This is a genomic window from Pseudomonas sp. CFBP 13602, assembly GCF_014842725.1.
Classification (GTDB): domain Bacteria; phylum Pseudomonadota; class Gammaproteobacteria; order Pseudomonadales; family Pseudomonadaceae; genus Aquipseudomonas; species Aquipseudomonas baltica.
This window is the reverse complement of sequence record NZ_JACYVT010000005.1, coordinates 1-57,377: the sequence shown is the minus strand read 5'-3', so window position 1 is coordinate 57,377 and position 57,377 is coordinate 1. Positions and strand designations below refer to the sequence as shown.

At 62.2% G+C, this 57,377-nt stretch carries 51 protein-coding genes (1 of these 51 running past the window's edge); 24 read left to right on the top strand and 27 right to left on the bottom strand.

Annotated features, from left to right (window positions below; all coding sequences use genetic code 11):
- The 3 genes in view from IFU31_RS11475 to IFU31_RS11465 are tightly spaced (at most 11 nt apart) and all read left to right on the top strand, a layout consistent with a single transcriptional unit that may run on beyond the window.
- Positions 1–590, top strand: the 3' portion of a protein-coding gene (locus tag IFU31_RS11475; protein ID WP_192103017.1) for a gluconate 2-dehydrogenase subunit 3 family protein. Its footprint begins 148 nt before the window's first position; the window shows 590 of its 738 coding nt (coding positions 149–738); its start codon lies beyond the left edge, outside the window; it ends in the stop codon at positions 588–590.
- Between the two features lies 1 nt (position 591).
- Positions 592–2,376, top strand: a complete 1,785-nt coding sequence (locus IFU31_RS11470) for a GMC family oxidoreductase (protein WP_122480080.1) — start codon at positions 592–594, stop codon at positions 2,374–2,376.
- A gap of 11 nt (positions 2,377–2,387) precedes the next feature.
- Positions 2,388–3,701: a c-type cytochrome gene (locus IFU31_RS11465; RefSeq protein WP_192103015.1), complete on the top strand. Its 1,314-nt coding sequence runs from the start codon at positions 2,388–2,390 to the stop codon at positions 3,699–3,701.
- A gap of 213 nt (positions 3,702–3,914) precedes the next feature.
- On the opposite strand, the gene IFU31_RS11460 is transcribed toward IFU31_RS11465, so the two are convergent.
- Complete coding sequence (locus tag IFU31_RS11460) at positions 3,915–4,601, bottom strand: FadR/GntR family transcriptional regulator (protein WP_122480082.1); 687 nt, start codon at positions 4,599–4,601, stop codon at positions 3,915–3,917.
- A 266-nt stretch (positions 4,602–4,867) separates the two neighbouring features.
- On the opposite strand from IFU31_RS11460, the gene IFU31_RS11455 reads away from it, so the two are divergent.
- The 4 genes from IFU31_RS11455 to IFU31_RS11440 all read left to right on the top strand — a co-directional run bounded on the left by IFU31_RS11455 (position 4,868) and on the right by IFU31_RS11440 (position 10,473).
- A complete protein-coding gene (locus IFU31_RS11455) occupies positions 4,868–6,214 on the top strand; it encodes an MFS transporter (protein ID WP_446731035.1) in 1,347 nt (448 codons plus the stop codon).
- Positions 6,215–6,289: 75 nt separating this feature from the next.
- Positions 6,290–7,642 (top strand): glucarate dehydratase, encoded by a 1,353-nt coding sequence (gene gudD, locus IFU31_RS11450; RefSeq protein WP_185794593.1) that lies wholly within the window; start codon positions 6,290–6,292, stop codon positions 7,640–7,642.
- A gap of 407 nt (positions 7,643–8,049) precedes the next feature.
- A complete protein-coding gene (locus IFU31_RS11445; RefSeq protein WP_043191935.1) occupies positions 8,050–8,757 on the top strand; it encodes a carbonic anhydrase in 708 nt (235 codons plus the stop codon).
- A gap of 186 nt (positions 8,758–8,943) precedes the next feature.
- Positions 8,944–10,473: a SulP family inorganic anion transporter gene (locus tag IFU31_RS11440; RefSeq protein WP_122480085.1), complete on the top strand. Its 1,530-nt coding sequence runs from the start codon at positions 8,944–8,946 to the stop codon at positions 10,471–10,473.
- 65 nt (positions 10,474–10,538) lie between these two features.
- Here IFU31_RS11440 and IFU31_RS11435 read toward each other — a convergent pair whose 3' ends face one another.
- Positions 10,539–11,186, bottom strand: coding sequence for a hypothetical protein (locus IFU31_RS11435; protein WP_192055216.1), 648 nt, complete (start codon positions 11,184–11,186; stop codon positions 10,539–10,541).
- Between the two features lie 174 nt (positions 11,187–11,360).
- On the opposite strand from IFU31_RS11435, the gene IFU31_RS11430 reads away from it, so the two are divergent.
- Positions 11,361–11,993 (top strand): SCO family protein, encoded by a 633-nt coding sequence (locus IFU31_RS11430; protein WP_192055218.1) that lies wholly within the window; start codon positions 11,361–11,363, stop codon positions 11,991–11,993.
- Positions 11,994–12,021: 28 nt separating this feature from the next.
- Here the strand turns inward: IFU31_RS11430 and IFU31_RS11425 are convergent, their stop codons facing one another.
- The 3 genes from IFU31_RS11425 to IFU31_RS11415 form a co-directional block, all read right to left on the bottom strand.
- Positions 12,022–12,795 (bottom strand): MetQ/NlpA family ABC transporter substrate-binding protein, encoded by a 774-nt coding sequence (locus tag IFU31_RS11425; RefSeq protein ID WP_122480088.1) that lies wholly within the window; start codon positions 12,793–12,795, stop codon positions 12,022–12,024.
- Between the two features lie 76 nt (positions 12,796–12,871).
- Complete coding sequence (locus IFU31_RS11420) at positions 12,872–13,543, bottom strand: methionine ABC transporter permease (RefSeq protein ID WP_122480089.1); 672 nt, start codon at positions 13,541–13,543, stop codon at positions 12,872–12,874.
- Positions 13,543–14,550: a methionine ABC transporter ATP-binding protein gene (locus IFU31_RS11415; protein ID WP_192055222.1), complete on the bottom strand. Its 1,008-nt coding sequence runs from the start codon at positions 14,548–14,550 to the stop codon at positions 13,543–13,545. Before IFU31_RS11415 ends, IFU31_RS11420 begins: the two co-directional genes overlap by 1 nt.
- A gap of 283 nt (positions 14,551–14,833) precedes the next feature.
- On the opposite strand from IFU31_RS11415, the gene katE reads away from it, so the two are divergent.
- A complete protein-coding gene (gene katE / locus IFU31_RS11410; RefSeq protein ID WP_185794590.1) occupies positions 14,834–16,972 on the top strand; it encodes a catalase HPII in 2,139 nt (712 codons plus the stop codon).
- Here katE and IFU31_RS11405 read toward each other — a convergent pair.
- From IFU31_RS11405 to IFU31_RS11390, 4 genes are all read right to left on the bottom strand, one after another.
- Positions 16,969–17,676 (bottom strand): PA5502 family lipoprotein, encoded by a 708-nt coding sequence (locus IFU31_RS11405; protein ID WP_192103013.1) that lies wholly within the window; start codon positions 17,674–17,676, stop codon positions 16,969–16,971. The two genes, katE and IFU31_RS11405, sit on opposite strands and share 4 nt — an antisense overlap.
- 187 nt (positions 17,677–17,863) lie before the next feature.
- Positions 17,864–18,646, bottom strand: coding sequence for a zinc ABC transporter permease subunit ZnuB (znuB, locus tag IFU31_RS11400; RefSeq protein WP_192103011.1), 783 nt, complete (start codon positions 18,644–18,646; stop codon positions 17,864–17,866).
- A complete protein-coding gene (gene znuC, locus IFU31_RS11395) occupies positions 18,639–19,409 on the bottom strand; it encodes a zinc ABC transporter ATP-binding protein ZnuC (RefSeq protein ID WP_122480094.1) in 771 nt (256 codons plus the stop codon). Before znuC ends, znuB begins: the two co-directional genes overlap by 8 nt.
- Positions 19,409–19,891: a Fur family transcriptional regulator gene (locus IFU31_RS11390; protein ID WP_122480095.1), complete on the bottom strand. Its 483-nt coding sequence runs from the start codon at positions 19,889–19,891 to the stop codon at positions 19,409–19,411. Before IFU31_RS11390 ends, znuC begins: the two co-directional genes overlap by 1 nt.
- A gap of 57 nt (positions 19,892–19,948) precedes the next feature.
- On the opposite strand from IFU31_RS11390, the gene IFU31_RS11385 reads away from it, so the two are divergent.
- Positions 19,949–20,878, top strand: a complete 930-nt coding sequence (locus tag IFU31_RS11385) for a metal ABC transporter solute-binding protein, Zn/Mn family (RefSeq protein WP_192103009.1) — start codon at positions 19,949–19,951, stop codon at positions 20,876–20,878.
- 143 nt (positions 20,879–21,021) lie between these two features.
- Here the strand turns inward: IFU31_RS11385 and IFU31_RS11380 are convergent, their stop codons facing one another.
- Together IFU31_RS11380 and IFU31_RS11375 are read right to left on the bottom strand one after the other, a co-directional pair.
- Positions 21,022–21,972 carry a homoserine kinase gene (locus tag IFU31_RS11380; RefSeq protein ID WP_185794585.1) on the bottom strand — a complete coding sequence of 317 codons (951 nt, stop codon included), beginning with the start codon at positions 21,970–21,972 and terminating at the stop codon, positions 21,022–21,024.
- Positions 21,973–22,036: 64 nt separating this feature from the next.
- Positions 22,037–22,324 (bottom strand): DUF2782 domain-containing protein, encoded by a 288-nt coding sequence (locus tag IFU31_RS11375; protein ID WP_122480096.1) that lies wholly within the window; start codon positions 22,322–22,324, stop codon positions 22,037–22,039.
- Between the two features lie 89 nt (positions 22,325–22,413).
- Between IFU31_RS11375 and polA the strand changes: the two genes are divergently transcribed.
- Positions 22,414–25,179: a DNA polymerase I gene (polA, locus tag IFU31_RS11370; protein ID WP_122480097.1), complete on the top strand. Its 2,766-nt coding sequence runs from the start codon at positions 22,414–22,416 to the stop codon at positions 25,177–25,179.
- A gap of 414 nt (positions 25,180–25,593) precedes the next feature.
- Here polA and yihA read toward each other — a convergent pair whose 3' ends face one another.
- Positions 25,594–26,232, bottom strand: a complete 639-nt coding sequence (yihA, locus tag IFU31_RS11365) for a ribosome biogenesis GTP-binding protein YihA/YsxC (RefSeq protein WP_122480098.1) — start codon at positions 26,230–26,232, stop codon at positions 25,594–25,596.
- A gap of 178 nt (positions 26,233–26,410) precedes the next feature.
- Between yihA and IFU31_RS11360 the strand changes: the two genes are divergently transcribed.
- The 5 genes from IFU31_RS11360 (at position 26,411) to IFU31_RS11340 (ending at position 32,507) form a co-directional block, all read left to right on the top strand.
- Positions 26,411–27,016, top strand: coding sequence for a c-type cytochrome (locus IFU31_RS11360; protein WP_192103006.1), 606 nt, complete (start codon positions 26,411–26,413; stop codon positions 27,014–27,016).
- 200 nt (positions 27,017–27,216) lie between these two features.
- Complete coding sequence (locus IFU31_RS11355; protein WP_192103004.1) at positions 27,217–27,852, top strand: thiol:disulfide interchange protein DsbA/DsbL; 636 nt, start codon at positions 27,217–27,219, stop codon at positions 27,850–27,852.
- Positions 27,853–27,935: 83 nt separating this feature from the next.
- Entirely contained in the window at positions 27,936–29,894 is a 1,959-nt protein-coding gene (locus IFU31_RS11350; protein ID WP_192103002.1) for a GGDEF domain-containing protein, read from the top strand.
- A gap of 131 nt (positions 29,895–30,025) precedes the next feature.
- Complete coding sequence (locus IFU31_RS11345; RefSeq protein WP_122480102.1) at positions 30,026–30,799, top strand: N-acetylmuramoyl-L-alanine amidase; 774 nt, start codon at positions 30,026–30,028, stop codon at positions 30,797–30,799.
- An 88-nt stretch (positions 30,800–30,887) separates the two neighbouring features.
- Positions 30,888–32,507, top strand: a complete 1,620-nt coding sequence (locus IFU31_RS11340) for an EAL domain-containing protein (RefSeq protein ID WP_192103000.1) — start codon at positions 30,888–30,890, stop codon at positions 32,505–32,507.
- A 26-nt stretch (positions 32,508–32,533) separates the two neighbouring features.
- Here the strand turns inward: IFU31_RS11340 and IFU31_RS11335 are convergent, their stop codons facing one another.
- Both IFU31_RS11335 and algB read right to left on the bottom strand, forming a co-directional pair.
- Entirely contained in the window at positions 32,534–34,321 is a 1,788-nt protein-coding gene (locus IFU31_RS11335) for a KinB sensor domain-containing domain (protein ID WP_185794581.1), read from the bottom strand.
- A complete protein-coding gene (gene algB, locus IFU31_RS11330; protein ID WP_049860524.1) occupies positions 34,318–35,664 on the bottom strand; it encodes a sigma-54-dependent response regulator transcription factor AlgB in 1,347 nt (448 codons plus the stop codon). Before algB ends, IFU31_RS11335 begins: the two co-directional genes overlap by 4 nt.
- A 210-nt stretch (positions 35,665–35,874) precedes the next feature.
- Between algB and IFU31_RS11325 the strand changes: the two genes are divergently transcribed.
- The 6 genes from IFU31_RS11325 to IFU31_RS11300 all read left to right on the top strand — a co-directional run bounded on the left by IFU31_RS11325 (position 35,875) and on the right by IFU31_RS11300 (position 41,305).
- Positions 35,875–36,750 (top strand): BON domain-containing protein, encoded by an 876-nt coding sequence (locus tag IFU31_RS11325; RefSeq protein ID WP_192102997.1) that lies wholly within the window; start codon positions 35,875–35,877, stop codon positions 36,748–36,750.
- 182 nt (positions 36,751–36,932) lie between these two features.
- On the top strand, positions 36,933–37,217 hold the full coding sequence (locus IFU31_RS11320) for a hypothetical protein (RefSeq protein ID WP_192102995.1): 285 nt from the start codon (positions 36,933–36,935) through the stop codon (positions 37,215–37,217).
- Positions 37,218–37,277: 60 nt separating this feature from the next.
- The gene (locus IFU31_RS11315; RefSeq protein ID WP_043191899.1) at positions 37,278–37,442 is read left to right on the top strand and encodes a DUF1328 domain-containing protein; all 165 of its coding nucleotides are present in this window, start codon (positions 37,278–37,280) and stop codon (positions 37,440–37,442) included.
- A 2-nt stretch (positions 37,443–37,444) separates the two neighbouring features.
- Positions 37,445–37,915 (top strand): inhibitor of vertebrate lysozyme family protein, encoded by a 471-nt coding sequence (locus IFU31_RS11310; RefSeq protein ID WP_192055232.1) that lies wholly within the window; start codon positions 37,445–37,447, stop codon positions 37,913–37,915.
- 620 nt (positions 37,916–38,535) lie between these two features.
- Positions 38,536–39,849: a glutamate/aspartate:proton symporter GltP gene (gene gltP, locus IFU31_RS11305; protein WP_122480108.1), complete on the top strand. Its 1,314-nt coding sequence runs from the start codon at positions 38,536–38,538 to the stop codon at positions 39,847–39,849.
- Positions 39,850–40,063: 214 nt separating this feature from the next.
- Complete coding sequence (locus tag IFU31_RS11300) at positions 40,064–41,305, top strand: nucleoside recognition domain-containing protein (protein ID WP_192059199.1); 1,242 nt, start codon at positions 40,064–40,066, stop codon at positions 41,303–41,305.
- On the opposite strand, the gene IFU31_RS11295 is transcribed toward IFU31_RS11300, so the two are convergent.
- The 13 genes from IFU31_RS11295 to IFU31_RS11235 all read right to left on the bottom strand — a co-directional run bounded on the left by IFU31_RS11295 (position 41,275) and on the right by IFU31_RS11235 (position 54,661).
- The gene (locus tag IFU31_RS11295; RefSeq protein WP_185794576.1) at positions 41,275–42,315 is read right to left on the bottom strand and encodes a DUF5924 family protein; all 1,041 of its coding nucleotides are present in this window, start codon (positions 42,313–42,315) and stop codon (positions 41,275–41,277) included. The two genes, IFU31_RS11300 and IFU31_RS11295, sit on opposite strands and share 31 nt — an antisense overlap.
- 57 nt (positions 42,316–42,372) lie before the next feature.
- Complete coding sequence (locus IFU31_RS11290; RefSeq protein WP_192059197.1) at positions 42,373–43,806, bottom strand: M16 family metallopeptidase; 1,434 nt, start codon at positions 43,804–43,806, stop codon at positions 42,373–42,375.
- A gap of 119 nt (positions 43,807–43,925) precedes the next feature.
- Positions 43,926–44,669 (bottom strand): TerC family protein, encoded by a 744-nt coding sequence (locus tag IFU31_RS11285; protein WP_122480112.1) that lies wholly within the window; start codon positions 44,667–44,669, stop codon positions 43,926–43,928.
- A 107-nt stretch (positions 44,670–44,776) separates the two neighbouring features.
- Positions 44,777–46,084, bottom strand: a complete 1,308-nt coding sequence (locus IFU31_RS11280; RefSeq protein WP_122480113.1) for a CitMHS family transporter — start codon at positions 46,082–46,084, stop codon at positions 44,777–44,779.
- Positions 46,085–46,447: 363 nt separating this feature from the next.
- Positions 46,448–48,409 (bottom strand): DUF7844 domain-containing protein, encoded by a 1,962-nt coding sequence (locus IFU31_RS11275; protein WP_342214294.1) that lies wholly within the window; start codon positions 48,407–48,409, stop codon positions 46,448–46,450.
- On the bottom strand, positions 48,406–48,726 hold the full coding sequence (locus tag IFU31_RS11270; RefSeq protein ID WP_122480114.1) for a DUF2388 domain-containing protein: 321 nt from the start codon (positions 48,724–48,726) through the stop codon (positions 48,406–48,408). The genes IFU31_RS11275 and IFU31_RS11270 overlap by 4 nt, the downstream gene beginning before the upstream one ends.
- A 25-nt stretch (positions 48,727–48,751) precedes the next feature.
- Entirely contained in the window at positions 48,752–49,039 is a 288-nt protein-coding gene (locus tag IFU31_RS11265; protein ID WP_185794574.1) for a DUF2388 domain-containing protein, read from the bottom strand.
- 127 nt (positions 49,040–49,166) lie between these two features.
- Positions 49,167–49,484: a DUF2388 domain-containing protein gene (locus IFU31_RS11260; RefSeq protein WP_192059195.1), complete on the bottom strand. Its 318-nt coding sequence runs from the start codon at positions 49,482–49,484 to the stop codon at positions 49,167–49,169.
- 253 nt (positions 49,485–49,737) lie between these two features.
- On the bottom strand, positions 49,738–49,950 hold the full coding sequence (locus IFU31_RS11255) for a DUF1127 domain-containing protein (protein ID WP_043191878.1): 213 nt from the start codon (positions 49,948–49,950) through the stop codon (positions 49,738–49,740).
- A gap of 494 nt (positions 49,951–50,444) precedes the next feature.
- Complete coding sequence (locus IFU31_RS11250; protein WP_122714882.1) at positions 50,445–51,878, bottom strand: NAD(P)(+) transhydrogenase (Re/Si-specific) subunit beta; 1,434 nt, start codon at positions 51,876–51,878, stop codon at positions 50,445–50,447.
- Positions 51,875–52,201: an NAD(P) transhydrogenase subunit alpha gene (locus IFU31_RS11245; RefSeq protein ID WP_043191874.1), complete on the bottom strand. Its 327-nt coding sequence runs from the start codon at positions 52,199–52,201 to the stop codon at positions 51,875–51,877. The genes IFU31_RS11250 and IFU31_RS11245 overlap by 4 nt, the downstream gene beginning before the upstream one ends.
- An 11-nt stretch (positions 52,202–52,212) precedes the next feature.
- Positions 52,213–53,334 carry a Re/Si-specific NAD(P)(+) transhydrogenase subunit alpha gene (locus IFU31_RS11240; RefSeq protein ID WP_122480118.1) on the bottom strand — a complete coding sequence of 374 codons (1,122 nt, stop codon included), beginning with the start codon at positions 53,332–53,334 and terminating at the stop codon, positions 52,213–52,215.
- Positions 53,335–53,728: 394 nt separating this feature from the next.
- Positions 53,729–54,661: a LysR family transcriptional regulator gene (locus tag IFU31_RS11235; RefSeq protein WP_192102993.1), complete on the bottom strand. Its 933-nt coding sequence runs from the start codon at positions 54,659–54,661 to the stop codon at positions 53,729–53,731.
- 149 nt (positions 54,662–54,810) lie between these two features.
- On the opposite strand from IFU31_RS11235, the gene IFU31_RS11230 reads away from it, so the two are divergent.
- Together IFU31_RS11230 and IFU31_RS11225 are read left to right on the top strand one after the other, a co-directional pair.
- Positions 54,811–55,983 carry an acyl-CoA dehydrogenase gene (locus IFU31_RS11230; RefSeq protein WP_185794571.1) on the top strand — a complete coding sequence of 391 codons (1,173 nt, stop codon included), beginning with the start codon at positions 54,811–54,813 and terminating at the stop codon, positions 55,981–55,983.
- Positions 55,984–55,995: 12 nt separating this feature from the next.
- Entirely contained in the window at positions 55,996–57,216 is a 1,221-nt protein-coding gene (locus IFU31_RS11225; RefSeq protein ID WP_192102991.1) for a CaiB/BaiF CoA transferase family protein, read from the top strand.
- Positions 57,217–57,377 lie beyond the last annotated feature (161 nt).

Genomic DNA, 57,377 nt, shown 5'->3' with positions numbered 1-57,377 from the left:
CCGCGCCTGCCGCCGACTACCAGCCGTCATTTTTCACCGCTGAAGAATGGGCGTTCGTCCAAGCCGCAGTGGCTCGCTTGATTCCGGCGGACGATCTGGGCCCCGGTGCTCTGGAAGCCGGAGCGGCGGAATTCATCGACCGTCAGATGAACACGCCCTACGCCACCGGCGCGCTGTGGTACATGCAGGGTCCGTTCGTCACCGACGCCGCGCCGCAAATGGGCTATCAGCTGCAGTTGGTGCCACAGCAGATCTATCGCTTGGGCATCGCTGCCACGGACACCTGGTGCAAGGCTCAATCAGGCAAAAGCTTTGCCGAGCAAGACAGCGCTACCCAGGAGCGTATTCTCAGCAAGATCGAAGCAGGCGAGCTGGTTTTCGAGGAATTGCCGGCCACGGCATTTTTCAGTCTGATGCTGCAGAACACCCGCGAAGGCTTCTTCTGCGATCCGGTGCATGGCGGCAACAAAGGCATGGTCGGCTGGACGCAGATCGGTTTTCCCGGCGCACGCGCCGATTTCATGGACTGGGTGGAACGCAACGAACAATACCCTTTCCCGGCAGTGTCGATTCGCGGCGAGAGGGCCTGACATGGCAACGGTAATGAAGAAGGTCGACGCGGTCATCGTCGGGTTCGGCTGGACCGGCGCGATCATGGCCAAGGAGCTCACCGAGGCGGGCCTCAACGTGGTCGCGCTGGAGCGCGGCCCGATGCAGGACACCTACCCCGACGGCAGTTATCCACAGGTGATCGACGAGCTGACCTACAGCGTGCGCAAGAAGCTGTTCCAGGACATCTCCAAGGAAACCGTGACCATCCGTCACAGCGTCAACGACGTCGCCCTGCCCAACCGTCAGTTGGGTGCGTTTCTGCCAGGCAAAGGCGTCGGCGGTGCCGGCCTGCATTGGTCCGGCGTGCATTTCCGGGTCGATCCCATCGAGCTGCGCATGCGCAGCCACTACGAAGAGCGCTACGGCAAGCAGTTCATTCCCAAGGACATGACCATCCAGGATTTCGGCGTCAGCTATGAAGAGCTGGAACCGTTCTTCGATTTTGCCGAAAAAGTCTTCGGCACCTCGGGTCAGGCCTGGACGGTGAACGGGGTGCGTGTCGGCGAAGGCAAGGGTGGCAACCCGTATGCCCCGGATCGTTCCAACCCTTTCCCGCTGGCCTCGCAGAAGAACACCGTGTCGGCGCAGCTGTTCCAGAAGGCTGCGGCCGAGGTCGGTTACAAGCCGTACAACCTGCCCTCGGCCAATACCTCGGGGCCGTATACCAACCCCTATGGTGCGCAGATGGGCCCCTGCAACTTCTGCGGCTTCTGCAGCGGCTATGTCTGCTACATGTATTCCAAGGCGTCACCGAACGTGAACATTCTGCCGGCGTTGCGTCAGGTCGACACCTTCGAGCTGCGCACCAATGCCCACGTGCTGCGGGTCAACCTGGACAGCAGCAAGCGCAAGGCAACCGGGGTGACCTACGTCGATGCCCAGGGCCGTGAGGTCGAGCAACCGGCGGACCTGGTGATCCTCGCAGCCTTCCAGTTCAACAACGTGCGCTTGATGCTGCTCTCCGGCATCGGCCAGCCTTACGACCCCAAGACCGGCGAAGGTGTGGTCGGCAAGAATTTCGCCTATCAGAACATGGCCACCATCAAGGCTTTCTTCGACAAGGACACCCACACCAACAACTTCATCGGTGCCGGTGGCAACGGCGTGGCGTTCGACGACTTCAACGCCGACAACTTCGACCATGGCCCCCATGGCTTCGTCGGCGGCTCGCCGATGTGGGTCAACCAGGCCGGCAGCCGGCCCATCGCCGGCACGGCCAATCCACCCGGTACGCCTGCCTGGGGCAGTGCCTGGAAGAAGGCCACTGCCGACTACTACACCCATCAGGTGTCGATGGATGCCCACGGCGCCCATCAGTCCTATCGCGGCAACTACCTGGACCTGGACCCGGTGTACCGCGATGCCTATGGCCTGCCGTTGCTGCGCATGACCTTCGACTGGCAGGAAAACGACATCAAGATGAACCGCTTCATGGTCGAGAAAATGAGCAAGGTCGCCCAGGCCATGAACCCCAAGGCCATTGCCCTGCTCGGCAAGAAGGTCGGCGAGCATTTCAACACTGCCTCCTACCAGACCACCCACCTCAACGGCGGCGCGATCATGGGTACCGACCCCAAGACCAGCGCGATCAACCGTTATCTGCAGTGCTGGGATGTGCCTAACGTGTTCGTTCCAGGCGCCTCGGCCTTTCCTCAGGGCCTTGGCTACAACCCCACTGGCCTGGTGGCGGCATTGACCTACTGGTCGGCGCGGGCCATTCGCGAGCAGTACCTGAAGAACCCCGGCCCGCTGGTGCAGGCATAAGGAGCGCAGAGATGAACGTTATCCAGATCGCTGCGTTGACCTTGCTGGCCAGCCTGTCGACCAGTCTGCCGGCCTGGGCCGCCGAGTCCGACGACGCCCTGATCGAGCAGGGTCGCTACCTGGCCCGTGCCGGTGACTGCGTGGCTTGCCATACCGCCAAGGGCGGTGCGCCATTCGCGGGTGGGCTGGGCATGGAAACCCCGATAGGCACGGTCTACTCGACCAATATCACGCCGCACGGCGACGGCATCGGCAATTACAGTTTCGACGACTTCGACAAGGCCGTGCGCCACGGCATCGGCAAGAGCGGCAGCAGCCTGTACCCGGCCATGCCCTACCCGTCGTATGCGCGGGTCAGCGATGCCGACATGCAGGCCCTGTATGCCTACTTCATGAAGGGTGTGGCGCCGGTGGCCGAGCCGAACAAGGCCACCGACATTCCCTGGCCGTTGAGCATGCGCTGGCCGTTGGCGATCTGGCGTGGTCTGTTCGCGCCCAAGGTCAGTGCCTATCAGCCACCGCCGGGCTCGGATCCGGTGATCAGCCGCGGTGCCTATCTGGTCGAAGGGCTCGGGCATTGCGGCGCCTGCCATACGCCGCGGGCGATCACCATGCAGGAGAAGGCCCTCAGCGCCGCCGACAGCGCCGACTTCCTGGCTGGCAGCGCACCGCTCGAAGGCTGGATCGCCAAGAGCCTGCGCGGCGATCACAAGGACGGCCTGGGCAGCTGGAGCGAAGAGCAACTGGTGCAGTTTCTCAAGACCGGCCGCAGCGACCGCAGCGCGGTGTTCGGCGGCATGAGCGACGTGGTCGAGCACAGCATGCAGTACATGAGCCATGAAGACCTGACCGCAATTGCCCGCTACCTGAAGACGCTTCCGGCAGTGGACCGGGCCGACAAGCCGCATGAATACGATGCGCGCGTGGCCGATGCGCTGTGGAAGGGCGACGACAGCAAGGTCGGCGCCGGGCTGTACATCGACAACTGCGCAGCCTGTCATCGGACCGATGGCCAGGGCTATACCCGGGTGTTCCCGGCCTTGGCCGGCAACCCGGTGCTGCAGACCGAGGATGCCAGTTCGTTGATCCATATCGTACTGGCCGGGGGCACGTTGCCAGCGACGCACACGGCGCCGTCGACGTTCACCATGCCTGCCTTCGCCTGGCGCCTGTCCGACCAGGAAGTGGCCGACGTGGTGAACTTCATCCGCACCAGCTGGGGCAACCAGGGCTCGGCGGTGTCGGCCAGTGACGTCAAGCAGATGCGCGGTGACGACATGAAACACACTTCCGGCGATGACCTGGGGCAGTCCACCAGCCATTGATCGAGGCAGCCGGCCTCTTCGCGGGCAGAGGGCTCGCCGCCCGCCCCGCTCCCACAGGTATGTGAATGGGTGACCATCCTTGTGGGAGCGGGTCTCTGCCCGCGAAAGGGCCTCACTGACACCCTTCAGTAAAAAGGCGTTCTACTCCTGTGGGAGCGGGTCTCTGCCCGCGAAGAGGCCCTCACCGAATCCCTTCAGTAAAAGGCCTTCCCTTCAATCGGCATTGAAACGATCACGGCTGTTGCTCAAATGCAGCCACATCGCCGCCCGCGCCGCGTCGGCATCCTGCTTGCGAATGGCCTGGTAGATCGCTTCATGCTCGAGGTTCGCCAACTGCCCTAGCTGGGACAGATCGGCGTCACCTTTCTCCAGCGCATTCAGACGAGTGCGCGGGATCATCGCATCGCCCAGGTGCTGCAGGATGTCGGTGAAATACGTATTGCCGGTCGCCTCGGCAATCAGTTGATGAAAGCGTTTGTCTTCCTCCACGCAACTGTCGTTGTTGGCCAGCGAGCGTTGATAGTCATCCAGCGCCTTGCGCATGCGTTCCAGTTGAGCGTCGCTACGACGCTTGGCCGCCAAAGCCGCCGCCTGGGTTTCCAGGCCCAGGCGCAATTCCAGGATGCCGCGCACGCTGAGCGCCGTATCCACGTTCAAGCGCAGGCCATGGGCCGGCTCGCGCTGCAAAACGAAGGTGCCGACGCCATGCCGGGCCTCCACCAGCCCGGACGCCTGCAAGCGTGACAAGGCTTCGCGCACCACGGTCCTGCTGACCCCGTGCTCGGCCACGATGGCGCCCTCCGACGGCAGTTTGGCCCCTGGCGCCAAGGTGCCCAGGCGGATCTGCTGGCTCAAGGCCTCGACCAGCACATGGGCCAGGCTGTTGGGTCGCTTGGACATCGATGAGCCCCCCTTGAGGAAAAGTCCGATCATACCTTGGGTGTATCACTCAGGCATTGCGCGGGGCTCGGTACGGGTTTCGCGGAATGACCATCGACATCGCCACCTGCTCGCCAAGATGTATGACAACGACGGATGGCATGCTTAAAGCCTGCATAAGCGTTGAGTTTGAATCATGCTGAGTTGTATGATGTCTGCCGACCGAGCACCCAGCTGCCGCTCGATCCACACACTACCCGCATAAAAACAATCAGTGGGAGATTTGAATTGTGAGCAATTCAAACGTTGCAACCGGCGATGCCGTCCTGGCCCGCGCCGTCTCGAAAGTGAAGCGTCACGTACTTCCGCTGTTCGTCATCATGTTTATCGTCAACTACATCGATCGGGTCAACATCGGCTTCGTGCGCACGCACCTGGAGCATGACCTGGGCATCGGTGCGGCAGCCTACGGATTCGGCGCCGGGTTATTCTTCATCGGCTATGCCCTGTTCGAAGTGCCGTCCAACATGCTGTTGCAGAAAGTCGGCGCACGGGTCTGGCTGACGCGGATCATGTTCACCTGGGGCATCGTCGCGACGATGATGGCGTTCATTCAGAACGAAACCCATTTCTACATCCTGCGCTTTTTGCTGGGGATCGCCGAAGCCGGTTTCTTCCCGGGGGTGATCTACTACTTCACCCGCTGGTTGCCTGGGGTCGAGCGTGGCAAGGCGATTGCGATTTTCCTCAGCGGTTCGGCCCTGGCCTCGCTGATTTCCGGGCCACTGGCCGGTGCCCTGTTGCAGATCGAAGGGCTGGGCATGCACGGCTGGCAGTGGATGTTCCTGATCGAAGGCCTGGCCTCGGTGCTGTTGTGCTTCTTCGTCTGGTTCTGGCTGGATTCCAAGGTTCACGACGCCAAATGGCTGACCCAGGAAGAGAAAGACACGCTGGTGGGCGAGATTGACCGCGAACAGCGCGAACGTGATGCCATGCACACCGTCAAGCCTACCTTGGGCACCCTGCTCAGGGATCGCCAGATCCTGCTGTTCTGCCTGATCTACTTCTGCATCCAGCTGACCATCTATGCGGCGACCTTCTGGCTGCCCAGCATCATCAAGAAAATGGGCGGCCTGGACGACCTGCAGGTGGGCTTCCTCAATTCCATACCCTGGCTGATCTCGATCATTGCCATGTACGGCTTCGCGGCCCTGTCCGGCAAGTTCAAGTTCCAGCAGGCATGGGTGGCCACGGCCTTGCTGATCGCCGCCGCCGGGATGTTCATGTCGACCACCGGTGGGCCGGTGTTCGCCTTCGTCGCCGTGTGTTTCGCCGCGATCGGTTTCAAGTCGGCCTCGTCGCTGTTCTGGCCGATTCCCCAGGCGTACCTGGATGCACGCATCGCTGCGGCGGTGATCGCCCTGGTCAACTCGGTGGGCAACCTGGGTGGCTTCGTCGCACCGGCCACCTTCGGCTTTCTGGAGCAGAGCACGGGCTCCATTCAGGGCGGGCTGTACGGCCTGGCCGGTACCTCGGTGCTGGCCGCGATCGTGGTGTTCTTCGCGCGTACCCAGCCCAAGCCCGGCAAGCCTGCCAATGGCCTGGCCGAACCCGCGCAGGCCCGGCCGCTCTGACGGGCACGCCGGCCTGCACTGTTTTCGCCAGGCCCATGCGGCGCCTGGCGTGGATTCAATGACAAGGACAACAACATGGAGAAGGAAAACAACATGACCGCGCACAACGCTCCTGTCGTCACCAGCCTGCAAGTCATCCCGGTTGCCGGGCACGACAGCATGCTGCTCAATCTCAGCGGCGCCCACGGCCCGTTCTTCACCCGCAACATCGTGATTCTCAAGGACAGCGCGGGTAACACCGGTGTTGGCGAGGTGCCCGGGGGCGAGCGCATTCGCGAAACCCTGGAAGACGCCCGCAGCCTGGTGGTGGGCCAGCCCATCGGCCAGTACCAGCAGATCCTCAACCGCATGCGCACCACCTTCGCCGCCCGTGACAGCGCCGGCCGCGGCCTGCAGACCTTCGACCTGCGCATCACCATCCATGCCGTGACGGCCATGGAAGCCGCCCTGCTCGACCTGCTTGGGCAGTTTCTCGAGGTGCCGGTGGCGGCGCTGCTGGGTGAAGGCCAGCAGCGCGACGCCGTGAAGATGCTGGGCTACCTGTTCTACGTCGGTGATCGTGGCCAGACCGACCTGGCCTACCGCAGCGAGCCGGACGCCGGCGACGACTGGAGCCGCCTGCGCCATGAAAAGGCAATGACCCCCGAGGCGGTCGTGCGATTGGCCGAAGCGGCCAAGGCCAAGTACGGCTTCAATGACTTCAAGCTCAAGGGTGGCGTGCTGCGCGGTGCCGAGGAGATTGAGGCGGTGACCGCACTGGCCGAGCGCTTCCCCGAGGCGCGCATCACCCTGGACCCCAACGGTGCCTGGTCATTGAAGGAGGCGATCGGCCTGTGCCGTGACCAGCACCATGTGCTGGCCTACGCTGAGGACCCATGCGGCGCGGAGAACGGCTACTCGGGGCGTGAAGTCATGGCCGAGTTCCGCCGTGCCACCGGCCTGCCCACCGCCACCAACATGATTGCCACCGATTGGCGCGAGATGGGCCATGCCATCCAGCTGCAGTCGGTGGACATCCCGCTGGCCGACCCACATTTCTGGACCATGCAGGGGTCGGTACGGGTGGCGCAGATGTGCAACGACTGGGGGCTGACCTGGGGCTCGCACTCCAACAACCACTTCGACATTTCCCTGGCCATGTTCACCCAGGTGGCGGCTGCGGCGCCGGGTGAGATCACCGCGATCGACACGCACTGGATCTGGCAGGACGGCCAGCGTCTGACCAAAGAGCCGCTGCAGATCGTCGATGGCTTCGTTAAGGTGCCGGCCAAACCGGGCCTGGGCGTGGACATCGACATGGACGAAGTGGCCAAGGCCCACGAGCTGTACAAGGCCAAGGGCCTCGGCGCGCGCGATGACGGCATCGCCATGCAATACCTGATCTCGGGTTGGCAGTTCGACAACAAGCGTCCCTGCCTGGTGCGTTGAACCGCCAGCTGCACCGTATGCCCTCATGACGCGGCTTGCGCCGCTGCTACAGCCGACACCGGAGCGGCTTGCACCGTGGTTGCGGATCGCATGATCCCTGTAGCAGCGGCGCGAGCCGCGTCGGCGGTCCATGTGGTGCATCTGGGAAAACGCGGTGACGCCTGACGCGGCTCGCGCCGCTGCTACAGGGACCGCGTGCTCCTGTAACACAGTTCATCGTCTCGACAACCCTCATCCCCGCGCAATAGACGCCTCGATTCAGGTTCAGTTAAGTTTTCACCGGTAGGGTTAGTGACAAATGACTCACGAGTCATAATCCTGTGTGAATCGTCTCATCCAGCCATGAGCTGTGGGAATTTTTACCCGGTAAACTGGGAACCATCTCAAATCCAGCAAGAGGATGAATCATGAGCGACAAGGATCCTACACCGAGCCATGCCGATACGGCTGAAGCCTCCCTGAAGCAGATCGTCGACGGCTTCCTGCATTTCCATCATGACGTCTTCCCCCAGCAACAGGAATTGTTCAAGAAGCTTGCCACTGCGCAAGCGCCACGGGCCATGTTCATCACCTGTGCAGACTCGCGAATCGTCCCTGAACTGATCACCCAAAGCTCCCCCGGCGACCTGTTCGTCACCCGCAACGTCGGTAACGTCGTACCGCCCTACGGGCAAATGAACGGCGGCGTTTCCACAGCGCTGGAATACGCCATCCTGGCGCTGGGCGTGCAGCACGTCATCGTCTGCGGCCACTCCGACTGTGGCGCCATGCGTGCCGTGCTCAACCCGGCTTCGCTGGAAAAGATGCCAACGGTCAAGGCCTGGCTGCGCCATTCGGAAGTGGCCCGCACGGTCGTCGAAGACAACTGCAACTGCGCCAACGAAGCCGAAAGCATGAAAGTGCTGACCGAAGAAAACGTCATCTCCCAGCTGCAGCACCTGCGCACGCACCCATCGGTAGCCTCGCGCATGGCCAGCGGCCAGTTGTTCATCCACGGTTGGATCTACAACATCGAAACCAGCGAGATCAAGGCCTACGACGCCGAACAGGACTGCTTCCGTCCCCTCGACAGAATGACCACGACCCCGAGCGCGACGCCCAAGGGCCGGTTCTAGGTAGCCGCGTCATTCGTATGACAGGGCCCGTCTGGCCGTAATCTGTCGACAGCACACCTCATCGTTCGCTTGCCGAATCCACCTGTACCCAGCCGCGTTGGCTGGGCTTCAGGGGATTGGGCAGGCACGCTGCTGCCTGTCGAAAAGTGCGGCCCGGCTCGCCTGAATGCTTGCAGGAGATTGAACGTGAATATTGCACAGATGAAAGCAGTGTTGCCGCGCGAGTTGCTCGCCTCGGTCGTGGTGTTTCTGGTTGCGCTGCCGTTGTGCATGGGTATCGCCATCGCCTCGGGAATGCCGCCTTCCAAAGGCCTGATCACCGGCATCATCGGCGGTATCGTGGTCGGATTCCTGGCCGGGTCGCCGTTGCAGGTCAGTGGTCCCGCCGCCGGCCTGGCGGTGTTGGTCTTCGAGCTGGTTCGCCAGCATGGCATGGCCATGCTCGGGCCGATCCTGCTGCTGGCCGGCCTGCTGCAACTGTTGGCCGGGCGGTTCAAGCTCGGCTGCTGGTTCCGCGTCACCGCACCGGCAGTGGTCTACGGCATGCTCGCCGGCATCGGCGTACTGATCGTGCTGTCCCAGGTGCATGTAATGCTCGACCGGGCGCCGCAACCCTCGGGCTTGAGCAACCTGATCGAATTTCCCGCCGTGGTCGGCCAGGCCATCCCCAGCATCGGTGGCGGGCTGGGCTGGCAGGCTGGCTTGCTGGGCCTGCTGACCATTGCCGTGATGTATGCGTGGGAAAAGCTGCGCCCGCAAAAACTACGCTTCGTGCCCGGTGCCTTGCTCGGTGTGGGCCTGGCGACGGGCCTCAGCCTGTTCTTCGCGATGCCGGTCAAGCGTGTCGAAGTGCCGGCGAACCTGGCGGAAGCCATCGACTGGCTGCGCCCGGCAGACCTGCTCAACCTCGCCGATCCAGCCCTGCTCATCGCCGCGATCGCCGTGGCCTTCATCGCCAGTGCCGAAACCCTGCTCTCGGCAGCAGCGGTCGACCGCATGCACAACGGCCAGCGTTCGGATTTCGACCGCGAGCTGTCGGCACAAGGTGTAGGCAACATGCTCTGCGGCATTCTGGGCGCGCTGCCCATGACCGGCGTGATCGTGCGCAGCTCGGCCAATGTCCAGGCCGGCGCACAGACACGCATGTCGGCGATCCTGCACGGTGTCTGGTTGCTGGGGTTCGTGGTTCTGCTGTCCAGCCTGCTGCAAAGCATCCCGGTCGCAAGCCTGGCGGGCGTGCTGGTCTTCACCGGCGTCAAGCTGGTCGACTTCAAGGCCTTCAAGGGCCTGGGCCGCTACGGCCGGATGCCGATGTTCACCTACGCGGCCACGGCGCTGGCAATCGTCTTCACCGACCTGCTCACCGGTGTGCTGCTGGGTTTCGCCCTGACCTTGCTGAAGCTGGCCTTCAAGGCGGCACGTCTGAAGATCACCCTGATCGACCAGGCACCGGGTGAAGTGGAACTGCGCATGGTGGGCTCGGCGACCTTTCTCAAGGTACCCGCCCTGACCAAAGCCCTGGCGAGCATTCCGGAGGGTACGACCGTGCATGTGCCACTGGCCGGGTTGAACTACATCGACCACTCGTGCCTGGAACTGCTGGAAGACTGGGGTCGGGCCAATCAGAGCAAGGGCTCGCGGATGGTCATCGAAAGCCGCGGGCTGAAGCGGCGTATCGAGGGTCGGCTGCGCACCACGGCAGGCTTCGGCAGCTAGCACGACAGCGCAGACCGGCTGCACGGGGCCTGGCGACGACCGCTCGCCAAGCCCTGTGCAGGCCCTCAGGAACTGGCCGAGTTCAGGTCCAGGCCAATACCCAGGCGCCGTGACATGCACGGCCATTGCTGCCACGCCGCGCCGGTTTCAGGGCTGATCAGCTTGTCGCGATAGGCCAGCACCGACGGCAGCTCGAAGCGCTCGTCACAGAGCATCTGAGCCATCGAGTGATGCACGACTTCATCCAGCTGGTTGGCGAACGTTTCACCGATCAACTGGTGAGCGATCAGGTTGGCCACGGTCATGTCCAGCGGTATCAGTGGCTGGCCCAGGTGGCGGATGTACAGGTCGTTGACTTCCTCGACCAGGCGATGCGCCAGGTAGGCTTCGTCGAGCAGGCCATCCAGCCCCTCCTGGCCGGCCACAATTCCGGGCGGACGCAGAAAATACTCCTCGGCTATCTTCAATACCGGTTTGATCTGCGACTCGATTCCGGCCTTGCCAGCGACTTCGCTGGCCGCATCGAGCAACTGCGGGACTTCCTCGATGTAGGCGCTGACGAAGCGCCACAAAGCGACACCGCCGCCCTCGGCCAGGTCGATGGCCGGGTGCAATTGCGGCAACTGTTTTTCCAGGCGTTGATGCAGGTGGCCGGTAGCGGCCTCGTGTTCGGTTGCACGTTGAATCTGCTCGCGCAATGCGGCGGTGTTCATGAAGGCTCCAGGCGAGTGTCACGCAAGTGAAGTGGGAACGATAGCTGGCCCATCGGGAAGGCTAAGACGCATTTGTCATAATCAGGACACATTTCATAACGGCGCTTGACCACTACCCTCGCTGCGGCTCGCCTGATAACGTCGCCTCCTCCAACGTCTCTCGATCCCAGGCCCATGACCCGAACGCAGAAAATCGTGTTTACCCTTGCCGGCGCCCTTGCCCTGCTGATCGGGCTGAGCGTTCATCACCTGCTCAGTGGACAGCGTCAACCCGACCGCGCCGGGCTGGTCGATGCGGGCATCATCCTGTTGGCGCAAAGCCGCGCGATGCCTGCCCTGCACATGACCGACGAGAACGGATCGGTGGTCGACCTGACCCGGCTGCAGGGTAAATGGTCGCTGCTGTTCTTCGGCTACACGTTCTGCCCGGATATCTGCCCCACCACGCTGGCCAACCTGCGCGATGTGCAGAACCAGCTACCGGACGCCACGCGCGAGCGCCTGCAAGTGGTGCTGATCAGCGTCGACCCGCACCGCGACACGCCCGAGCGGCTCAAGCAATACCTGGGTTATTTCAAGGCGGGATTCCAGGGGTGGGTGGCGCCGGTCGACACTCTGCAGACACTGGCCAGGGCCATCAGCATTCCATTCATCGCGGCCGACACGCGCAAGCCCAATTACCTGGTGGAGCACAGTGCCAACCTGGCGTTGATCGGGCCGGATGGGCGCCAGCGTGGGTTCATCCGCGGGCCGATCGACAATGCCAAGATGATCGCCCAGCTTCCAGGGCTGGTCGCGGGCGATTGAGGGACGCGCGAGTCAAGCCGTCACGGGCTCAGAAGGCCGGCAATACTGCACCCTTGTACTTCTCGGTGATGAACTGCTTGAGCTCGGGGCTGTGCAGCGCGGCTGCCAGCTTCTGCATGGCCGGCGCATCCTTGTTGTCGGGGCGTGCCACCAGGATGTTCACGTACGGCGAATCGCTGCCTTCGATGAACAGCGCGTCCTTGGACGGATCCAGCTTGGCTTCCAGGGCATAGTTGGTGTTGATCAGGGCCAGGTCGACCTGGGTCAGCACGCGCGGGATGGTCGCTGCCTCCAGCTCGCGGATCTTCAAGCCCTTGGGGTTCTCGACGATGTCCTTGGTGGTCGCCAGGATGTTGCTCTGGTCCTTGAGGCGGATCAGCCCGTACTTCTGCAACAGCAGCAGCGCGCGGCCGCCGTTGGTGGCGTCGTTGGGCACCACTACGTTGGCGCCGTTGCCCAACTCGTCGAGGGTCTTGATCTTGCTGGAATAGGCGCCCAGCGGCTCCAGATGGACGCCGGTCACGGCGACCAGGTCGGTACCCTTGCCCTTGTTGAATTCATCCAGGTAAGGCTGGTGCTGGAAGAAATTCGCGTCCATGGCTTTCTGCGCCACCTGGACGTTGGGCTGGATGTAGTCGGTGAACACCTTGATGTTGAGGTCCACGCCCTGTTCGGCCAACTGCGGCTTGACGAACTCGAGAATCTCCGCGTGAGGCACTGCAGTGGCTGCCACGCTCAGGGTTTCGTTGGCTTGGACGGACAGTGCAGCGACGGCGGCCATGGCGGCCAGTAGTCTTTTCATCTTCGGTTTCCTTGTCGGCCCCTGCGGGCCTGACTGTGAACTATTTACCAGGCATGAATGAGGTGCGAGGCATGAATCATTTGCGCGAGAAATGCACGACCAGACGGTCGCCGAGCATCTGCAGCAATTGGACCATCAGAATCAGAATGATCACCGTGACGTACATCACGTTGTCCTGAAAGCGCTGGTAGCCGTAGCGAATCGCCAGGTCGCCCAGGCCTCCGGCGCCCACCACACCGGCCATCGCGGTGTACGACACCAAAGTGATGGTCGTCACGGTGATGGCCGCGATGATCCCCGGCATGGCCTCGGGCACCAGCGCCCGGGTGATGATCTGCCGCGTCGTGGCGCCCATGGCCTGGGTCGCCTCGATGATGCCGCGGTCGACCTCGCGCAGGGCGGTTTCAACCAGGCGGGCAAAGAATGGCACGGTGCCGATGACCAGTGGCGGAATTGCACCGGCTACCCCCAGCGAGGTGCCTACCAACACCACCGTGGCCGGGATGAGCAGGATGATCAGAATGATGAACGGCAGCGAGCGGACCACGTTGACGATGAACGAAAGCACCGCGTACAAGCGTGGCTTTTCGAACATCTGCCGTGGGCTGGTGAGGAACAGCACGACACCCAGCGGCAGCCCCAGCAGGATGGTGAACAGCAGCGAGGTGCCGAGCATCACCAGCGTATCCAGGGTGGCCTGCCAGATTTCGCTCCAGTCGACACTGGCGAAGAAGTTGATCAGGTCCATCAGCGCAGCACCTCCATGTGAACGTCGGCTGCGGTGAAGCGAGCGAAGGCCGCTTCCATGTCGCCGCCCGTGATAGCCAGGGTCAACTGGCCATAGGGGGTATCCTTGATGCGGTCGATACGACCGGCCAGGATGCTGTAGTCGACACCGGTCTCGCGTGCCACCGTGCCCAGCAGCGGCGCATAGGTGGCCTCGCCCTGGAACGTCAGGCGCACGATCCGCCCCGCCACATGGGCGAAGTCGCTGCGCTGCTCGTTCTCGTCGACCTGCTCGTCTTCCTGGACGAAGCGACGCGTGGTTGGATGTTGCGGGTGCAGGAACACGTCGGCCACCGTGCCTTGCTCGACGATGCGCCCGGCGTCCATCACCGCAACCTGGTCGCAGACCCGGCGAATCACGTCCATTTCATGGGTGATCAGCACGATGGTCAATTGCAGTTCGCGGTTGATCTCGGCCAGCAACTGCAATACCGAGGCCGTGGTCTGCGGGTCCAGCGCGCTGGTGGCCTCGTCGCAGAGCAGGATCTTCGGGTTGGTCGACAGGGCGCGGGCGATGCCGACGCGCTGCTTCTGTCCGCCCGACAGCTGCGCCGGGTATTTGCGTGCGTGGTCGGACAAGCCCACCCGCTCGAGCAACTGGGCCACGCGCTGGTCGATTTCCTTGCGCGACAGACGGCCGGCCAGGTTCAGCGGCATCGCCACGTTGTCGGCGACGGTCTTGGACGCCAGCAGATTGAAATGCTGGAAGATCATGCCGACCTGTTGCCGGAAACCGCGCAGGGCGTCGGCGTCGAAGGCAGTGACGTCTTCACCGTCGACGATGATGGTGCCGCCGCTGGGGTTCTCCAGGCGGTTGATCAGGCGCAGCAGCGTGCTTTTGCCCGCGCCCGAGTGGCCGATGAGGCCGAACACCTGGCCTGCCGGCACCGTGAGCCGGGTGGGGTGCAGCGCGGGAATTTCCCTACCGGCCACGCGGTAGGTCTTGTGGACATCTTGGAACTCGATCACGTAGCGAACCTTGTGGGGCGCATGAATGGGGGCAGCGGGTAGCCGGGCGCGCATTTTAGCCCAGGCATCCCGTGGCATTTAGCATTTATTTTCGCGGCGACCTGCGATTTGGCAATAACGCGACTAAAGGCTCGCCCACCCACCGTTCGCGAAAAAAAAGGAACGTCCACGCAATTCGTCCGGTCACTTGCTGAGTATCCCTGGCCCATGCCTGCCGTGATCAGGTGAGGGTACTTATCAGAGTCCGTCCACGGACTGCCGTGAACCAAGGAGTTAAGGCCCGATGAGCAACAAGACCCCCCCTACCGGCAAGAGCGAAGCCGCTGGCACCGATACCCTGGATCGCCAGAACACCAACGCCAAGCTCGAATCGCTCGAGCAGTTCCGTGCCGATGGCACCGGACAGGCGCTGCGCACCAACCATGGCGTGAAAATCAGCGACAACCAGAACACCCTCAAGGCTGGCCCGCGCGGCCCGTCGCTGCTCGAAGACTTCATCATGCGTGAGAAAATCACGCACTTCGACCACGAACGCATCCCGGAGCGTATCGTCCACGCCCGCGGCACCGCGGCCCACGGTTTTTTCGAAACCTACGAAGACCACTCGGCGCTGACCAAGGCCGGCTTCCTGCGCGACCCGTCGAAAAAGACCCCGGTCTTCGTGCGCTTTTCCACGGTACAGGGCCCGCGTGGCTCGGGCGATACCGTGCGCGACGTGCGTGGTTTTGCGGTCAAGCTGTACACCGACGAAGGCAACTTCGACCTGGTCGGCAACAACATGCCGATCTTCTTCATCCAGGACGCGATCAAGTTCCCCGACTTCGTCCACGCGGTGAAGCCTGAGCCGCACAACGAGATCCCGACCGGTGGCTCCGCCCACGACACCTTCTGGGACTTCGTCTCGTTGGTGCCTGAGTCGGCGCACATGGTGCTGTGGACCATGTCCGACCGCGCCATCCCGAAAAGCCTGCGCACCATGCAGGGCTTCGGTATCCATACCTTCCGCTTCGTCAATGGCGAGGGCAAAGGCACATTCGTCAAGTTCCACTGGAAGCCCAAGTTCGGTACCTGCTCGCTGGTCTGGGACGAGGCGCAGAAACTGGCCGGCAAGGACACCGATTTCCACCGCCGTGACCTGTGGGAATCCATCGAGATGGGCGACTACCCGGAATGGGAACTGGGCGTGCAGATCGTGCCGGAAGAAGACGAGCACAAGTTCGAATTCGACCTGCTCGACCCTACCAAGATCATTCCCGAAGAGTTGGTCCCGGTCACTCCACTGGGCCGCATGGTGCTGGATCGCAACCCGGACAACTACTTCGCCGAGACCGAACAGGTCGCGTTCTGCCCGGGCCACATCGTGCCTGGCATCGACTTCAGCAACGACCCACTGCTGCAGGGCCGTCTGTTCTCCTACACCGATACCCAGATCAGCCGCCTCGGTGGGCCGAACTTCCACGAGATCCCGATCAACCGCCCGATCGCGCCGAACCACAACGGTCAGCGTGATGCCCAGCATCGCACCCGTATCGACAAGGGCCGTGCTTCCTACGAACCGAACTCGATCGACGGCGGCTGGCCGAAGGAAACCCCATCGGCACCCATCGACGGCGGCTTCGAGACCTATCCCGAGCGTGTCGATGCGCACAAGGTCCGCGAGCGCAGCGAATCGTTCTCCGACCACTTCTCCCAGGCCACGCTGTTCTTCAACAGCATGAGCCATGCCGAGAAAGAGCACATCATCGCGGCCTACAGCTTCGAGTTGGGCAAGGTCGAGCGCGAGTACATCCGTGCCCGTCAGGTCAACGAGATTCTGGCCAACATCGATCTGGAACTGGCTTCGCGCGTTGCGGCCAACCTGGGTCTGCCGGCGCCTACCAAGGGCACCGTATCGGTCAAGCCTTCCTCGCTGAAGGAATCGCCTGCGCTGAGCCAGATGAACCTGTTGTCCGGCGACATCAAGAGCCGCAAGGTCGCTATTCTGGTTGCCAACGGCGTGGACGGCAATGCAGTCGCTGCGCTGCAGAAGGCGCTCAAGGCCGAAGGCGCGCATGCCAAGGTGCTGGGCCCTACCAGCGCACCGGTCAAGACGGCCGATGGCAAGACACTGGCCGTCGACGCGTCCCAGGAAGGCCTGCCTTCGGTGGCCTTCGATGCAGTGTGGGTGCCGGGCGGTGCCGATTCGATCAAGGCACTGAGCGCCGATGGCGTGGCACTGCATTACCTGCTCGAGGCCTACAAGCACCTCAAGGCAATCGGTATCAGCAAGGATGGCAAGGCGCTGCTCGAAGCGTTGCGCCTGAAGGAAGATGCCGGCCTGTTGGTGGGTGACGATGACAGCACCATCAAGGCGTTCATCGCCGCCATCGCCAAGCACCGCGTGTGGGATCGCGAGCCGGCCGCCAAAGCCATTCCGGCTTAACGGCGCGGTATAAGCACCACCTGGGTCGGTTGTCCGTGGACCACACGGCGACCGACCTTCAGTTGCATCTCTGGCAACTGTTCGCTGACGCGCTGCTTGAGCAGCGCCTCCAGCCGGCGATATTCGCCCGGTTGGGCCACCTGAATGATCACATCGCATTGGTAATGAACGACGTCGGTTGCGATGTCGCGCATCTGCGCGCGCAGCTGCGGCGCGCTGTGCATCTTCAACGGCACCGCTGAAACGCTGGCGTTCGGATCCAGCACCAGGGCCTTGGGCCTGGCTTCGGCAGCTTTCAGGGCGGCTTCGGCTTTCTCCAGTTCGGCCTTGCGGGCCTGGGCGATGGCGCCGTTGACGCCACCGGTGAGCGCCGGTGCCTGGGGCATCAGCACGCGGGCGCGGCCCAGCGCAGTGGCGGCAGCGTTGACGTCACCTTTCTGCAGCATCACCTGGCTGCGCTGCAGGTAGGCTTCGGCCAGCTGCCGCTGCGCCTCGGTGAGGCGCGGGTCCTGCGGGGCCTGCGCCTGCAGCTTGACCAGTTGATCCTCGGCCGTGGCCAGTTCGCTGCTGGCAATGTTTGTTTCCAGCTGCTGCCAGGCATCCGGACCCGCATCAGCGGCGTGGTCGGCTGGTGAGGTCTGGCAAGCGGTCAACACCAGGGAAAGTGTGGCAAGTAGCAGGTAACGGGAGACGAACGGCTTCATTGCTACGACTCTCTATTTGCCCAAAAAACGGCCAAGTCTACACCGTGGGGGTGTCGGCGAAAATATGGACGCCGAAAATCGCTGAGGCCACCACTCTTTGGCCGAGGAAAGCGGGGTCTGTGCCTGTCCACAGCTGGGCAATCGACGCGAGGTGTACAGATAACAGCGACTCGCGCCAGCCACTCCACTACCGCTTGGGCAACGCAAAACTCAGCAAAAACAACACCGCCGCACTGACCACGATCGAAGGCCCGGCCGGCGTGTCCTTGAACCACGACAAGGCCAGCCCGGCACATACCGCGATCACCCCCAGCGCACTGGCACCCAGCGCCATCTGCTCGGGGGAGCGCGCATGCCGCTGTGCGGCTGCCGCCGGGATGATCAGCAATGAGGTGATCAGCAACACCCCGACGATCTTCATCGCCACCGCGATCACCACCGCAATCAGCAGCATCAAGGCCATGCGCAGGCCCGCCACGGGCAGTCCTTCGATCCGTGCCAGCTCTTCGTGAACGGTGATTGCCAGCAACGGCCGCCACAGGGCGATCAACAGCGCGAGCACGGCCACACTGCCACCGATGATCCAATACAAATCGGTCGGACTGATCGCCAGCAGGTCACCAAACAGATAACCCATCAGGTCGATGCGCACGTCGTGCATGAAGCTCAGCACCACCAGACCCAGCGACAGTGTGCTGGGCGCGAGTATCCCCAACAGCGTGTCCGAGGCCAGCGGCTGGCGTTGCTGCAGGGTCACCAGCAGTATCGCCAGCAGCAGGCAGCCTACCGTGACCGCCAGTGCCGGGCTGATGTCGAGCACGAAGCCCAGGGCCACGCCCAGCAAGGCCGCGTGGGACAAGGTGTCGCCGAAATAGGCCATGCGCCGCCACACCACGAACGAGCCCAGCGGTCCCGCCACCACTGCCAGGGAAAGCCCCGCCAGCAAGGCATACAGTAAAAAATCAGCCATGCTTGCAGCTGTCTCCGTGTACATGAGTGTCACTGACCACGCTGCCGTGCAGGTCATGGGCATGGTCGTGATGGTGGTGATAGATGGCCAGGCTGGGAGCGTGGCTGCCGAACAGCTCGACGAACGCCGGATCACCGCTGACCTGCGCAGGGTGCCCGGAGCAGCACACATGCCGGTTCAGGCAGACCACCTGGTCGGTGGTGCTCATGACCAGGTGCAAGTCGTGGGAAACCATCAGCACACCGCAGCCGTGGCGTTCGCGCAGGCGCGTGATCAGGGCATACAGTTCGGCCTGGCCGGCCACGTCGACGCCTTGCACCGGCTCGTCGAGCACCAGCAGTTCCGGCTCGCGCAACAGTGCCCGGGCCAGCAGCACCCGCTGCATCTCACCGCCGGACACCGTCTGGATCGGGCTGTCGATGGTCTGCGCGGCGCCTACTTCTTCCAGCGCCGCCAGAGCGCGGGCACGGTCCACACCCGGCACCAGGCGCAAAAAGCGCAGGACCGACAGCGGCAGGGTCGGATCCACGTGCAGCTTCTGCGGCATGTAGCCGATGCGCAGTCGCGGCTTGCGCCACACGCTGCCCGAATCGGGCTTGAGCAACCCGAGCACGGCACGCACCAGGGTGGTCTTGCCGGCGCCATTGGGGCCGATCAGCGTCACGATTTCGCCGGGCTGCACGCACAAGTGGATGTCATCGAGCACCCGCTGGCCGGCGAATGCCACCGTGACCTGGTCCAGGCGGATCAAGGCTTCGCTCATCACGCCCCCTGACAGGCCGCGCACAGGCCGACCACTTCCACGGTTTGCCCCTCGACGACGAAGCCGACACCCAGGGCGCTTTCGACGATGGCGTCGCTGATGGTCTTGTGCTCTAGCTCCACGGCCACGTGGCAGGCGCGGCAGATCAGGAACTGGCCCTGATGCGCATGCTCGGGATGGTTGCAGCCAATGAAGGCGTTGAGCGAGGCAATGCGGTGCACCAGGTTGTTGTCGAGCAGAAAATCCAGGGCGCGGTAGACCGTGGGGGGCGCTGCGCGGCGGCCGTCCTGTTCGCTGAGCACGGCGAGGATGTCGTAGGCACCCAGTGGCTTGTGGCTTTGCCAGACCAGTTCCAGCACGCGACGACGCAAGGCGGTCAGGCGCAGGCCTTGTTTCAGGCACAAGGCATCGGCTTCGCTCAGCGCGTGGTGCACGCAATGTGAGTGGTCGTGGGGACGGCTGGCCAGCGGTGTTTTGGACATGAGCGGCGACGAATTCTGATAGAGACGTTATTATGTTACCTGTTCTTGCCCCCGAGAGTGTTCATTGTGGTCCGTATTTTTGCTCTTTCCATCGGTTTCCTCGCCGCGTGCCTGACTGCCCTGCCGGCACAGGCGCAAGTGCGGGTATTGACCAGCATCAAGCCGGTGCAGCTGATCGCGGCTGCCGTGCAGGACGGTGTCGGCCAGCCCGAAGTGCTGCTGCCGCCCGGTGCCTCGCCGCACCATTACGCGCTGCGGCCATCGGACGTGCGGCGGGTGGCCGACGCCGATCTGCTGTACTGGATCGGCCCGGACATGGAAGGTTTTCTGCCGCGCGTGCTGCAGGCTCGGCAGAAGCCGACGGTCTCGATCCAGACGCTGCCGGGCATGCACCTGCGGCATTTTGCCGAAGACAGCCACGGCCATGACGAGGAAGCATCGGACCACGATCACGACCACCGCCCGGGCACCCTGGACGCCCACCTGTGGCTCTCGACGGTCAATGCTCGGGTGATCGCCACGCGCATGGCCGCCGACCTGTCCGCTGCCGACCCTGCCAATGCGCCGCGCTACCAGGCCAACCTGACCGCCTTCACGCAGCGCCTGCAGGCCCTGGACACACGTCTGGCCGCTCGGGTGGCTGGCATTCAGGGCAAGCCCTACTTCGTCTTCCACGAGGCGTTCGATTATTTCGAGGAGGCCTACGGCCTCAAACATGCGGGTGTATTCGCCGTGGCCGCCGAAGTACAACCCGGCGCACAGCATGTTGCCGCGATGCGTCAGCGCCTGCAGGAAGTGGGCAAGACGTGCGTGTTCAGCGAGCCGCCGATGCGCCCCAAGCTGGCGCAGACCCTGACTGCCGGGCTGCCGGTGACCCTGGCCGAGCTGGACGCCCTGGGTGGCTTCGAAGACGCTACCGCAACCGGCTACGAAACCCTGCTGGGCAATCTGGCCGACAACCTCGCCGGCTGCCTGGAAAAGCTCTGAAGCTCCTCGCACATGCCTGAACCCCTGCCCTGTGAGAGAAGGTTCAGGCAAGACGCAGGTTCCTGTGAGAGAGGATTCATGCCAGAAGCAGGTTCCTGTGGGAGCGGGCTCTGCCCGCGAAGGCCGCCCCACGGTCTCAAGCTCTAAAAAGCAAAAGGCAACGGCACCCCAACTTTCTGCCGCAGCGCCAACCGGTCCTGAAACTCCTTGGGATCATGGATCAACACATCCATCCCGGCAAACGACTGCGCCGCGATCAGGCGCGACAGCCAGAACCGCACGCAAGCCACACGCAACATCAGTGGCCACAGCTGTGCCTCTGCCGCAGTGAATGGCCGCAGGGCTGCATAGGCACCCAGCAATGCCCGCGCGCGTGGCGCATCGAGGGTACCGTGCTCATCCGAGCACCAGTCGTTCACGGTAATCGCCAGGTCATACAGCATCGGCCCGGAGCAGGCGTTGTAGAAGTCGATCACACCCGTTAGGTGGGTGCCCTCGAACATCACGTTGTCACGGAACAGGTCGCCGTGCAGGTTGGCCTGTGGCAGTGCCAGAATCTGTGCGTGATGCGCCTGGATCTCGGCCAGGGCCGGACGCAGCAGCGCCGCGGCTGCAGTATCCAGGTCGGCGACCAGCTTCTCGCCCTCTTCCAGCATCCAGTCCAGGCCACGGTCGGTGCGGCGTACCAACGGTGCGTCGAGGGTGGCGGTGTGAATGTGCCCCAGCAACTCGCCCACCTGCACACAGTGCTGGTTGTTCGGCGCCTGCACATGGCGACCGTCCAGGCGCGGCTGCAGCAGGGCCGGCTTGCCTGCAAGCGTGCGCAGCGCCACGCCCTCGGTGGTGCGCAAGGCATAGGGCACCGACAGCCGAGCGTCGTGCAGTACATCGAGCAGTTCGATGAAGAACGGCAAATCCTGGGTCGGCCCGCGCTCGACCAGCGTCAGCACGTATTCACCCTGCTCCAGGCTGATGAAGAAGTTGCTGTTCTCGGTACCGGCGGCAATTCCCTGGAAGTCCCGCAGACGGCCAAGGCCATAGGGGGCCAGAAAGGTTTCGAGCTCGGCGCGGGTCAAGGGTGTAAACACAGACATGTCGTAGATTTGCCCATACTGGCGCCGCAAGGGGCGGCGCCCGGTTGAATTGAAGGTTACAGCCTCACCACTCGAAGATTTTCCAGGCCGGGATCAGCATGTCCGGCTGGTCGGAGCGGATGAAATTGTCATCGGTGCCATCGGCACGCACCAGGAAATACGGCTTGCCGTGCTTCGGGGTGATCTTGATCGCATACAGGAAGCCGTTCTGGCGATACTCCTGGATGGTCTTGTCGCCGTCCTGGCGAATGGTCACGTCCGGATCGGCCGAAGGCGCGTCGTCCGCAGCCAGGGTCATCAGCGGGCTGGTCAGCAGCAGAGCCGCGAGCAACAGGTGTTTTACGTTACGCATGATAACCTTGTCCCTTTGTTGTCACAGTTCTCGTTGTCACAGCTCCGGGCATTCTAACGCCGGACTTGCCGAAAAGGTTGATTCTGCTCATGAGCAAAGCTCCTCTCGTCCTGGTGGACGGTTCTTCCTATCTGTACCGGGCGTTCCACGCACTGCCGCCGCTGGCCACCTCCAAGGGCATGCCCACGGGTGCGGTGAAGGGCGTGCTGAACATGCTCAAGAGCCTGCGTCGGCAGTATCCGGACAGCCCGTTCGCGGTGGTCTTCGACGCCAAGGGCGGGACGTTCCGCGATGCCCTCTACGGCGACTACAAGGCCAACCGCCCGAGCATGCCCGACGACCTGCGGGTACAGGTCGAGCCACTGCACGCCTGCGTCCGGGCCCTGGGCTATCCATTGCTGTGCGTGGATAACGTCGAGGCTGACGACGTCATCGGCACCCTGGCCCGCAGCAGCGCGGCAGCCGATCGCCCGGTGGTCATTTCCACGGGTGACAAGGACATGGCGCAACTGGTCGACGGCCACATCACCCTGGTCAACACCATGACCGGCAGCGTGCTGGACATCGCCGGCGTCAAGGAGAAGTTCGGCGTCGGTCCCGAGCACATCATCGACTTCCTGGCCCTGATGGGTGACAAGGTCGACAACATCCCCGGCGTGCCGGGCGTGGGCGAAAAAACCGCTCAGGGCCTGCTGACCGGCATCGGCGGCGGCCTCAAGGAACTCTACGAGAACCTCGACAAGGTCCCGGCCCTGGCCATTCGCGGCGCCAAGGCGCTGCCCGCCAAGCTGGAAGAGCACCGGGCAATGGCTTTCCTCTCTTATGAACTGGCCACCATCAAGATCGACGTACCGCTGGACGTGGAAGTCGACCAACTGATGTGCAGCGAGCCGGATCGCGATGCACTGCTTGCCATCTACAGCGAGCTGGAGTTCCGCAGCTGGATCGAAGACGTCGAGCGTGAAGCCCGGCGCGCCGGCGAAGAACTGGCTCCGGCGCAGGAGCCGGTCGCGGCCATCGAAGTACGCTACGAAACGATTCTCGACCAGGCTCGCTTCGATGTCTGGCTGCAGAAGCTCGAACAGGCCAGCTTGTTCGCCTTCGACACCGAGACCACCGGCCTGGATGCCCAGCGCGCGCAGCTGGTAGGCATCTCCTTCGCGGTCGAACCCCACGAAGCCGCCTACATTCCGCTCACGCACTCCTACATGGGCGTGCCCGAACAGCTCGACCGCGATACCGTGCTGCTGGCGCTCAAGCCGCTGCTCGAGGATCCGCGCAAGCTCAAGGTCGGCCAGCACGCCAAGTACGACATCAATATCCTCGCCAACTGTGCCATCGGTGGCGTCCAGGACAACGGCATAGACGTGCAGGGCGTGGCCTTCGACACCATGCTCGAATCCTACGTGCTCGACTCCACCGCCACTCGGCACGACATGGACAGCCTCGCCTTCAAGTACCTGAACCACACCACGATCAAGTTCGCCGACATCGCCGGCAAGGGCGCCAAGCAGCTGACCTTCGACCAGATCGCGCTGGAACAGGCCGGCCCCTACGCCGCCGAAGACGCTGACATCACCCTGCGCCTGCATCAACTGTTCCAGGCCAAGCTGGATGCAGTGCCCAGCTTGCTGCCCGTGCTGCAGGACATCGAAATGCCGCTGGTGCCGGTGCTGGCACGGATCGAGCGCCAGGGCGCGCTGGTCGATGCCAAACTGCTGGGTATCCAGAGCGTGGAACTGGGTGAAAAGATGGTTGCCCTGGAGCGCGAAGCGTTCGAGATCGCCGGCGAGGAATTCAACCTGGGATCACCCAAGCAATTGGGGGTGATTCTCTACGAGAAACTCGGCTTGCCGATCATCTCCAAGACAGCCAAGGGCCAAGCCTCCACGGCCGAAGCGGTGCTCGCCGAACTGGCCGAGCAGGACTATCCGTTGCCCAAGGTGCTCATGCAGTACCGTTCCATGAGCAAGCTCAAGAGCACCTACACCGACCGCCTGCCCGAGCAGATCAACCCGCGCACCGGGCGCATCCACACGTCCTACCATCAAGCGGTCGCCGCCACTGGACGCCTGTCGTCCAGTGACCCGAACCTGCAGAACATCCCCATCCGCACCGCCGAGGGACGGCGCATCCGTCAGGCTTTCATCGCGGCGCCCGGGTATCGCCTGCTGGCGGCCGACTACTCGCAGATCGAGCTGCGCATCATGGCCCACCTGGCCAAGGACGAAGGCTTGCTGCATGCCTTCCAGAACGATCTGGACGTGCACCGGGCCACGGCTGCGGAAGTGTTCGGGGTAGACCTGGCGCAGGTCACCACCGACCAGCGGCGCAGTGCCAAGGCGATCAACTTTGGCTTGATCTACGGCATGAGCGCGTTCGGCCTGGCCAAGCAGATCGGCGTCGACCGCAAGCAGTCGCAGGCCTATATCGACCGCTATTTCGCCCAGTATCCGGGCGTGCTCGAGTACATGGAGCGCACCCGCGCCCAGGCCGCCGAACAGGGCTTCGTCGAAACCCTGTTCGGGCGTCGCCTCTACGTGCCGGACATCAACGCCAAGAACCCCGCCCTGCGCCGCGGGGCCGAACGCACCGCGATCAACGCGCCGATGCAGGGTACGGCTGCCGATATCATCAAGCGCGCCATGGTTGCGGTGGACAACTGGCTGGCCGAAAGCGGGCTGGACGCACGCGTCATCCTGCAAGTGCACGATGAATTGGTGCTGGAAGTGCGCGAGGACCTGGTCGAGCAGATCGGCACCCAGATCCGCCCGTACATGAGCGGCGCCGCGCAACTCGACGTGCCCTTGCTGGTGGAAGTCGGCGTGGGTTCCAACTGGGACGAGGCGCACTGATTCGAAACCGGGTTGACGGCTTCGCGGCCGCTGACCGCTCCTACGGACTTTTGCGCACTGGTTCGGCGCGGTGTTGCTGCTTCGCGGCCGCTGACCGCGCCTACGGATGCTCATGCTTTCTGTAGGAGCGGTCAGCGGCCGCGAAGGGGCACCCCCGAATCCAACCCAGATGAAACACCTGAACCCCACATGAAACCAACGACTTATCGCAAATAGTTTGCATCTGCCAAGGAACTCCCCCGGCCTCTCCCAGTCAGACGTTGGGATTGGCTAGTGAAGCCTTTCGATGCTCCTATGTTGTGTTAAGTGTTGGCAGATATCCGGACCCTCAGCGGTTCGGACCTTGAGCCCCAGACTTCCCCCTCCCCATACGAAGTCCGGGGTTTTTTTTGCCCGGATTTTCTCACTCCGGGCTCAGGCCTCGGCGGTGTTCTTGTCCGGCAGCTCCATCCAGCGTGCCAGCACCGTGTAGGCATCTTCCAGGCCAAGGCGCTTGGGCGCGGAGAACAGCTGGATGCTGACGGCGTCGCCCCACCCCTTGTGGATCTCGGCCTGAACCTTGAGCAGGGTATTCTTGGCTGCGCCGTAGGTCAGCTTGTCGGCCTTGGTCAGCAGAATGTGCATGGGCATGTGGCTGGCCACCGACCAGTCGAGCATCAACAGGTCGAAGTCGGTCATCGGATGGCGGATGTCCATCATCAGAATCAGCCCCTTGAGGCTTTCACGACTGCCCAGATACGCTTCCAGGTGGCGCTGCCAGTGCAGCTTGAGCGGGATTGGAACCTTGGCGTAGCCGTAGCCGGGCAAGTCGACCAGGCGCCGCTCCTCGTCCAGATTGAAGAAGTTGAGCAGCTGCGTGCGCCCTGGGGTTTTCGAGGTCCGTGCCAGGCTGGCGTGGGTCAGGGTGTTCAAGGCGCTGGACTTGCCGGCATTGGAACGGCCAGCGAACGCGACCTCGAACCCTTCGTCATCGGGGCACTGCTCGACCTTGGCGGCGCTGAGCGAAAAGGTAGCCTGTTGGCACAGGCCCAGGATGGGGTTTTTGAGTTGCATGTGATTTCCGGTAGAGGCAGGGCCCGATGCAGCAGCCGCAAGAACGATGCAGCGAAGTATATAGGGCTGGACAATATGTGGGTGATTTTGCCGGCAATGGCCTGCGTGCGGGCATAATGCGCCCAGGCCGGCCGTACGGTGCGGCAGGTCGAGAACTTCACCTTGGTTGGATCAGTCGATGAGCGCAATGCGTGTGATGGGCCTGCTCTGCGCGCTGCTGGCCAGCAGCGCGGCAAGTGCTGCCGGCACGACGGGCGACAGCGCCCGAGGGCAGCCACTGACGACACTGTGTGCGGCGTGCCACGGCCCGAACGGCAACAGCCTTGTGCCGATCTTTCCGAAGCTGGCCGGCCAGGGCGAGCGCTACCTGAACGAGCAGTTGCTGGACATCCGCGAAAACCGTCGCATGGTCCCGGAAATGGCCGGTACGCTGGCTGAGCTGAGCGACCAGGATCTGCTCGACATCGCCGCCTGGTACGCCGGGCAGACGCCCGCCCTCACGGAAGTCGACGCCGGCTTGGCGCAGCGTGGGCAGGACCTCTACCGCAGTGGCGACCCGGCGCTGGGTGTACCTGCCTGCAGCGGCTGCCACGCTCCCGAGGGTGCCGGTACCGCACTGGCCGGCTTTCCACAGCTGCGTGGTCAGCATGGGCCGTACCTGATCAAGCGGCTGGCCGGTTTTCGTCAAGAGGGCGATGCCACGGCGATCATGCACAGCATTGCAGGCAGGCTGAACGATGACGACATTGCCGCCCTGGCCACTTATATTCAGGCCCTGCGCTGAACACGTTCAAGCTTTGGCCAGGTGCGGGCCTTCGCGGGCGGCTTACGCCTGGTTACATCTATTGGGCCATGAAAATAGCGCAAAGGCCCTCCTCGTCCACCCTTTTTTGACATCACTGCCGTTACACTAGCCACCTCGATCAGGCAGGTCCGGTGCTGGCACCGATCCGTCCCTTGTATGAAACTGCTCAGGAGTCACGCATGCGTAATCTGATTTTCGGCGCCTTCCTCGTTGTCGCCAGTGCCATGGGCGTGACCGCCCAGGCGGCGGATGTGCCGCTGGAAGCCGGCAAGACCTACGTTCAACTGAACAGCCCGGTAGCCGTCGCCGAGCCCGGCAAGATCGAAGTCGTCGAGATGTTCTGGTACGGCTGCCCGCATTGCTACGCGTTCGAGCCGACCATCAACCCTTGGATCGAGAAGCTCCCGGCCGACGTCAATTTCGTCCGTATTCCAGCCATGTTCGGCGGCCCGTGGGATGCCCATGGCCAGCTGTTCCTGACCCTGGAAGCCATGGGTGTGGAGCACAAGGTCCACAACGCCGTGTTCAATGCCATCCAGAAGGAACACAAGCCGCTGATCAAACCCGAGGACATGGCCGAATTCGTCGCCACCCAGGGCGTGGACAAGGAAAAATTCCTGCAGACCTTCAACTCTTTCGCCATCAAGGGCCAGATCGCCAAGGCCAAGGAGCTGGCCAAGAAGTATGAAATCTCCGGCGTGCCGACCATGATCGTCAACGGCAAGTACCGCTTCGACCTGGGCACCGCCGGCGGGCCCGAGCAGACCCTGAACGTGGCCGACCAGCTGATTGCCAAGGAACGTGCCGCCAAGTAAGCGGCATCACCCGCGATACGACGTTTTCGCAGCGCACCCATCGCGGGTGGGTGTGAGCTGCAGGTCAACGAGCAATCCTTGTCATGAGCGACGACAGCCAGCGCTGGAAAGAGAAATACCTGCACAGCATCGACCAGCAGGAAAAGCTCGAGCGGCGCTGGAACGCCCGCCTCGACCTGTTGCGTCGTGGCCTGGTGCGCAGCAGCCTGGCGGCCGAAGGCAGCGATCGGTCTGTGGATGCATGCATGAAGGAGATGCGCGAGGTGTTGCGCGGCGACGACATGGATGCTCGGCTGGCCGCGCTTATACCGCGTCTGGAAATCGCCGTGCTGGAGTCCGAGAAGCGTCGGCAGTCCCGGGTGCAGCAGATAGGCACCGCGCTGGGTTCTTTGGTCACGCAACTGCAGTCGCTACCGTTGCCCCGCGATGTCAGCAAACCCTTGAAAAAGCTCGCCCAGGGCCTTGAGGAAAGGGCCGGCCAGGCGCGCGAGATGCCCTTGCTGCTCAGTGAGCTCAGTGGTCTGCAGGAGCAGGCGCTCAATACCCTCGACCGACCCTTGCGCGCGCAGCGCGCGGGCCTGCTGCAGCGCTTGTTCGGCAGTCCCGACACGGTCGATGTCAGCCCTGTGCAGCCCATACCTGTGCCCGCAGCGCAGGATGAACCGGCAATGGCCATTCCGGTCCCTGCCCCCGTGATTTCTGAGTCCGATACTAGAGCGGCGCAAGTGTCCACTGTGGACGAGCCCGTATTGCAACCTGCCCCGCTCGCCGTTCCACTGCCAGCGCCAGAGCCAGAGCCAGAGCCAGAGCCAGAGCCGAGCCTGCCAGCGAGGAGCACTGCCAGCGACGCACCTGCCCTCGGCGCAGCCAACCCCGTGGCATTGCCCATGATCGACCCGCCCAGCGAGAATGCCGCTGAACAGTCGCAGGTGCTCGACAGCAGCCTGACCGATGAACAGGCTTTCTATGCCTTGCCGGCCAGCCTTGAACCGCCGTACAGCAGCGTTGCCAGCCATATCGAAACCACCCTGCTCGAGCTGCTCAGTGAGTTGACCTTGCCCGAGCGCTACATGGCCCAGGCCCAGGCCATGCACGCGCGCATCCAGCGCGGGCTGAACTGGTACGAGCTGCTGCCGGTGCTCGATGAGCTCGCCGTATTGATGCTGGCCGTCAATGACGGCAGTCAGCAGGAGTTCGAACGCTACCTGCAACAGCTCAACCAGCGCCTGGAGAATTTCCAGCGCCAGTTGCAGATGACCCATGGCGACCATGCCGACTCGCGCAGCGCCGCCCTGGCATTGGACGACGTACTGCGTGAACACGTCGACGGGTTGCAGACGAGCATGCGTGGCGCTGTCGATATCGACGGCCTCAAGCAGGTGCTGGAAAGCCGGCTCGAGGGCTTGCTGGCCAGCATGGAGCAGCACCGCCTGCAGCGCGAGGCACGCGAACAGGAAATCACCGCGCGCCTGCAGGGCTTGGGCGAGCGTGTGACGAGCATGGAACGCGAGGCCCTCGACTACCGCGACAAGCTCGAGCAGCAGCGCAACAAGGCCTTGCTTGATCCGCTCACCGGCCTGCCCAACCGAGCTGCCTGGAGCGAGCGACTGGTCCTGGAGCATGTCCGCTCGCAGCAGACCGGCAATGGCCTGCTGCTGGCCATACTTGACCTGGATCACTTCAAGTCGATCAACGACACCTTTGGTCATCAGGCCGGCGACAAGGTCTTGAAGATCATCGCCAACGTGCTGCGCAAAGGCTTGCGCGGTGACGATTTCATCGCCCGCTTCGGTGGCGAAGAGTTCGCCCTGCTGATGCCGGGCAGCGATCTGGGCGGCGGCAGCCGTCTGCTCGAACGCCTGCGTGCGGCCGTCGAACAATGCCCTTTTCATTTCAAGGGCGAGCGTGTGAGCGTGACGATGTCGGCCGGCGTAGCGGTGTTCAAACCCGGTGAGAATGCCAGCCAGGTGCTCAAGCGCGCGGATCAGGCGCTCTACCGCGCCAAGGAAGCGGGACGCAACCAGATCGAACCGGCTCCCTGAGCCTCCCGCGCCATCCCGCCACGGACGCGCGCGCAACATTCGGCAACGCGACGTAACGCATGCCCGCTGAATCCAGACAACCGGCTACGCTATGCTGATGCCCTGTTCCCGAACCTGCATGTGATCTCCCTATGAAGTTGCTCCTTGTCGCCCTCTCCCTGCTGGTACTGGCCGGTTGCTCCAACGGCTTGAGCATCGATCGCAGCCACCCGTCCGCGAACCATGACAACCGCGTGCAGTTCGTGGTGCTGCACTACACCTCGGCCGATCTGCCGCGTTCGCTGCAATTGCTCACTCATGGTGAAGTCAGCAGCCACTACCTGATCGGCGACCAGCCGGCCACCGTCTACCAGTTGGTGGACGAGAGCCGCCGTGCCTGGCATGCCGGCGAAAGCCAATGGGACGGCCGCACCTGGCTCAACTCCAGCTCCATCGGCATCGAAATCGTCAACCCCGGCTACAAGGACACCCCGAACGGCCGGGTCTGGTACCCCTACAGCGAAGCGCAGATCCAGGCCGTGATCGCCCTGCTCAAGGATATCGTCCAGCGCAACGGCATCGCGCCGCGCAACATCATTGGCCACAGCGACATCGCGCCGCTGCGCAAGACCGATCCGGGGCCGATGTTTCCCTGGCAACGCCTGGCCGAACACGGTCTGGGCATGTGGCCCGACGCGAAGGCCGTGGCACGCTACCAGGCGCGCTTCCAGGCCAGCCCGCCGAGTATCGCCTGGTATCAGCAGCAGTTGGCCCGAGTGGGTTACGAGGTGGTCCAGAGCGGCGAGCTGGACGTCGCCACGCGACACGTGATTGCAGCCTTCCAGATGCACTTCCGTCCGCAACGCTTCGACGGCGAGCCCGACGCGCAAAGCGCCGCGATCCTGCAGGCGCTCATCAGCAGGTAACAACCGATTTCACGTCGATATGCTCGAAAGCGCGGGCCAATCGCCATCTGGTTGCTATACATTGATGCCCCCGACTGGATGATCCTCGATGGCCGCCGTTTTCCCGCAGCTCCGCAGTCTTCTGTACCGCCCTTGGGCGCTGGCAACGCTTGCCGCCCTGGCCAGCGCGCTGCTGCTGTTCGCGGCCAGTTTCGCGTTGATCATGCACCAGGTTCAGCTCAACGAACGGCAGCAGATGAATGCCAGTGGCGAACGCTTCCTGGTCCGCCTGGAGCAGGTGTTCGGTCAGCTGCGCGAGGGGGTCGATGCGCTGCAGGCTCAACCTGTACGCCACTGCGGCCCGCAGATGATGGATGCACTGGAAAAGATCGGCTTCGACAACCGCTTCGTCTTCGAAGCCGCGTTCATCGACGGCGCTCAGCGCTGCTCCAACCGTCGTGGCAAGGACGTCGCCAGCCTGGGTCGACCGCCGGACATCCAGGGTTCCACCTACAGTTACTGGCTCAACACCACTACTCAGCGCAATGACAACTGGGCCGCCCTGATGCTCGGTCGCGGGCCGTTCCGGGTTTCCACCTCGCGGGGGCATCTGAGCGACGTGGTCGATCTGCCCGCCGGTGGCAGCCTGCTGGTGGTGCTCGACCAGGGACGCCGGGCGATTCCGGTGCTGGGCTCCGAGCAGCCATGGCCGCCCGTATCGGGCTGGCGTGCCGATGCGGTCGATGCCCTGCAGGTCACTTCGGACCGGTTGATCTACCGCATGTCGACCAAGTCCCCAGACTTCCAGTTGGTGCTGATCGCTCCGCGCAGCAAGGAGCTGCCCATATTCGATACCCCGCTGTGGCTGCTTTTTCCTGTCAGCTTGGTGGTGGCCCTGTGCATCGGCTGGCTGGTCCTGCAACTGATCACCCAGCGCCGCTCGATGGGCGGCGAGCTGCATGGCGCGTTGCGTCGGGGCGAACTGCAGGTGCTCTACCAGCCGATCTTCGACCTGAGCAACCGTCGCTGCGTCGGTGCCGAGGCACTGGTGCGCTGGCGTCGCCCCGACGGTACGCTCACCAGCCCGGAACTGTTCATTCCGCTGGCGGAACACAGCGGCCAGATCCGCCAGATCACCGACTTCGTCCTGCAGCAGTCGCTCGAGCAGCTCAGCCACCTCTTGCGAGCCAACCCGCATTTGTATATTTCAGTGAATCTGGCGGCGTGCGATGTCACCGTGCCGCGCATTGGCGAGGTGGTGGCCCGGCTGCTCTCCATCTACCGCGTGGCGCCCGAGCAGATCGCCTTCGAGGTGACCGAACGTTCCCTGATCGACGTCGACGTGGCGCGGGAAAACCTTCAGGCCCTTCGCGACGTGGGCCATACGGTATTGATCGATGATTTCGGCACCGGTTACTGCAGCCTGGCGTACCTGCAAAGCCTGCCTGTGGACTGCCTCAAGATCGACAAGGCGTTCATCGACGCCCTGGGCGATGACGTCGAAAGCAGTGGCGTGGCGCCCCACATCATTCGCATGGCTCATGCCCTGGATCTGCGGGTGATCGCCGAAGGCATCGAGCACGAGGCGCAAGCGCTGCTGCTCGAAAGCGAGGGCGTCGACTACGGTCAGGGTTGGTTGTTCGCCCAGGCGCTGAACGCGCGCCAGTTCAAGGAGCTGATCACCAAGGGCCGGCGCCGCGCTGGTCGGCGCGCCGGCGACGAAGCCTGAATGCGCATGGCACCCAGGCCATTCCGCTAGATCGACAGGGTCATGTAGAACTGTGTGCCTTGGCCGGGTCTTGAGTAGACGCCCATGCGTCCACCGTGCAACTGCACGATCTCCTTGCACAGGGCCAGGCCCAGTCCAGCTCCGCCCTTCTTGCGCCCCACCTGCACGAAAGGCTCGAAAATCCGCCCCTGCTGGCCGTACGCGATGCCCTCGCCATTGTCCTCGACGCTTATGATCACCCGTTCGGCATGGCGACGTGCCTGCAAGCGAATATGGCCATTTTCCGCTGTGTGCCGCAGGGCGTTTTCCAGCAAGTTGTCCAGCACCCGATCCAGTTGCCCTGCGTCCACGTGCAGGCGTGGCAGTCCTTCGGCCAACTCGATGGTCAGCTGGATGCCCAGCTCATGGGCGCGGCTGGCGAAGCGCTCGTAGGCGCGCTGCAACAGGTCATCCAGCGCACACGGCGCCAGCACCAGCTTCTGCAGGCCGTTCTGGTAACGCGAAAAGTTGAGCAGGTCGTTGATCAGTTGCATCAAGCGCTGCATTTCTTCGTTGACCGTCATGAGCAGATCGGCCTCGCGACTCTGCTCAGGGAAATGCACGCGCTCCTGCAGCAGCCCAAAGGCCATGTGCATGCCCGTTACCGGCGTGCGCAGCTCGTGAGAGGCGCGCAGGACGAATTCGCTGCGTACGCGTGCGAACGCGCGCTGCTCGGTTACATCGTGCAGCACCATGACCGCGCCGAGGATATTGCCTTGGGTATGGGTCACCGGCGTCAGGCTGTACGAAAGCAGACGCGCTTCACCATCGACTTCGAAGCTCAGGTCGTCCAGCGCACGCTCCAGGCTGCCACCGCGCAGGATCAAATTCAGTTGTTCGTCCAGATCGGGCCTGCCAAGCGCTTCGCCCAGCCCCAGGCCCAGGCGGTGGTCTTCCCAGCCCAGCTGACGCTGCGCAACGGGGTTCAAATGCTCCAGCTGGCCTTGTCGATCAATCATCAGCAGGCCGTCGTCGATGCTGTCCAGCACCGCTTGCAGGCGCTGTTGCCCGGCGCGCAGCTCATCGACATTGGTGGCCTGATGCTGACGCAGCGCGTGGGCCATGGTGGCGAAGCGGCTGGCCAGCCGATTCAGTTCTGCTGCCGGTGAAACGGGTAGCTGCACATCGAAATTGCCTTGGCTGATGTCGTCCGCCGCCTTGGCCAAGGCCTCGATGGGCCCGCCGAAACGGCGCGCGATACCGTGTGCGGTAAAAAAGCCGACGATCAGCACCGCCAGGCCCACCAGGCCGAGCAAACCCGATACCCACATCGCCCGTTGGTGGGACTCGTGCTCCAGCGCGGCGATACTTTGCAGGGTGTTCTTGTACGAATCGATCAGGCCCGTGCGCAGGGTATTGAATGCCTGGCTCAGCGGCGGGTTGTGGCTCAACGGCAGGTGTTGCGTGGCCGTGGCCTGGTATTGCTCGACAAAGGCCTGGAAGTTTTCGGCGGACTGGAGAAATCCGTAGTGAGCATTGTGGCTTTGCTCATGGGCGATGCCTTCATCGAGCAGCGCCTTGAATTGCTCCTGTGACTGGCCGATGCCCGCGACGTCCGGATCGGGCTCCAGCATCATGACCAATTGATCGCCGAGGCTCTGGCGCATCTTGAGCCCCAGGTCCAGCGTGGTGAAGTGGCTGCGCAGCATGCTTTCCTGTGAAGCAGCCATCTGCATCACGCTGACCAGACCCAACACCAGCCCCAGCAACGCGACCGTAATCAGCGCCGAGATGCTGAGAAACAGCCGGGTGTGCAGCTTCATGGCCAGTTTCATAGGTTGTACTGTTTGCGTTTGCGATAAAGCGTCGAGGCATCGATACCCAGGGTTTTGGCGGCCTGATCCAAGGTATCACTGGTGGCCAGGACGGCACCGATGTGGGCCTTTTCCAGTTCGTCCAGGCTCAGCGCCGCGCCGATGCGCGGTGCATTGTTGGCGGGCTGCTCGGCCATGCCCAGATGGCTGACCTCGACGCGCTCCTGAGGGCAGATGATGCTTGCCCGTTCGATCACGTTGCGCAGCTCGCGGATGTTCCCCGGCCAGCGATAGTTGAGCAGCGCCGCCCGTGCCTCCTCGCTGAAGCCTCTTGCTGGCCGCGCGTACTCCTTGACGAAGCGCGCGAGAAAACGATCGGCCAGGGTCAGGATATCCTCGCTGCGCTCGCGCAGCGGCGGCAGGTGCAGGGTGATCACGTTCAGGCGGTACAGCAGATCCTCGCGAAAACGGCCCTCGCGAACCATGTCCTCGAGGTTGAGGTTGGTCGCCGCCAGGATGCGCACATCGGCGCGCCGCGTCACGGGGTCACCTACCCGCTCGTATTCCTTGTCCTGAATGAAACGCAGCAACTTGGGCTGCAAGGTCAAGGGAAAATCGCCGATCTCGTCGAGAAACAGAGTCCCTCCATCAGCCTGGTTGACGCGACCCAAAGTGCTTTCACTGGCACCGGTGAAAGCACCGCGGCTGTGGCCGAAAAGCTCGCTTTCCATCAGCTCGGCAGTCAGCGACGGGCAGTTGATGGTTACGCAGCTTTTCTTGGCGCGCTTGCTCCAGCCATGAATGGCGCGTGCCAGCTCGCCCTTGCCGGTACCCGATTCGCCAAGAATGAGGATGTTGGCATCGGTCACCGCCACCTGGCGCGCGGTTTCCAGCACGACCATCATGGCGGGGCTGTGTGAATCAAGGCCGTCCTTGGGCTTGCGCACCTCGCCTTCGAGCGCTTCGAGCCGAGCCGACAATTGACGTACTTCCAATTGCTTGGCGGTCGCCAGGCGCAACTGATCGGGGCTGCAGGGCTTGACCAGATAGTCGGCGGCGCCGGCCTGAATTGCATCGACGGCGGTATCCACCGCCGAGTGCGCGGTGACGATCACCACACGCATCCATGGTGCCTGCACACGCATCTGTGCCAGTACATCCAGGCCGTTGTCCTCGCCCAGGCGCAGGTCGAGGAAGCACAGGTCGAACACCTGCCGCTGCATCAAGGTGTCTGCCTGATTCGCGCTGTTGGCCGTCGCCACGCTGTAGCCTTCGTCTTCCAGGCAATAGCGGAAGGTACGCAGGATGGCGGACTCATCGTCCACCAGCAGAATGCGGCCTTTATGCTCCGTGCCAGATTCCATGTTCCTACGCTCCTCAGAGAAAATTCTTGGTTAGTCCCGGACAAATCGGGCAGGTTGCATGGTCGATTCTGATTGATTCGGCAGGCTGCATGGTAGCTATTAGCTGATTACATTTCTAACTGTATGAAATATCTGAGCTTTCAGTAAGTAAAAAGTTTGGCATATGCCTTGCGATATCAACCGATCGTCTTCAATGGGAGGAGAGTACGAATGCGCGGTATCAAGCGACTCACGTTGGCAAGCGTCATCGCAGGTCTGGTAGGCCTGTCGACATTGGTCTCGGCGGCCACCCCTGCCAATCTCGAGAAACACGAAGGTGAATCATCCAGCCTCGAGAGCAGGCTGCAGGCAGCACGCCAGGAGGGCTCCATCTGGACAGCGCTGGCTTTGAATCGACAGCTCAACGGCTTCGAGTTCGGCGTGCAGGTCCGTGAGGGCACCGCTACGTTGACCGGCGCTGTGGAAGACCAGGTCGACCGCGAGCTTGCCGAGCAGGTAGCCCTCAATACCCAAGGCATCGACGAGGTCGATAACCGCCTGACCCTCAATCCGGAACTGGTTGAGCACGTCAATCAGCGTCAGCAATTCGCCCAGCATCTGGAAGACGCCACGCTCACGGCAATCGTCAAGTCCAAGTTGCTGTGGAACACCAGTACCCAGGCACTGGATATCGTCGTCACCACCAGCGACGGTGTCGTGACGCTCAAGGGCCAGGCGCAGACTGCCGATGCCAAGCAACTGGCTGGCAGCCTGGCGACCAATACCGATGGCGTCTATCAGGTGAACAACCTGATCAGCCTGGGTGCAGCGGATACAGCGACGACGCGGGCCGAGACCAAGGCCAAGAAGACCGAAGAAGCCTTGAGCGATACTTGGGTGACCAGCAAGATCAAGGCGAGCCTGTTGCTCAATCGCGATCTGGACGGGCTGAGCATCGATGTCGAGACGCGCACGGGCATGGTAGCGCTCAAAGGCGACGTCGCCAGTTCCGAGCAGAAAACCCTGGCGGTCGAGGTGGCACGCAACATCCGCGGTGTCCGTGGCGTGGATGCCGATCTGTTGAAAGTGTCCAAGCCAATACTGTGATCGTGCAAATCGCCCGAGCCCAGGCGCGTTATCGTGCAGGTTGCTATTGAGTATTAAGCACCCATTAGTTCAACCTACTGATTTTAAAGGGTTTAATCGGAGATAAGAGGTTGGCATGCAGGCTGCAATACTTGTTTCAAGAACACGTATTCAGTCGCTATCCCAGTGCAAGGAGTTTCCGGATGAACCGTCCTCAAGCAGCTCAAGCGTCCGCCCTGTCCCAATCGATGCGTCAGGCATTGTTTCTGGTTCTGGCGACGCTGGTGACCCTGCTGGCGGTGCAGCTGTATGCAGGCTGGGCATCTGCCCAGCAGCAGGATCTTCTTCTGCCACCTCAAGAGCGTCTGGTCGACACCGCGCACCTCAATCCAGCCAGTGCGCATTGGGTCGGGCGTCAGCAATCTGGAAACATTGAACGCGTACAAGCGAACGAGCCGGTTGAACACATTCGCAGTTGGGTGTTCTGAGGTACTGGCAACGCATCTGATCAACCGATAAAACACGACAAATCGTAAAGGAGATACACCATGCTGAGTTGGGCAGTCACATTCCTGATCATCGCCATCATCGCCGCCGTCCTGGGCTTCGGTGGTATCGCCGGCACCGCAGCAGGCATCGCCAAGATCCTGTTCGTAGTATTCCTGGTGCTTTTCGTCGTCTCGTTCATCTTTGGCCGTCGCGGTCGAGGCTGACCATGACCAGCATGACCCTCAAGGGTATAGCCATGGCGCTGTCGCTGGTCGGCAGCAGCATGGCAATGGCCGCCAATGACGGTCAGGCTCGCGTCAGCGAGCTACTGGGTTCGAGCACCGAGTACCGCGATACCTGGCAGTCGGTGATCAAGTCCGAGGAACGTGTTCCGGACTGGATCATCAATCTGTCAGGCGTTTCGCCCCAGCAGATGTCTGCAGTCCCGGAGGACGGCGACAATTACCTGGTGGGGCCGCTGTGTGAAACCGCTGAGAGCTGCAAAAGTGGGCGACTGCTCGTAGCCTTCAGCATGGACAAGGAAGATGCGTACGCATTGTATGTCCAGGTACCTGCCGGCTTGCCTGCCGATAAGTCGCCGACGCGTCACGCGACCTATCGCTTTCTCGGCAAGCCCGACGAAGGCATGCAGCAGATGCTCATGGAACAGTTGAAGAAAGACCCTGACTGGTACTGACTTCCTGTGATGCCGTGATGGTTTGCGCCATCACGGCAGTGCATCAAAGATCTACAGATTGGGCCGGGTCATCCTGGTCCGAATGGCCGGCACTCAGAAGGTGGCGGTCATGACCATGGGGTCGGGTTGTTCTGAATGCAGTCGGTTCGGAGTGACCTAGGGGTACAGGGAGGACCTCCGAACCGGGCCGGGTCAGGCAACAGCTGCTGCGCAAGCGGTGTACGATCATTACGTGCCCGGCTTGCGCAGAGCCTATCTTCGCAGCGTCGAGCTGCCTTCCATCTTGTTTCATCTTTTTCCAGCAGAAAATTCCCAGCGTTCGGTTTCGCGAACGTCGTTGGTTTTTTTGCACCCCCTTTTCGGCAAACCTGCCAATTGCTTCGGCATGGCCAGTCGTCTATCCGAACGCACATATCAAAGGCAGTAGATCACTCAATCGCGTTATGCCGATCTTGCATAGGGTAGTCGCATCCGGCATTAGACGCTGCCGCAGTGCATCGGAATAGTTGCGCCTTTTTTCGTTCGCCAAAGCGTTTCGCCATGGCGTGAAGAAACCTCTACGGATGGCCGTTCGGCTTGCGAACAGGCATCACGAGTTGACTTGGAAAAAGGGTAACGACATGAAGAAGGCAAAACTGAGCCTCGCCTGGCAAATACTCATCGGCTTGGTACTGGGCATCGCACTGGGTGCAGTGCTCAACCACTTCAGTGCCGAGAAGGCCTGGTGGATCGGCAATATCCTGCAGCCCGCAGGCGACATCTTCATCCGCCTGATCAAGATGATCGTGATCCCCATCGTGATCTCTTCTCTGATCGTCGGCATTGCCGGCGTGGGCGATGCGAAAAAGCTCGGCCGCATTGGCGTGAAGACCATCCTCTATTTCGAAGTGGTGACCACCATTGCCATTCTGGTTGGCCTGGGCCTTGCCAACTTGTTCCAGCCTGGACTGGGTATCGACATGAGTACCTTGGGCACCGTGGATATCTCGCAGTATCAGAAAACCACGGCTGAGGTGCAGCATGACCATGCGTTCGTTGCCACCCTGCTCAACCTGATTCCGTCCAACATCTTTGCGTCGATCGTTCGCGGCGACATGCTGCCGATCATCTTCTTCTCGGTACTGTTCGGCCTGGGCCTGTCGAGTCTGCCAGGTGAAACCCGGGAGCCTCTGGTCAAAGTCTTTCAGGGCGTATCGGAAAGCATGTTCAAGGTCACTCACATGATCATGAACTACGCCCCAATCGGGGTTTTCGCGCTGATTGCCGTCACGGTGGCCAACTTTGGCTTCGCTTCACTGCTGCCCTTGGCCAAACTGGTGGTGCTGGTGTATGCGGCGATCCTGTTCTTCGCCATCGTCGTGCTCGGTGTCATCGCGCGCCTGTTCGGCTTCTCGGTCTTCAAGCTGTTCCGCATCTTCAAGGACGAGCTGGTACTGGCGTATTCCACGGCCAGTTCGGAAACCGTCCTGCCGCGCGTGATCGAGAAGATGGAAGCGTATGGCGCACCGAAGGCCATCAGCAGCTTCGTGGTGCCCACCGGCTACTCGTTCAACCTCGACGGCTCTACCCTCTATCAAAGCATCGCGGCGCTGTTCATTGCCCAGCTGTATGGCATTGACCTGTCGATCGGGCAACAACTGATGCTGGTACTGACCCTGATGGTCACTTCCAAAGGCATTGCAGGCGTGCCGGGCGTGTCGTTCGTGGTCTTGCTGGCGACCCTGGGCAGCGTAGGCATTCCGCTTGAAGGCCTGGCCTTCATAGCCGGCGTCGACCGCATCATGGACATGGCCCGTACCGCGCTCAACGTCATCGGCAATGCCTTGGCCGTGCTGGTGATCTCGCGTTGGGAAGGCATGTACGACGATGCCAAGGGCGAGCGCTACTGGAACTCCCTGCCGCACTGGCGCAGCAAAGACCGCGTCGCCCCCTGACGCGGCTCTGTGGGAGCGGGCTCTGCCCGCGGCGGCGCGCCGCGATGATACCTGCATCCGCAGCCTACCCGGCGACGCGGCTCGTACCCTGTAGCAGCGGTGCAAGCCACGTCCGGCCTCACGCGAAAACCCTGACACACCACGCTGCCCTGCGGGGCAGAATCCAACCTCGCTTTGGGCTATCATCCGCGCATCTTCGAACGAGGGAATACCCATGCTGAACGGCCTGTGGCTCAGCTTCTTTCTGATCGCCGCGATTTCGGCCTTCGGCCAATGGCTGGTAGGGGGCAACGCTGGCATCTTCGCGGCCATGGTCGAAAGCCTGTTCGCCATGGCCAAGCTGTCGGTAGAAGTAATGGTCCTGCTGTTCGGCACCCTCACCTTGTGGCTGGGCTTCCTGAAGATTGCCGAGAAGGCCGGTATCGTCGATTGGCTGGCCAAGGTCCTGGGGCCGCTGTTCAGCCGACTGATGCCCGAGGTGCCACGCGGCCATCCGGCACTGGGGCTGATCACCATGAACTTCGCTGCCAACGGCCTGGGCCTGGACAACGCCGCAACCCCGATCGGCCTCAAGGCCATGCGCTCGCTACAGGAACTCAACCCCAGTGCGACCACCGCCAGCAACGCGCAGATCCTGTTTCTGGTACTCAACGCCTCGTCGCTGACCCTGCTGCCGGTATCGATCTTCATGTACCGCGCCCAGCAAGGCGCCCTCGACCCGACCCTGGTGTTCCTGCCGATTCTCCTGGCCACCTCGGCCAGTACCCTCGCCGGGCTGCTGGCAGTGGCCGTGATGCAACGTCTGCGGCTGTGGGATCCAGTGGTGCTGGCCTATCTGATTCCCGGTGCGCTGCTGCTTGGCGTGTTCATGGCGTTCCTGGGCACCCTCTCGGCTACAGCCCTGGCGGGGCTGTCCTCGATCCTGGGCAACCTCACGCTGTTTGGCCTGATCATCCTGTTTCTGGTCATCGGCGCGCTGCGCAAGGTTCAGGTCTACGAGGCCTTCGTGGAAGGCGCCAAGGAAGGTTTCGACGTTGCCAAGAGCCTGCTGCCGTATCTGGTCGCCATGCTCTGCGCGGTAGGTGTGCTGCGCGCTTCGGGCGCCCTGGAGCTGGGTCTGGACGGTATTCGTCACCTGGTCGAATGGCTGGGCATGGACACCCGGTTCGTCGACGCCCTGCCGACCGCGCTGGTCAAGCCGTTTTCCGGCAGTGCCGCGCGCGCGATGCTGATCGAGACCATGCAGTCCCATGGCGTGGACAGCTTTCCGGCCCTGGTTGCGGCGACCATTCAGGGTAGCACCGAGACCACGTTCTATGTGCTGGCCGTGTACTTCGGTGCCGTGGGCATCCAGCGTGCGCGTCATGCGGTCGGCTGTGCACTGCTGGCGGACCTGGCCGGAGTCATCGCCGCCATCGTGGTCTGCTACTGGTTCTTCGGTGCCACGGCGGCCTGAACCGCGTCGTCGGTCACCGTGAAGCGCAGCACGCCGACGATCTGACCATCCTCGGTCAACACCCGCACCTGCCATTTCCCCGCGACGTTGCCGGGGAAATTCTGCTTGTGGCTCCAGGCGCGATAGCCCTCCTTGCGCCCGCCGTGGATGTCCAGGGCGATGCGATCGACCTCGGTGCCGTTCTGCTGCCACACATGATAGATACGCTCGTCCAAGCCTCGTGGAGCATTGATGGCGGTGTAGGCGTACAGCCCGCTGCTGCGCAACTGTGCCGCGCTGACCGTATCCAGGCTGTCGCCATGGGTGCGGCTGCGGTTGTCCAGCTCGGTGGTCACCGCCACCTCGGTCAGCCATAGCGTGGCCGGCGGCACCCAGGAGCGCAGCAGCCATCCAGCACCGCCGATCATCAAGGTCGCCAAGACCAGCGCCACGCCGCGACGCCAATGGTTGATCGGGAAACTGACGGCCAGGCTCGGAAAGGCCAGCAGCATGGCGGTGGCCAGCGCCAGCTTGAAACTTTCATCGGTGGTCAGGTGCAGGATGATCGGCAGCGCCGTGAGCAACGCCGCGAACAGTGTGAAAGTGTGCAGCGCCATGAACAGCCAGCGCCGGGGCGCGACCCACTTGTAGTACAGCGGGTCGATGATCGACACCAGCCCGGCCAGCGTCAGCAGGCCGGTAAACACCAGCTGGCCGCTGTTCCAGGTGGTGGTGATATAGAAGAAAGGCAGAACGAAGAACAGGCTTTCCTGGTGGATCATCTGGGTCGCGTAGCGCAGCACCGGCGTGGGTATCTCACGCTTGAACAAGCGGGTGAACAACTGGGTGAAGGTGTTCTCCAGCATCAACCAGATCCAGGTCAGCAGCATCACCACTGCGATCCAGCTGGCCAGGCCGGCCTGGCGATCGACCAGCACGAAGCTGCCGATGCCGGACAGGAAGCCGCCCAGTGCGATCACACCCGGGTAGCGTTTGATAAGGTCGATGAGGCGCTGAACGAAGTACGGCATGGTCTTCCATAGAAAATAGACAATGAAACGGTATTCAGGATACCGCCTCGGCAGCGATCAACGTCGTTTCGCGCGCCGCCAGACGATCAGCCCCACCAGCAATGCTGCCATGCCGATCAACACCGCCCAGGCGATCCGATAGAGCTCGTCATAGCTGAGCAGGGGTTTTTCGACACGGATATACCCCTGCGTCCCTACCATCTGACGCAAGGCAGTGTTGGCGTCCTCGACGGTGACCTGAGCCAACTGCCGCGCCGGGCTGGCGAAGCGGCCGTCGGTATAGTCGGCCAGTGCTCCCCAATAGTAGTCGGCCAGCGCCACGTTGCCTTGCGCCGCCCAGGCTTGCCGGGCGATCGCAAGATTCTTCAGGCGCTTGAAGGTCTCCGCGTCCACACCGTTGTCGCGCAGACGCGCGATCATCTGCCCCATGACCAGGCCGGTCTGACCGATATCGGCTCGATCCACATCGGCGTTCAGGCTCAGCAGGCCGCTGTCGCCGTACGACTCGCGGGCCACCCAGGGTCCGTACGACAGGCCGTGGGCAAGCCGCAGTTCGCGGTAAAGCTCCCATTCCAGATACATCTGCAGCAGGTCCAGGGTAGCGGGATGCGCGGTTTCAAGCACCGGTTCGACGAAGTACAGATGAAGCTTGGCGTCCTCGCCCAGCCAACCGCGGGTCAGTTCAGCCTGCGGCTCGGCCGCATGGGTGACCGAACGCAGGTCCTGATGGTCGCTGGGTTCCACCGCATCCAGCGCACCCCAGGTACGCTCCAGATAGGCCGGCAGCAGCTTATCCAAGCCCCCTACCACGATCAGGCTCATGTTGTTCGGTGCATACCAGTTTTGCCGGACATCACGTACCTGCGCCAGCGTGAGGTCGGCGACTTCGGCGGGTTGCGGACACTTGAGGCCCAACTCGATAGCCAACTGACTGCTGGCATCGCTGTCCCGAGCGGGCTTGTCGAGCAAGCGCTGCAGGTGGGAATGATGGCCGCCGTCTTCGTGCTCGATGATGCGCTTGGCGCTGGCCAGGGCTTTTTCGTCGATGGTGGTCCGAGTGACGGCAGCCAGCAGCAGGTCGAGTACCTTGCGCTGGTTGTGCGCTGGCGCTTCGATGACGAAGGTGGTGTCGGCACTGCTGGTGAACGCATTCCATTCGCCGCCCAGCGCCTGCATGCGTTCTTCGAGACCGCCTTCGCCGTGCTCGTCGATACCGCTGAACAGAAGATGCTCGAGCAGGTGGGGCAGTTCTTGATCAGTGCAGGAGAAGTCGTCGAAACCAACGCCAACCACCAGGCGAATCGACACGTGGGCACGCTCGTCGCCAGGTTTGAGCAGCAGTTGCAGGCCGTTGGGCAACAGATACCCTTCGACCTGGAAGCGGTCCAGCGCCACGGCTTCACGGCCGGCGCACAACAGCGTCGCCGCCAGGAGCCACAGGCACAGCAGACGATGCTGTGTGCCGGGAGCGCTTTTCACCCGCTCGTGCATGAATCCCTTCCATTGAAATCGACCAAGTCAATGGAACAGACCCCCTGGCCGGTCAGTCGTTCATAGCACATTGCTGGCCACTACCGCACGCTGCCAGTGCAACGCGCGGCTTTCCAGGCTCAGGACTCTTCCTGGGACTCGCGACGCTTGCGGGCCATGGCAGTACGCATCTTGATGTTCACGGCTTCCACAGCCAACGAGAACGCCATGGCGAAATAGACGTAGCCCTTGGGTACATGCACGTCGAACGCTTCGGCGATCAGTACGGTACCGACCACCAACAGGAACGACAACGCCAGCATCTTCAGCGATGGATGCTGGTCGATGAAGCGACTGATGGTGCCCGAAGCGACCATCATCACCAATACCGCAACGACGATGGCAGCGACCATGACCGGTACATGGGACACCATGCCCACCGCGGTGATGACCGAGTCCAGCGAGAACACGATGTCGATGATGGCGATCTGGATAATGGTGTAGATGAAGTTGCCACCCTTGCCTGCAACCTCGTCACCGCCCTCTTCTTCGCCTTCCATGCCGTGGTAGATCTCTTGCGAGCTTTTCCACAACAGGAACAGACCACCGAAGAACAGAATCAGGTCACGTCCGGAGATACCCTGGCCGAACACTACGAACAGGTCGGCGGTCAGGCGCATGACCCAGGTGATCGAAAGCAGCAGCAGAATGCGCGTGACCATGGCCAGCGCCAGGCCGAAAATCCGTGTGCGTGCCTGCATGTGCTTGGGCATGCGGCTCACCAGAATCGAGATCATGATGATGTTGTCGATGCCCAGCACGATTTCAAGTGCCGTCAGGGTCAAGAAAGCAACCCAGATTTCCGGGTTGGTGAACCATTCCATGTGAAGTCCTTCGTGTTGAATGTCAGGGCGGCGCAAGGCCGGATGCTAAAGCGCCGCTACCATGGGGTAGCGGCGCGACGGCGTCCGGCCTGGCTCGCGAATAGAATTTATAGACTGCTGAACAGAGGAAAGATCCCCATTGCCAGCGCGGCGAACATTATGCACAGGCAAACCAGTACTGCCCACTTGAGGGTGAAGCGCTGGTGGTCACCGAACTCGATACCGGCCAGTGCAACCAGCAGGTAGGTAGAGGGTACCAGCGGGCTGAGCAGGTGTACGGGTTGTCCGACGATCGAGGCACGGGCCATTTCCACCGGCGAGATGCCGTAGTGCGCCGCGGCTTCGGCCAGTACCGGCAATACGCCGTAGTAGAAGGCATCGTTGGACATGAAGAAGGTGAACGGCATGCTGACCAGCGCGGTGATCACGGCCAGGTACGGGCCCATGGCATCCGGAATCACGGCCAGCAGGCTCTTGGACATGGCATCGACCATGCCGGTGCCGGTCAGGATGCCGGTGAAGATACCGGCGGCGAAGATCAATCCGACCACGGCCAGAACGCTGCCGGCGTGGGCCGCGACACGTTCCTTCTGTGCTTCCAGGCACGGGTAGTTGACGATCATGGCAATACTGAACGCGACCATGAACAGCACCGGCAGAGGCAGCAGGCCCATGATCAGGGTGATCATCAGCAGCAGGGTCAAGCCGCCGTTGAACCAGATCAGCTTGGGCCGGCGTGCGTCAGGGAACTGCGACACGCTGATTTCGCTGTGGTCGATCTCGTCGCCAGGCAGGTGCAGCTCGCCCAGACGAACGCGCTCGCGCTTGCCGTACATGTAGGCAATCACCAGGATGGCGACCACACCGACCGCCATGGCCGGGATCATCGGCACGAAGATGTCCGAAGGGTCGACATGCAGGGCACTAGCAGCGCGCGCGGTCGGACCACCCCACGGCGTCATATTCATGACCCCGCCTGCCAGAATGATCAAACCGGCCATGATCCTTGGGCTCATGCCGATGCGCTGGTACAGCGGCAGCATGGCGGCAACGCAGATCATGTAGGTGGTCGCGCCGTCACCGTCCAGCGAAACGATCAACGCCAGTACGGCCGTGCCGACCGACACTTTCAGCGGGTCGCCCTTGACCAGCTTGAGGATCTTGCGCACTGCCGGGTCGAACAACCCCGAATCGATCATCAGGGCGAAATACAGGATGGCGAACATCAGCATCACGCCGGTCGGCGCAAGCTTGGTGATGCCCGCAAGCATCATCGGGCCGATTTCCGGTGCGAAACCACCGAACAGAGCGAACAGGATAGGCACGATGATCAAGGCGATCAGCGCAGAAAGGCGCTTGGTCATGATCAGGAACATGAACGTGATGACCATGGCAAAGCCAAGGAATGTCAGCATGGGAATACTCCAGGCACAGCGCGGCTAAGGACGAAGAACGGAAGGTTCAGCGAGGAATGGCACGAGCCGGGAGTATGGGAAGGGTGGCACTGCGGTTTGGGATAATCAGGGACATCGGTTTCACCATTGTTGTTGTTCAAGAGGCCGAAAGCGCACCTGAGTGCTGCCATCTGGCCGGCCGGTCTTACGCCGGGGGTGAGTCGATCCTATGTCGGCAAGCTTTCAACAACCTTTCGCCATTCAAAACGATACAATTGTCCTTGTGGGAGCGGGCGCTGCTCGCGAATGCTCATGCCCTGCTCCTCAAAACGACACCGTCCCCTGTGGGAGCGAGCTCTGCCCGCGAATGGCGCCCCCTCGATCTCAAGGCAATACCAACCCACCCGCCGCCTTGTGCAACTCGCGCAGGTGTTCCCCCACCTGCTTCAGATTCGCTTCACTGGCCGCAATCTCCGCAGCCCGCTCAGGGGTCAGCAGCGCCCTCACCTCCTTGTCCAAGTCGGTACTCAAGCGCTGCAACCGTTGCTGGCGCTGACTGCTTTCCGATTCCAGCCGCTGCCACTCCGCCGTCTGCGGCAACCCGTAGCCACCGTTGTCGAGCAGTTCCGCCGGTCGGCTGAGAAAACCGCTATTGGCCAGTATTTCCTGCAGCATCTGATTGGCGTTGGCCACGCTGCCATCCCCCAACTCGCGGGCGCCCAGATAGCGTTGCTTCACCTCATCCTGCGCCAACAGCAACTGGCGCCGGTAACTGGCCTGCTCCAGCAGCAACAGCGCAGCACTGGTGCGCAGGTCAGCCTGGGCAAACCAGGGCCGTCGCTGCTGAGCGGTCTGCGCCAACCAATCCTCGACGGTCTGCTGCGGGATGGGCAGATGCTTGCGCAGCACCTCGAACATGGCCTGGTAACGATCGCGATAGGAATCGAACCGATACCCCAGCCGCAATGCTTCACGCGGATCATCGAGCACACTGCCATCGGCCAGCCCGCGCCCTTCCAGCACCTCGAGCAAACCGTTGGGCAAGATACTGTCGATGCCCTGGAGCCTCGGATCATGGGTACCGCTACGCAGCAGCTTGAGGTTCTCCACTGCACAATTGTTGGACAGGAAGTAATAGCTGCCGTCGTAGCTCCAATGCATTTCCGCGGCATGCCGCACCAGCGACTCGATCTCGGCGCGGTCCAGCTTGAGCGGCACCGACGCCAGGCTGCGCAACTCGGTCTTGGTGTACTCGTCGATCACCTGGGACAGCGGCAACACGAACAGTCGCGACGGGTATTGCCCCATCAGACCGCCCCATGTGGACAGCTGCACATCATTGACGAATGCCCGGTACGACAGCACCAGGTGCTGCTCCAGATCCAGTCGGCAGTCCGGCCCCCGCGGACGTCCCGGGGCACAGATGACCAGGCGCAGCATGCTGTGCCCCCAACGGCTGGCGAGGTTCTGATTGGCTTCGGCAAGCAGGTAGTCCACCGCGTAGACACGTTGCGGATCGATCTTGCCCAAGGGTGTCTTGCCGAAGTCGCTGCCGGCATTCAGGTAAGGCAGGCCTTCGGCGCAGCTTTGCTGGCGCGCCGGCGCCCAGTTGAAACGCGCCTTGAAGTAGTCGAACAATGCCGGCCGACGGCAGGCATAAGCCGGGTCGAGGAGAAAGTACTCCATGTTGACCGCGACGAATTCCTTCGGACTGCTGACTTCGTAGATGTCGGGACTGCGTACGATCTGACGGTTCTGCTCTTCGCGCTCGCCCCGGCGTCCGACGTATTGCTGCCAACCGGCCAGGTCCAGCAGGCGCGGGTCGTCGCTCAGGGTAAAGCGCCGCATACCCTGGCCACGGCACTCATCGGGCAAGCCAATCTTGCCAAGGCTGGCATTCTGACGGTTGCAGCGGTTGATCAGTGCACGGTCCGCAGGTGTCCACAGGCGCGCCCGATCATAGATATGCGTGAGTTCGTGCAGCACGGTGGCCAACAGCTCTTCGCGCACTGTGCCATGAGGACGGTTGGTCTGCCGCTGAGCGGAAGAGCCGTCGGCCAGCCCCTGCAATTGATTGAGGTTCAATTCCAGGCTGGATACCAGAGACGCTTGGCCATAGGCATTGTCGGGCATGCGCGATGACCAGCTGACGTCGATACGCCGGTCCAGCTGCGCGACGAACTGTGGTGGCAATGCGGCCATCGCATCGTCGAGCAGTGCCTGGCTGGCATCGGCCTGCCGGGCATCCAGCCCGCTGCGGTCAAGCACCAGCTGCAGGCTGGCAGAAGCCTGCGCAGCCGTCAGCAGAAGGCCTGCTGTCAGCAGCCAGCGGGCCAATCGCCTCACAGTGCGAGAATGGCTTCGGCAAGGTCCTGGTCACTGGCGGTGCGCGCCTGTGGAACGCGCTCACGCAGCGCATTGAAGGCGGCCTCCAGCTGCGCGCCACGGATGTTGCCCTGGCTGGCCACATAGCTGGCCGCGTCGTCCCGCGCTTCCAGGACCACCTTGGCGTCGCGGATCGAGGTCGTGGTGTCGGAAGTGAAATCGATCGACCGGCCAAATGCACGGACGATGATATTACTGGTGGCCACGACAGTTTGGGCCTGGGCCACATCGGCCAGCAGGAACAGGCCGAGGGTAGCGGCAATCAGCGGGGTACGCATGGAGCTTCTCCGTAATACGAGGTGTTTATTGGACGAGTATCGCCTGCGCCAGTTCAAGGTCGCCGGCAGCCATTCGAGGGTGCGCCTGGCGAATGACGGCCATGGCCGCTTCGAGCCGTGCGCCGCGGCATTGGCCGCCGCTGGCGACGAAGCAGGCAGCATCGTCCCGGGCAGACAGAATCAACTTGCGATCGAACGGTGCCGTGGTGACTTGGCTGGTCACATACAAGGTGATTACCGACGACTGCAGGCTCACATCGAAGGCCGCAGCCGACGACGCCCAGAGGGCAAGCAAGAATGGCAAATAACGCATCGGGCTTCAGGTGTCGAGCAATTGGGACGGCAAGGCTAGCCCAACGCCTGCGCAAGAGCCACCTCCGATGTCCGGCAGCCGGTAGCCTGCCGGTTCTTTCATCTGGAGCAGCACGCGCTGCAACGTATCAGATGGCAAGGATTGCCTGGGCAAGTTGGGTGTCGCTGGCTTGCATCTGAGGTGCAACCTTGCGGATATGGGCAAAGGCACTTTCCAGCTTCACGCCGCGGATGTCGCCTTGGCTGGCCACGAAGCTTGCAGCGTCATCGCGCGCTTCACGGACGATCTTGTCGTCACGCAGCGAGGAAGACAGGTCCGACGTGGCGTTGGTCGACGCGTTGACCCCACGCACCAGCGCATCGGTGGTGACAACGAAGCTTGAAGCCTGTGCGCCACTGGCCAGAGCCAACAGTACGGCGGCACTGAGCAAATGATTACGGATCATGATGAATCTCCAGGTCTGAACGAGGTTTGAGCGCAATAAAGCTTATTAGAGCGCCTGGAAGCCTCGGGCGCCAGCACTCCGACCACACCGGCAGCGCAATGACTCAACTGTTATGGTTATAAATTAATAACCAAAAACTGTACTTGTCCTGTTTCACGCAGGCGAAAAAAAACCCGTCAGCGTAGACCGCGACGGGTTTCTTGAATTCGGTGCTGGTTCGGCCTTCAGGCTCTGTTACCAGCGGGGCGTTGCATCAACGCCAGAACGGCTTGCTCAACTCTTCGCAACGCTGGGCTTCGCTGATACCGGCATCGGCCAGCAGACGAGCGTCCAGACGAGCCAGTTGATGACGGCTGGCGATACGGCGCTGCCAGAGCATCAGGTTGGCGAAGAAGCGCAGAGGAGCCGAAGTTTGCGTAGTTTGGGTGTTGGCCTGGAACAGGTCGGAACTGAGGGTACGTTCCATGATGTACATCCTTCCGCTTGTGGCGGGGCTGAGTAGTGGTTTATCTGGTACCCATTTTCCACGCTCCCCGTCCATAACAGTAGGCACAGTTCACCTGTATTGTGTGCAGTCAGTTAGCTGTGAAACCCAACTGTCTCGCTCTCGAATGAGGCAACTGTATGGGTCTGCACCAAAATAATGCATTTATCGTCAATCCAGTGCTCTGGGATGCCTCGATTCTCATTTCTCTACCAGTACAGTAGTACAGTTCATTTTGTGGAGTTCGACTTCTCGCCATACCGCACACCTACGCGTTTGCTGCACCGCCCAACTGTATGTGTCGGCATCGTACCTCGGACTGATTTCGCCCCGGCCTTGGCGCCCGTGCAGCGCTGCGTACCTGCCGGTCCGCAGCTGTCATGCAGCTCTGTAAGTGGATTCCCGCCGCGATAAAAAAACCCCGCCAAGGCGGGGTTTTCAGTACGGCAGGTCATCAGGCGCCTGGGCTCGGAATGCTATTCCACGGCCTTTACCATGTCCTCGATGACCTTCTTCGCATCACCGAACACCATCATGGTCTTGTCCAGGTAGAACAACTCATTGTCCAGTCCCGCGTAGCCACTGGCCATCGAGCGCTTGTTGACGATGATGGTCTTGGCCTTGAACGCCTCCAGGATCGGCATGCCGGCGATGGGCGACTTCGGATCGTTCTTGGCGGCAGGGTTGACCACGTCATTGGCACCCAGCACCAGTACCACGTCTGCCTGACCGAATTCGGAATTGATGTCGTCCATCTCGAAAACCTGGTCGTAAGGCACCTCGGCCTCGGCCAGCAGCACGTTCATGTGCCCCGGCATGCGCCCAGCCACCGGGTGGATCGCATATTTGACGGTCACTCCCGCGTGGGTCAGTTTTTCCGTCAGCTCTTTCAGCGCATGTTGCGCGCGGGCCACTGCCAGGCCGTAACCCGGCACGATGATCACGGTGTCGGCGTTGGTCAGCAGGAACGTGGCGTCATCCGCCGAGCCCGATCTCACCGGCCGCGCTTCCTTGGCGCCAGCCGGGCCTGCGTCTGCAACGGCACCGAAGCCTCCGCCGATGACATTGAAGAACGAACGGTTCATGGCCTTGCACATGATGTAGGAAAGAATTGCGCCGCTGGAGCCCACCAGCGATCCGGCGATGATCAGCATCGAGTTGTTCAGCGAGAAGCCGATGCCGGCCGCCGCCCAGCCCGAATAGCTGTTGAGCATCGACACCACCACCGGCATGTCCGCCCCGCCGATCGGGATGATCAACAGCACGCCCAGCACGAACGCCAGTGCCAGCATCAGGCCGAAAGCGGCATAGCTGCCGGTGAACATGAAGATCAGGCCGCACAGCAAGGTGCCCAGACCCATCAGCAGGTTCAGCTTGTGCTGCCCGGAGAACTGCACGGGGGCACCCTGGAACAGGCGGAACTTGTATTTTCCGGACAGCTTGCCGAAGGCGATCACTGAACCGGAAAAAGTGATGGCGCCGATTGCCGCGCCGAGGAACAGCTCCAGGCGATTGCCGGTCGGGATCGGATCGCCCAGCTGCGCGACGATGCCCAGGGATTGCGGCTCGACCACGGCGGCAATGGCAATGAACACCGCTGCCAGCCCGATCATGCTGTGCATGAACGCCACCAGTTCCGGCATCTTGGTCATTTCCACGCGCTTGGCCATGATCGACCCGGCAGTACCGCCAACCAGCAGGCCGACCAGCACGTAGCCGATCCCAGCGGTGGCCAGTTCTGCGCCCAGCTTGTAGATCAGGCCAACGGTGGTGAGCACCGCCAGCGTCATGCCGAGCATGCCGAACAGATTGCCGCGCCGGGACGTGGTCGGATGGGACAAGCCTTTGAGCGCCTGGATGAAACAGACCGATGCCACCAGATAAAGAAGCGTAACCAGGTTCATGCTCATTGTTTGGATGCCTCATCCTTCACTTTCGGTGCTTTCTTCTTGAACATCTCCAGCATCCGCCGGGTTACCAGGAACCCCCCGAATACGTTCACCGCTGCCAGCGCAACGGCCAGCGTACCCATGGTCTTGCCCAGTGGCGTCACGGTGAGCGCTGCGGCGAGCATGGCGCCAACGATGACGATGGCCGAAATGGCATTGGTCACGGCCATCAGCGGAGTATGCAGCGCGGGTGTCACGTTCCAGACCACGTGGTAGCCAACATAGATGGCCAGCACGAAAATGATCAGGTTGTAGATACCGTGGGAAATCAGCATGTCTTCCATTGTTATTGTCCTCAGCCGTTCTTGCGCACGATCTGGCCATCGCGGCACATCAAGCATGCGGCGACGATGTCGTCTTCCAGGTTGATGGTGAACTGCCCGTCCTTGTCGAACAGCAGCTTCATGAAGTCCAGCAGGTTGCGTGCATACAAGGCCGACGCATCGGCACCCACCTGCGCCGGAAGGTTGGTCGGGCCCACGATGGTCACGCCGTTGTGCACCACGATCTGATCGGCCACGGTCAGCGGGCAGTTGCCGCCCTGCAGCGCCGCCAGGTCGATGACCACCGAGCCTGGCTTCATCTGCGCCACCGTCTCGGCGCCAAGCAGCGTGGGCGCTTTGCGCCCGGGAATCAGCGCGGTAGTGATGACGATGTCAGCCTGCTTGGCGCGCTCGTGAACCGCTTGCGCCTGACGCTGCATCCAGCTGGCGGGCATGGGGCGGGCATAGCCGCCGGTACCGACGGCACATTCACGTTCTTCGTCGGTTTCGTACGGCACATCGAGAAACTTCGCGCCCAGCGATTCGATCTGCTCCTTGACTGCCGGGCGCACGTCGGAGGCCTCGATCACCGCGCCCAGGCGCTTGGCGGTGGCGATGGCCTGCAAGCCCGCCACGCCAGCACCCAGAATCAGCACGCGAGCAGCTTTGACGGTACCGGCGGCAGTCATCAGCATCGGCATGAAGCGCGGATAGTGGTGCGCGGCCAGCAACACCGATTTGTACCCGGCAATGTTGGCTTGCGAAGACAGTACGTCCAGGCTTTGTGCGCGTGAAGTGCGCGGAGCCGCCTCGAGGGCAAAGGCGCTGATGCCTCGCGCGGCCATCTTGGCGATCACTTCGTTGTTGAACGGGTTGAGCATGCCCAGCAGCACCGTACCGGCAGCCATCTGCTGCAGCTCTGCGTCACTGGGCGCATTGACCTTGAGCACCAGTTGCGTGGCAAATGCCTGGGCAGCACTGCCAATGGTCGCGCCAGCGGCCTGGTAGGCATCGTCGGTCACGCTGGCGAGAACCCCCGCACCACGTTCGACCGTCACCGCATGGCCTTGAGCGACCAGCTTCTTGATGGTTTCCGGGGTAGCGGCTACACGTGTTTCGCCCTGCTGCGTTTCGAGAGGAACACCAATGTGCACGTTATATCTCCTGCTGGATCTTTTTCCTGGTCGTACCCAAGCCCTGGCTATGGCCATCGTGCCAGAGCGCCATCAGCGCGATACCGCCTGAGAGCGGCGGGCCGCGGCATTTTGCAGGCCCCGACGAGCGGCTTCAACAGGTTATGGAGCGATACACTCTGGGCACTACAAGTCATGCTGTGACCGAATGTCACAGCATTCCTGCTTCCGCCCTTCTAGTACGGGCGTTGCAGGCGAGGCTGGGCTTCTCGAAATATTTTGCGAAATATTTATCGGCTGCGGGCGATAGCGTGTCAAAAACCTGCCAGATGCAGGCAGTTCAACGGCTGTAGCGGAAATACCGCGGTTTATCAAAGCTTTCAATAACGCGCCAGAAACGTACATCTGTAGGTTGCTACCGTTCGCCACTACCGATTTCCAGTCCATGTGGCAGGGGTTGGCGATAATCCTCTGCCTGCTGCATCAACCAGTCGCGAAAGGTCCGCAGCGCCGCCAGCTCGCGATGCCTTTCTGGCACGGCAAGGTAGTAGGCCTTGCTACTGCGCAATTCGTGGGCGTTGGCAATGACCAGGCTGCCCTCGCGCAACTCGCGCTGGATCAGGAACGGAGGAATGAGCGCCAGCCCCATCTCATGTACCGCCGCCTGGGCCAGCATGGAGAATAGTTCATAGCGCGGCCCACTGAGGTCGCGGGACACGTTCAGCTCAAGGCTGGCAAACCATTGCCGCCATGCATAGGGGCGTGTGCTTTGCTGCAACAGCGCAAGCTCGGCAATGCGTGTTGGCGCCAGCGCTGGTTGCCCCTGCAGCAGCGCCGGGCTGCATACCGGGACAGGATGCTCTTCCATCAGCCTGCTGGTCTGCGTCCCCGACCAATCACCATCACCGAAGTAGATCGCCGCATCGAAGTCGGTATCGGCGAACAGAAAGGGTCGAGTTCGGTTGGTCAGGTTGACCGTGATCTGCGGATGATGCCGCTGGAAGTCCTTCAGGCGTGGCAACAGCCACTGCGTACCGAAGGTCGGCACCACCGCCAACTCCAAGGTGCTGGCACCTTGCTGCCCCATCACCGCCAGTGTCTCGCGCTCGACAGCATCGAGCTGCGCGGCCACCCGGCGGCTGTAGGACAGCCCAGCCTCGGTTAGCTTCACGCCACGCTTCGAACGCCGGAACAGGCGCACGTCGAGAAACTCCTCGAGGTTGGCAATCTGTCGACACACCGCGCCCTGAGTCAGGAACAGTTCCAGGGACGCCTTGGTAAAGCTCTCATGGCGTGCCGCCGCTTCGAAACAGATCAGTGCCGCCGTACTGGGAATTCGTCTACGCATGTAACTGTTCCTCACATCACTGCCGGCTATGTTGCCTGGCGCAGGTTCTTGAAGTGAGAAATTATCACAAGCTCATGCGTAATACTCCTTTGCTCACCAGCGCATGAGCACCTACCCTCGGGCTATACAGCTTTTCCGAGGACGCGCACATGGCAAGCTTCAACTGGATCGACCCACTGCTGCTGGACCAACAACTGACGCAGGAAGAGCGCATGGTGCGCGACTCTGCCGAGCAATACGCTCAAGGCAAGCTGATGCCGCGAGTGCTGGAGGCCTTTCGCCACGAAACCACCGACCCTGCCATCTTTCGCGAGATGGGCGAGATGGGTCTGCTCGGTGCGACCATCCCCGAAGAGTTCGGCGGCAGTGGCCTGAACTATGTGTGCTACGGCCTTATTGCCCGTGAGGTCGAGCGGGTGGACTCTGGCTATCGCTCGATGATGAGCGTGCAGTCGTCGTTGGTCATGGTGCCGATCAATGAATTCGGTACCCAGGCGCAAAAGCAGAAATACCTTCCCAAATTGGCCAGCGGTGAGTGGATCGGCTGCTTCGGCCTGACCGAGCCCGACCATGGCTCGGATCCAGGGGCGATGGTCACGCGAGCGCGCAAGGTCGAAGGCGGCTACCGCATGAGCGGTAGCAAGATGTGGATCACCAACAGTCCGATTGCCGACGTATTCGTGGTGTGGGCCAAGGACGATGCGGGAGACATCCGCGGCTTCATTCTGGAAAAAGCCTGGGCCGGGCTCAGTGCACCTGCGATCCACGGCAAGGTCGGGCTGCGCGCGTCCATCACCGGCGAGATCGTCATGGACAACGTATTCGTACCGGAAGAAAACATGTTTCCCGACGTACGTGGTCTCAAGGGGCCCTTCACGTGCCTCAATTCGGCACGCTATGGCATCTCGTGGGGGGCGCTCGGTGCTGCAGAGTTCTGCTGGCACACCGCCAGGCAGTACACCCTGGATCGCCAGCAATTCGGTCGGCCACTGGCAGCCAACCAACTCATCCAGAAAAAGCTGGCTGACATGCAGACCGAGATCACTCTGGCCCTGCAAGGCTGCCTGCGTTTGGGCCGCATGAAGGATGAAGGCACGGCGGCGGTGGAGATCACCTCGATCATGAAGCGCAACTCCTGTGGCAAATCCCTGGATATCGCGCGCATGGCCAGGGATATGCTGGGCGGCAACGGTATATCCGATGAATTCGGCGTCGCCCGTCATCTGGTCAATCTGGAAGTGGTCAATACCTACGAGGGTACTCACGACGTACATGCCCTGATCCTGGGGCGGGCGCAAACCGGCCTGCAAGCCTTCTATTGATAGGAGGTCGTCATGGGCGCCCTTTCGCATCTTCGTGTGCTCGACCTGTCGCGGGTACTCGCGGGGCCATGGGCCGGGCAAATCCTGGCCGACCTCGGCGCCGAGGTCATCAAGGTCGAGCGCCCAGGCCGGGGTGATGACACCCGAGCCTGGGGGCCACCGTTCCTTGCCGACCACGCTGGTAACAGTACGGGTGAAGCCGCCTATTACTTGGCGGCCAACCGCAACAAGCGCTCGGTCACCATCGACTTCACCCGACCCGAAGGTCAGCAGTTGGTACGTGACCTTGCTGCAGGCTCCGACATTCTGATCGAAAACTTCAAAGTAGGCGGACTCGCCGCCTACGGCCTGGACTACGCATCACTCAGCGCTGTGAACCCGCAACTGATCTACTGCTCCATCACCGGTTTCGGCCAGACCGGCCCTTATGCCGCGCGCCCCGGTTATGACTTCATGGTTCAGGGCATGGGTGGCTTGATGAGCCTCACCGGCAAGGCGGACGGTGAACCTGGGGCCGGGCCCGCCAAGGTGGGCGTGGCCCTCACCGATATCCTTACCGGTCTGTACTCAACTGTTGCCATGCTGGCCGCGCTGGCGCATCGCGACAAGGGCGGCGGTGGACAACAGATCGACATGGCGCTGCTGGATGTGCAGGTGGCCTGCCTGGCCAACCAAGCGATGAACTACCTCACGACAGGGGTGGCGCCTGAGCGTCTGGGCAATGCCCATCCGAACATCGTGCCTTACCAAGATTTCCCCACGGCCGATGGCGACTTCATCCTGACCGTGGGCAACGATAGCCAATTCGCCAAGTTCGCGCGGGTGGCGGGTCATCCGGAATGGGCAAGCGATCCCCGATTCGCGTCCAATCAGCAGAGAGTTGCCAACCGCAAGCAGCTGATCCCCCTCATCCGGCAGGCAACGGTGTTCAAGACCACCGAGCAGTGGGTGGCCGAGCTCGAAGTGGCCGGTGTGCCCTGTGGGCCTATAAATGACCTGTCCCAGGTATTCGCCGACCCTCAGGTAGTGGCCAGGGAGCTTGCGATCCATATGCAGCATCCGCTGGCTGGCACCGTGCCTACGGTTGCCAGTCCCCTGCGGCTCAGTGCCAGCCCTGTGGAGTACCGACATGCGCCGCCTCTGCTGGGTGAACACACCAAGGAAGTACTGCAGCAGCTGCTGAACATGGACGCCCTTACCTATCACCAGCTTCACGCTGCAGGTGTGGTGTAGTCGTTCTTCTTATAGAGAAGAACGCTTGAACGCGGAGTTATGACGGTTTTTCGAATTGGGGGTTGACGGCAGATCTGTAGTGTCTATAATTCGCCCCACTTCCGGCGCAGCCGAAACGATAAACTCCTTGTTAATCAATGAGTTGGCCGTTTCAGAAGGTT

Coding starts and splice junctions, on each gene's coding strand:
- IFU31_RS11470 (WP_122480080.1), top strand. CDS start 592: ATGGCAACGGTAATGAAGAAGGTCGACGCGGTCATCGTCGGGTTCGGC.
- IFU31_RS11465 (WP_192103015.1), top strand. CDS start 2,388: ATGAACGTTATCCAGATCGCTGCGTTGACCTTGCTGGCCAGCCTGTCG.
- IFU31_RS11460 (WP_122480082.1), bottom strand. CDS start 4,601: ATGTCCAAGCGACCCAACAGCCTGGCCCATGTGCTGGTCGAGGCCTTG.
- gudD (WP_185794593.1), top strand. CDS start 6,290: ATGGAGAAGGAAAACAACATGACCGCGCACAACGCTCCTGTCGTCACC.
- IFU31_RS11445 (WP_043191935.1), top strand. CDS start 8,050: ATGAGCGACAAGGATCCTACACCGAGCCATGCCGATACGGCTGAAGCC.
- IFU31_RS11435 (WP_192055216.1), bottom strand. CDS start 11,186: ATGAACACCGCCGCATTGCGCGAGCAGATTCAACGTGCAACCGAACAC.
- IFU31_RS11430 (WP_192055218.1), top strand. CDS start 11,361: ATGACCCGAACGCAGAAAATCGTGTTTACCCTTGCCGGCGCCCTTGCC.
- IFU31_RS11425 (WP_122480088.1), bottom strand. CDS start 12,795: ATGAAAAGACTACTGGCCGCCATGGCCGCCGTCGCTGCACTGTCCGTC.
- IFU31_RS11420 (WP_122480089.1), bottom strand. CDS start 13,543: ATGGACCTGATCAACTTCTTCGCCAGTGTCGACTGGAGCGAAATCTGG.
- katE (WP_185794590.1), top strand. CDS start 14,834: ATGAGCAACAAGACCCCCCCTACCGGCAAGAGCGAAGCCGCTGGCACC.
- IFU31_RS11405 (WP_192103013.1), bottom strand. CDS start 17,676: ATGAAGCCGTTCGTCTCCCGTTACCTGCTACTTGCCACACTTTCCCTG.
- znuB (WP_192103011.1), bottom strand. CDS start 18,646: ATGGCTGATTTTTTACTGTATGCCTTGCTGGCGGGGCTTTCCCTGGCA.
- znuC (WP_122480094.1), bottom strand. CDS start 19,409: ATGAGCGAAGCCTTGATCCGCCTGGACCAGGTCACGGTGGCATTCGCC.
- IFU31_RS11390 (WP_122480095.1), bottom strand. CDS start 19,891: ATGTCCAAAACACCGCTGGCCAGCCGTCCCCACGACCACTCACATTGC.
- IFU31_RS11380 (WP_185794585.1), bottom strand. CDS start 21,972: ATGTCTGTGTTTACACCCTTGACCCGCGCCGAGCTCGAAACCTTTCTG.
- IFU31_RS11375 (WP_122480096.1), bottom strand. CDS start 22,324: ATGCGTAACGTAAAACACCTGTTGCTCGCGGCTCTGCTGCTGACCAGC.
- polA (WP_122480097.1), top strand. CDS start 22,414: ATGAGCAAAGCTCCTCTCGTCCTGGTGGACGGTTCTTCCTATCTGTAC.
- yihA (WP_122480098.1), bottom strand. CDS start 26,232: ATGCAACTCAAAAACCCCATCCTGGGCCTGTGCCAACAGGCTACCTTT.
- IFU31_RS11360 (WP_192103006.1), top strand. CDS start 26,411: ATGAGCGCAATGCGTGTGATGGGCCTGCTCTGCGCGCTGCTGGCCAGC.
- IFU31_RS11355 (WP_192103004.1), top strand. CDS start 27,217: ATGCGTAATCTGATTTTCGGCGCCTTCCTCGTTGTCGCCAGTGCCATG.
- IFU31_RS11350 (WP_192103002.1), top strand. CDS start 27,936: ATGAGCGACGACAGCCAGCGCTGGAAAGAGAAATACCTGCACAGCATC.
- IFU31_RS11345 (WP_122480102.1), top strand. CDS start 30,026: ATGAAGTTGCTCCTTGTCGCCCTCTCCCTGCTGGTACTGGCCGGTTGC.
- IFU31_RS11340 (WP_192103000.1), top strand. CDS start 30,888: ATGGCCGCCGTTTTCCCGCAGCTCCGCAGTCTTCTGTACCGCCCTTGG.
- IFU31_RS11335 (WP_185794581.1), bottom strand. CDS start 34,321: ATGAAACTGGCCATGAAGCTGCACACCCGGCTGTTTCTCAGCATCTCG.
- algB (WP_049860524.1), bottom strand. CDS start 35,664: ATGGAATCTGGCACGGAGCATAAAGGCCGCATTCTGCTGGTGGACGAT.
- IFU31_RS11325 (WP_192102997.1), top strand. CDS start 35,875: ATGCGCGGTATCAAGCGACTCACGTTGGCAAGCGTCATCGCAGGTCTG.
- IFU31_RS11320 (WP_192102995.1), top strand. CDS start 36,933: ATGAACCGTCCTCAAGCAGCTCAAGCGTCCGCCCTGTCCCAATCGATG.
- IFU31_RS11315 (WP_043191899.1), top strand. CDS start 37,278: ATGCTGAGTTGGGCAGTCACATTCCTGATCATCGCCATCATCGCCGCC.
- IFU31_RS11310 (WP_192055232.1), top strand. CDS start 37,445: ATGACCAGCATGACCCTCAAGGGTATAGCCATGGCGCTGTCGCTGGTC.
- gltP (WP_122480108.1), top strand. CDS start 38,536: ATGAAGAAGGCAAAACTGAGCCTCGCCTGGCAAATACTCATCGGCTTG.
- IFU31_RS11300 (WP_192059199.1), top strand. CDS start 40,064: ATGCTGAACGGCCTGTGGCTCAGCTTCTTTCTGATCGCCGCGATTTCG.
- IFU31_RS11295 (WP_185794576.1), bottom strand. CDS start 42,315: ATGCCGTACTTCGTTCAGCGCCTCATCGACCTTATCAAACGCTACCCG.
- IFU31_RS11290 (WP_192059197.1), bottom strand. CDS start 43,806: ATGCACGAGCGGGTGAAAAGCGCTCCCGGCACACAGCATCGTCTGCTG.
- IFU31_RS11285 (WP_122480112.1), bottom strand. CDS start 44,669: ATGGAATGGTTCACCAACCCGGAAATCTGGGTTGCTTTCTTGACCCTG.
- IFU31_RS11280 (WP_122480113.1), bottom strand. CDS start 46,084: ATGCTGACATTCCTTGGCTTTGCCATGGTCATCACGTTCATGTTCCTG.
- IFU31_RS11270 (WP_122480114.1), bottom strand. CDS start 48,726: ATGCGTACCCCGCTGATTGCCGCTACCCTCGGCCTGTTCCTGCTGGCC.
- IFU31_RS11265 (WP_185794574.1), bottom strand. CDS start 49,039: ATGCGTTATTTGCCATTCTTGCTTGCCCTCTGGGCGTCGTCGGCTGCG.
- IFU31_RS11260 (WP_192059195.1), bottom strand. CDS start 49,484: ATGATCCGTAATCATTTGCTCAGTGCCGCCGTACTGTTGGCTCTGGCC.
- IFU31_RS11255 (WP_043191878.1), bottom strand. CDS start 49,950: ATGGAACGTACCCTCAGTTCCGACCTGTTCCAGGCCAACACCCAAACT.
- IFU31_RS11250 (WP_122714882.1), bottom strand. CDS start 51,878: ATGAGCATGAACCTGGTTACGCTTCTTTATCTGGTGGCATCGGTCTGT.
- IFU31_RS11245 (WP_043191874.1), bottom strand. CDS start 52,201: ATGGAAGACATGCTGATTTCCCACGGTATCTACAACCTGATCATTTTC.
- IFU31_RS11235 (WP_192102993.1), bottom strand. CDS start 54,661: ATGCGTAGACGAATTCCCAGTACGGCGGCACTGATCTGTTTCGAAGCG.
- IFU31_RS11230 (WP_185794571.1), top strand. CDS start 54,811: ATGGCAAGCTTCAACTGGATCGACCCACTGCTGCTGGACCAACAACTG.
- IFU31_RS11225 (WP_192102991.1), top strand. CDS start 55,996: ATGGGCGCCCTTTCGCATCTTCGTGTGCTCGACCTGTCGCGGGTACTC.